46 protein-coding genes (1 of these 46 only partly in view) are annotated in these 52,073 nt (G+C 39.5%); 36 read left to right on the forward strand and 10 right to left on the reverse strand.

Annotated features, from left to right (window positions below):
* The 9 genes from M472_RS0122460 to M472_RS28675 form a co-directional block, all read left to right on the forward strand.
* Nucleotides 1-52 carry the end of an RNA polymerase sigma-70 factor gene (locus M472_RS0122460; RefSeq protein WP_021069285.1) on the forward strand. The gene continues 533 nt to the left of window position 1, outside the view, so 52 of the gene's 585 nt are visible here — the last part of the coding sequence; the start codon falls outside the window, past its left edge; its stop codon occupies nt 50-52.
* 91 nt (nt 53-143) lie between these two features.
* Nucleotides 144-1,229, forward strand: a complete 1,086-nt coding sequence (locus M472_RS28640) for a FecR family protein (protein ID WP_021069286.1) — start codon at nt 144-146, stop codon at nt 1,227-1,229.
* A 189-nt stretch (nt 1,230-1,418) separates the two neighbouring features.
* A complete protein-coding gene (locus tag M472_RS28645) occupies nt 1,419-4,898 on the forward strand; it encodes a SusC/RagA family TonB-linked outer membrane protein (RefSeq protein WP_021069287.1) in 3,480 nt (1,159 codons plus the stop codon).
* A gap of 12 nt (nt 4,899-4,910) precedes the next feature.
* Nucleotides 4,911-6,518 carry a RagB/SusD family nutrient uptake outer membrane protein gene (locus tag M472_RS28650; RefSeq protein WP_021069288.1) on the forward strand — a complete coding sequence of 536 codons (1,608 nt, stop codon included), beginning with the start codon at nt 4,911-4,913 and terminating at the stop codon, nt 6,516-6,518.
* An 86-nt stretch (nt 6,519-6,604) separates the two neighbouring features.
* Nucleotides 6,605-9,301, forward strand: coding sequence for a M14 family metallopeptidase (locus M472_RS28655; RefSeq protein WP_021069289.1), 2,697 nt, complete (start codon nt 6,605-6,607; stop codon nt 9,299-9,301).
* 228 nt (nt 9,302-9,529) lie between these two features.
* Complete coding sequence (locus M472_RS28660) at nt 9,530-10,693, forward strand: DUF6138 family protein (protein ID WP_021069290.1); 1,164 nt, start codon at nt 9,530-9,532, stop codon at nt 10,691-10,693.
* Between the two features lie 155 nt (nt 10,694-10,848).
* Entirely contained in the window at nt 10,849-11,316 is a 468-nt protein-coding gene (locus tag M472_RS28665; RefSeq protein ID WP_021069291.1) for a hypothetical protein, read from the forward strand.
* Between the two features lie 308 nt (nt 11,317-11,624).
* Nucleotides 11,625-12,692, forward strand: coding sequence for a hypothetical protein (locus M472_RS28670; protein ID WP_144062649.1), 1,068 nt, complete (start codon nt 11,625-11,627; stop codon nt 12,690-12,692).
* A gap of 41 nt (nt 12,693-12,733) precedes the next feature.
* Complete coding sequence (locus M472_RS28675) at nt 12,734-13,198, forward strand: hypothetical protein (RefSeq protein ID WP_144062650.1); 465 nt, start codon at nt 12,734-12,736, stop codon at nt 13,196-13,198.
* Between the two features lie 345 nt (nt 13,199-13,543).
* Here the strand turns inward: M472_RS28675 and M472_RS28680 are convergent, their stop codons facing one another.
* From M472_RS28680 to M472_RS44375, 3 genes are all read right to left on the reverse strand, one after another.
* Nucleotides 13,544-13,900 carry a DUF5713 family protein gene (locus M472_RS28680; protein WP_021069296.1) on the reverse strand — a complete coding sequence of 119 codons (357 nt, stop codon included), beginning with the start codon at nt 13,898-13,900 and terminating at the stop codon, nt 13,544-13,546.
* Nucleotides 13,901-13,945: 45 nt separating this feature from the next.
* Nucleotides 13,946-15,214, reverse strand: coding sequence for an ATP-binding protein (locus M472_RS28685; protein WP_031301440.1), 1,269 nt, complete (start codon nt 15,212-15,214; stop codon nt 13,946-13,948).
* A 165-nt stretch (nt 15,215-15,379) separates the two neighbouring features.
* A complete protein-coding gene (locus M472_RS44375) occupies nt 15,380-16,423 on the reverse strand; it encodes an SMI1/KNR4 family protein (protein WP_021069298.1) in 1,044 nt (347 codons plus the stop codon).
* 168 nt (nt 16,424-16,591) lie between these two features.
* On the opposite strand from M472_RS44375, the gene M472_RS28695 reads away from it, so the two are divergent.
* The 7 genes from M472_RS28695 (at nt 16,592) to M472_RS28720 (ending at nt 23,538) form a co-directional block, all read left to right on the forward strand.
* Nucleotides 16,592-17,128: a sigma-70 family RNA polymerase sigma factor gene (locus tag M472_RS28695; RefSeq protein ID WP_021069299.1), complete on the forward strand. Its 537-nt coding sequence runs from the start codon at nt 16,592-16,594 to the stop codon at nt 17,126-17,128.
* Between the two features lie 69 nt (nt 17,129-17,197).
* A complete protein-coding gene (locus M472_RS28700; RefSeq protein ID WP_021069300.1) occupies nt 17,198-17,827 on the forward strand; it encodes a hypothetical protein in 630 nt (209 codons plus the stop codon).
* A gap of 9 nt (nt 17,828-17,836) precedes the next feature.
* The gene (locus tag M472_RS28705) at nt 17,837-20,269 is read left to right on the forward strand and encodes a TonB-dependent receptor (protein WP_021069301.1); all 2,433 of its coding nucleotides are present in this window, start codon (nt 17,837-17,839) and stop codon (nt 20,267-20,269) included.
* A gap of 18 nt (nt 20,270-20,287) precedes the next feature.
* Nucleotides 20,288-21,505, forward strand: coding sequence for a DUF4374 domain-containing protein (locus M472_RS28710; RefSeq protein ID WP_021069302.1), 1,218 nt, complete (start codon nt 20,288-20,290; stop codon nt 21,503-21,505).
* Between the two features lie 88 nt (nt 21,506-21,593).
* Entirely contained in the window at nt 21,594-22,916 is a 1,323-nt protein-coding gene (locus M472_RS28715; RefSeq protein WP_037458104.1) for a PepSY-associated TM helix domain-containing protein, read from the forward strand.
* A gap of 81 nt (nt 22,917-22,997) precedes the next feature.
* Nucleotides 22,998-23,144 (forward strand): dienelactone hydrolase family protein, encoded by a 147-nt coding sequence (locus M472_RS45730; protein ID WP_262506428.1) that lies wholly within the window; start codon nt 22,998-23,000, stop codon nt 23,142-23,144.
* Between the two features lie 4 nt (nt 23,145-23,148).
* Entirely contained in the window at nt 23,149-23,538 is a 390-nt protein-coding gene (locus tag M472_RS28720; RefSeq protein WP_021069304.1) for an acyl-CoA thioesterase, read from the forward strand.
* Here the strand turns inward: M472_RS28720 and M472_RS28725 are convergent.
* Nucleotides 23,535-24,920, reverse strand: coding sequence for a TlpA disulfide reductase family protein (locus M472_RS28725; protein ID WP_021069305.1), 1,386 nt, complete (start codon nt 24,918-24,920; stop codon nt 23,535-23,537). The genes M472_RS28720 and M472_RS28725 overlap by 4 nt on opposite strands.
* 340 nt (nt 24,921-25,260) lie before the next feature.
* Here M472_RS28725 and M472_RS28730 point away from each other — a divergent pair, with 340 nt between their 5' ends.
* The gene (locus tag M472_RS28730; RefSeq protein WP_021069306.1) at nt 25,261-25,464 is read left to right on the forward strand and encodes a hypothetical protein; all 204 of its coding nucleotides are present in this window, start codon (nt 25,261-25,263) and stop codon (nt 25,462-25,464) included.
* Between the two features lie 2 nt (nt 25,465-25,466).
* Nucleotides 25,467-25,919: a DUF6036 family nucleotidyltransferase gene (locus M472_RS28735; protein WP_021069307.1), complete on the forward strand. Its 453-nt coding sequence runs from the start codon at nt 25,467-25,469 to the stop codon at nt 25,917-25,919.
* Nucleotides 25,920-26,063: 144 nt separating this feature from the next.
* Here M472_RS28735 and M472_RS28740 read toward each other — a convergent pair whose 3' ends face one another.
* The 3 genes from M472_RS28740 to M472_RS28750 all read right to left on the reverse strand — a co-directional run bounded on the left by M472_RS28740 (nt 26,064) and on the right by M472_RS28750 (nt 27,831).
* Nucleotides 26,064-26,897, reverse strand: a complete 834-nt coding sequence (locus tag M472_RS28740) for a DUF4189 domain-containing protein (protein WP_021069308.1) — start codon at nt 26,895-26,897, stop codon at nt 26,064-26,066.
* 129 nt (nt 26,898-27,026) lie between these two features.
* Complete coding sequence (locus M472_RS28745) at nt 27,027-27,467, reverse strand: hypothetical protein (RefSeq protein WP_031301444.1); 441 nt, start codon at nt 27,465-27,467, stop codon at nt 27,027-27,029.
* 91 nt (nt 27,468-27,558) lie between these two features.
* The gene (locus M472_RS28750; RefSeq protein ID WP_021069310.1) at nt 27,559-27,831 is read right to left on the reverse strand and encodes a hypothetical protein; all 273 of its coding nucleotides are present in this window, start codon (nt 27,829-27,831) and stop codon (nt 27,559-27,561) included.
* A gap of 131 nt (nt 27,832-27,962) precedes the next feature.
* On the opposite strand from M472_RS28750, the gene M472_RS45405 reads away from it, so the two are divergent.
* The 15 genes from M472_RS45405 to M472_RS28810 all read left to right on the forward strand — a co-directional run bounded on the left by M472_RS45405 (nt 27,963) and on the right by M472_RS28810 (nt 47,051).
* Entirely contained in the window at nt 27,963-28,109 is a 147-nt protein-coding gene (locus M472_RS45405; protein ID WP_158499875.1) for a hypothetical protein, read from the forward strand.
* Between the two features lie 218 nt (nt 28,110-28,327).
* Entirely contained in the window at nt 28,328-29,350 is a 1,023-nt protein-coding gene (locus M472_RS28755) for a virulence RhuM family protein (RefSeq protein ID WP_021069312.1), read from the forward strand.
* 213 nt (nt 29,351-29,563) lie between these two features.
* Entirely contained in the window at nt 29,564-30,733 is a 1,170-nt protein-coding gene (locus M472_RS28760) for a TlpA family protein disulfide reductase (RefSeq protein ID WP_021069313.1), read from the forward strand.
* A gap of 241 nt (nt 30,734-30,974) precedes the next feature.
* Entirely contained in the window at nt 30,975-31,574 is a 600-nt protein-coding gene (locus M472_RS28765; RefSeq protein ID WP_021069314.1) for a hypothetical protein, read from the forward strand.
* A 633-nt stretch (nt 31,575-32,207) separates the two neighbouring features.
* Nucleotides 32,208-32,609 carry a hypothetical protein gene (locus tag M472_RS44380; protein WP_021069315.1) on the forward strand — a complete coding sequence of 134 codons (402 nt, stop codon included), beginning with the start codon at nt 32,208-32,210 and terminating at the stop codon, nt 32,607-32,609.
* Between the two features lie 41 nt (nt 32,610-32,650).
* Nucleotides 32,651-33,112: a hypothetical protein gene (locus M472_RS28770; RefSeq protein WP_021069316.1), complete on the forward strand. Its 462-nt coding sequence runs from the start codon at nt 32,651-32,653 to the stop codon at nt 33,110-33,112.
* A 191-nt stretch (nt 33,113-33,303) separates the two neighbouring features.
* Complete coding sequence (locus tag M472_RS28775; RefSeq protein ID WP_021069317.1) at nt 33,304-34,857, forward strand: cold-shock protein; 1,554 nt, start codon at nt 33,304-33,306, stop codon at nt 34,855-34,857.
* A 3-nt stretch (nt 34,858-34,860) separates the two neighbouring features.
* Nucleotides 34,861-35,355 (forward strand): alpha/beta hydrolase family protein, encoded by a 495-nt coding sequence (locus tag M472_RS28780; RefSeq protein ID WP_144062651.1) that lies wholly within the window; start codon nt 34,861-34,863, stop codon nt 35,353-35,355.
* Between the two features lie 439 nt (nt 35,356-35,794).
* Nucleotides 35,795-37,126, forward strand: a complete 1,332-nt coding sequence (locus M472_RS28785) for a putative phage abortive infection protein (RefSeq protein ID WP_021069319.1) — start codon at nt 35,795-35,797, stop codon at nt 37,124-37,126.
* The gene (locus tag M472_RS44385) at nt 37,123-38,334 is read left to right on the forward strand and encodes an AbiH family protein (protein ID WP_021069320.1); all 1,212 of its coding nucleotides are present in this window, start codon (nt 37,123-37,125) and stop codon (nt 38,332-38,334) included. The genes M472_RS28785 and M472_RS44385 overlap by 4 nt, the downstream gene beginning before the upstream one ends.
* A gap of 209 nt (nt 38,335-38,543) precedes the next feature.
* Nucleotides 38,544-41,042, forward strand: coding sequence for a type I restriction-modification system subunit M (locus M472_RS28790; protein WP_021069321.1), 2,499 nt, complete (start codon nt 38,544-38,546; stop codon nt 41,040-41,042).
* Nucleotides 41,043-41,047: 5 nt separating this feature from the next.
* Nucleotides 41,048-42,247: a restriction endonuclease subunit S gene (locus tag M472_RS28795; protein ID WP_158499876.1), complete on the forward strand. Its 1,200-nt coding sequence runs from the start codon at nt 41,048-41,050 to the stop codon at nt 42,245-42,247.
* 21 nt (nt 42,248-42,268) lie between these two features.
* Complete coding sequence (locus M472_RS28800; RefSeq protein WP_021069323.1) at nt 42,269-43,300, forward strand: PDDEXK nuclease domain-containing protein; 1,032 nt, start codon at nt 42,269-42,271, stop codon at nt 43,298-43,300.
* Entirely contained in the window at nt 43,297-46,347 is a 3,051-nt protein-coding gene (locus M472_RS28805) for a type I restriction endonuclease subunit R (protein ID WP_021069324.1), read from the forward strand. The genes M472_RS28800 and M472_RS28805 overlap by 4 nt, the downstream gene beginning before the upstream one ends.
* Nucleotides 46,347-47,051, forward strand: a complete 705-nt coding sequence (locus M472_RS28810) for a M48 family metallopeptidase (protein WP_021069325.1) — start codon at nt 46,347-46,349, stop codon at nt 47,049-47,051. The genes M472_RS28805 and M472_RS28810 overlap by 1 nt, the downstream gene beginning before the upstream one ends.
* A 28-nt stretch (nt 47,052-47,079) precedes the next feature.
* Here the strand turns inward: M472_RS28810 and M472_RS0122480 are convergent, their stop codons facing one another.
* The 3 genes from M472_RS0122480 to M472_RS28820 all read right to left on the reverse strand — a co-directional run bounded on the left by M472_RS0122480 (nt 47,080) and on the right by M472_RS28820 (nt 49,408).
* Entirely contained in the window at nt 47,080-48,015 is a 936-nt protein-coding gene (locus M472_RS0122480; protein ID WP_021069326.1) for an Abi-alpha family protein, read from the reverse strand.
* A gap of 6 nt (nt 48,016-48,021) precedes the next feature.
* Nucleotides 48,022-48,615 (reverse strand): hypothetical protein, encoded by a 594-nt coding sequence (locus tag M472_RS28815; protein ID WP_021069327.1) that lies wholly within the window; start codon nt 48,613-48,615, stop codon nt 48,022-48,024.
* A 322-nt stretch (nt 48,616-48,937) separates the two neighbouring features.
* Nucleotides 48,938-49,408, reverse strand: coding sequence for a hypothetical protein (locus M472_RS28820; RefSeq protein WP_021069329.1), 471 nt, complete (start codon nt 49,406-49,408; stop codon nt 48,938-48,940).
* A 428-nt stretch (nt 49,409-49,836) separates the two neighbouring features.
* On the opposite strand from M472_RS28820, the gene M472_RS28825 reads away from it, so the two are divergent.
* The 3 genes from M472_RS28825 to M472_RS44880 form a co-directional block, all read left to right on the forward strand.
* A complete protein-coding gene (locus tag M472_RS28825; protein ID WP_021069330.1) occupies nt 49,837-51,441 on the forward strand; it encodes a type I restriction-modification system subunit M in 1,605 nt (534 codons plus the stop codon).
* On the forward strand, nt 51,441-51,722 hold the full coding sequence (locus M472_RS28830) for a restriction endonuclease subunit S (RefSeq protein WP_021069331.1): 282 nt from the start codon (nt 51,441-51,443) through the stop codon (nt 51,720-51,722). Before M472_RS28825 ends, M472_RS28830 begins: the two co-directional genes overlap by 1 nt.
* 99 nt (nt 51,723-51,821) lie before the next feature.
* Nucleotides 51,822-52,073 (forward strand): LuxR C-terminal-related transcriptional regulator (locus tag M472_RS44880; protein WP_200859601.1); only part of this gene is annotated, 252 nt, incomplete at its 3' end.

A 52,073-nucleotide genomic window follows, 5' to 3' on the forward strand; every position in this document is an offset into this window, starting at 1 on the left:
TGATGATTACATCCCTTATTTGCTGTTGATATTGATTTTGGATATACTGTAATCAAGCTTATAAAAAATAATTTCAGATTCGCCTACTACTTTGGCATTCGGCCTTACTCTTTATAATATAGACGCAGATAAAATCCTATATTATGAATAACGAGGATATCAACGAATTACTGGAAAGGTATAGCAAAGGACTATGCTCGCAGGAAGAATGCAAGTATATAGAACGCTATATTCTCAAAAATCCTATTGCGGATAATTGGGACTGGAAGGATGAGCAGCATAAGAATGCGACATCAAAAATTATCAAAGCAGGGCTGCCTATGTTGCCACGACATCAGTCTGCCGGCATCCGCTGGATACGATGGACAGCTTCCGCAGCTGTAGCCATGCTATTATTCGCAGGCGTCTGGTTTATTAACAGTGAACAGGGAGCGCTGGAGGATTCAAGCTATGTGATCGCCGAAGCAAAAGATTACAACAGCGAGAAAGTAACGATTACCTTACCGAACGGGAAGGTACAAGCGCTGGAGGGAACGCTTTCTGCAGAAGACCTTAGAGCCCTTGTGTCACAACAAGAAGGGGGAGTTGCCGAAGCCTGGCTTACCATACAAGTCCCTAGTAGACAACATCAGGAAGTGACATTAGCGGACGGTTCATCCGTATGGCTCAATGCCGGTTCTATTCTTCGATTTCCACAATCGTTTACAAAAGAACATCGCCAGGTCTATCTGGAGGGCGAGGGGTATTTCGATATTGCGCATAATATAGAGAAGCCATTTCATGTCTTTGCAGGCAAGGGAGAAATTGAAGTTACAGGTACTAAATTCAATGTACAGGCGTACAAGGAGCAAAACTCAGTCCGAACTTCACTGGTCGAAGGTGGTGTTAAATTCTACATGGATAAGAAAGAGTATAAGCTAACACCAGGAATAGAGCTTATCGCAGACACCGACAAACATGAGGCTATAAGGCAAAAATTTGATGTCAATCAATTGACTTCTTGGAAAGATGGCTATTTCACTTTTGATAACATGGAGCTTCTGGAAGTTATGCAACTCGTAGCCAGATGGTATAATATCACCATACGTTCTGATATGAAATTAAGCAGTAAACGCATAGGAGGTACATATCCGACGGACTTACCATTGGAAGAATTATTGGAGGATCTGTCCGCCCTAAGTGGTGTAAAATTTGAAATTCAAGGGAAGGAGGTGCATATCGTTCGGTAAATGATCAACATATCATTAGAACACAGAAAAAAGAAGTACAAACAAGACTGTCCTGGCTTTCAAACCTAAGGAGCTAGGTTCTATATAAGTTATAAAACCAATTTACTAACCTTCAAGTATTGACAACGAATGTATAAAAGATATATTACAAATTCCTGTTGTAATAATTATAGATTGATTAGGCCCATCATGACGTTAAAACTAACCATTGCTGCGTTGCTGCTATGCAGTAGCCAAGTTAACGCTTTTGTTTACTCCCAGAATATAAATCTGACACTAAAAGACAAGAGCTTAAAAGATGCTTTTTCGAGCATCAGTAAACAATCTGGTTACCATTTTCTATATTTAGAAAATGATATCAAAAATATAGGAAAGATTTCTTTAAACCTCAATGGTATTCCTTTGCAGGATGCATTGAAGAAGACCTTTGAAAATACCGATCTGACCTATGCAATCCGTGGCAAACGTATTATTGTCGAAAAATCCGGGGAGAAGGCAGCAACTGCTGTCAAGGTAGCAGCGCAACAACAGACCACCATACATGGCCGTGTAACTGGAGATGGAGGAGAGCACTTAGCCGGAGTGACCGTACAGAATATACAGGGAGAATCCACTTCAACCAATACAGCTGGCGAGTTTACAATTCAAGCCAAGAATGGAGATGTATTGCTGATTACCATTGTTGGATATGAGCCACAACGTATATCCGTCACCACACAAAAAGAATATGCGATCAAGTTGCAGCCAAAGGTCGATGATCTGGACGAGGTCGTTGTCGTTGCCTATGGTACTGCAAAAAAAAGTGCCTTTACCGGTTCGGCTACCCAGTTGAATGCGGATAAATTTAAAGATAGACCTTTAACTTCTGTCACCAACTCTCTTCTAGGCGAGGTTTCTGGTGTGCAGGTTTCTACCGCCAGTGGACAACCAGGTTCTGACCCAACGATTCATATCCGAGGAATAGGCACCATCTCTTCCAGTGTCAATTCTACGCCATTGATCGTATTGAATGGTATGCCTTATGACAATCCGCTCAACACCATCAACCCTTCAGATATCGAAAGCCTGACCGTATTGAAGGATGCATCTTCTGCTGCTCTATACGGGGCCAGAGGAGCCAACGGGGTGATCCTTATCCAAACCAAAGGAGGAAAAAAAGACAAACAGAGTGTTGGTTTCAAATTGAATCAAGGATTTACGGCGCCACAGAGCAGCGACTACAAGAAAGTGGGGGTCGCTGATTACCTCTTGGTCAATTGGGAAAGCACACGCAATATGCTTTTAAAGAACGGGATGACGCTTGAACAAGCAAATAAGGCAGCAGCCGAGAACTTGATCAGCAATGACCTCAAATACAATCCTTTCAATGTGCCTGACGATCAAGTTGTAGATTCTTCTGGAAAGTTGAACCCCAATGCAAGCTTCATGTGGGGTGATGATACGGATTGGCTTAAATCAATTCAACGCCTGGGCACACGTACAGATGCAGGCATCAATGTGAGTGGCGGTACGGGCAAGTCCGACTACTATCTTTCGACCGGCTACCTGTCCGAAAAAGGGTATATCATCGGATCCAAATTTGACCGTTATACCATCAATGGAAATATCAATTCTAAAATTACCTCCTTTTTAAAAGTTGGCGGAATGATCAACGGAGTGCTCAATAAAATGGATGGCTTACAGAATGAAAGCTCAGGGAATAATGGCAATCCATTTCGTTATGTACGGTACATAGGGCCTATATATCCTATTCATATCCACAATCCAATAACAAAAGACTATGTATTGGACAACAGTGGTAATCGTGTATATGATTTTGGTACAGGCTACAGAATATCAGATGACTTGTCTGCTCCGAGCAGAGATTACGTCGGCGGTTCTAACCCCGTATTGGAATTGCAGAAAGTACATGATGGTTACAAAAGAAATTTGTTGAATGCCAAACTGTATGCCGAAATCGATATCATCGATGGGCTTAAGTTTACCACAAATGGTGCTGTGAGCGCTGATGCTCGCTTGAACTCTTCGGCCTCTGTTGTTTTTCCAGAAAAACAAAACAGTGGTTCGGTCAGCAAATCAAATTCTTTCACCACCACATGGACCTTCAATCAGCTACTTTCTTATACTAAGCAGTTCAATCAGCATCACTTCGATGTATTGATGGGGCATGAAAGCTACGATTACGAATACAACTATCTTTTAGCAAAGATGTCTGATCAGCGTTTTGACAATGGCAATTACGAGTTTCCAAATTATTCTGTACCGGGTATGCCGACTTCAAGAACAGATAAGTACCGTACAGAAGGCTATTTGTCCCGTGTCAACTACGATTATGCCAACAAGTATTTCCTTTCGGGGTCTATTCGTCGCGATGGTACTTCTAGATTCTATCAAGACTACCGCTGGGGCACATTCTTTTCTGTTGGTGCAGGATGGCGTTTAGACCAGGAAAGCTTTATAAAAGACCTTGGTCTGTTCGACCTGTTGAAACTGCGTGCGTCTTATGGAGGAGTAGGCAATGACGATATTGGTACCTATTATGCGTGGCAAGCGTCTTATGAACCCGCTGATAATGGGCTGGAGCCGGGCTATGTCCGTGAACGCGAATTGAACAGTCGTTCCTTACAGTGGGAGGTTTCTCATTCCAGTGATATTGGCGTGGAGTTTGGCCTATTCCAAAACCGTTTGACGGGTACTGTCGAGTTTTTCAACAGACAGTCCAGCAATCTTCTTTTTAAAGTTCCCAAAGCACCAGATGCCGGGCAGACCTATGCTTATCAAAATGCAGGTAGCTTATATAACCGTGGTTTAGAATTAACACTTAATGGACAACTGATCAAGAGAAATGGTTTTGTATGGGATATGGGATTTAATGCTACATATTTGAAGAATAAGATCACAGATCTACCTGTAGACCCTTATAATTCGGGGGTACACCGCATAGAAAAGGGGCATTCTCGCTATGAGTTTTACTTGAGGCAATGGGCTGGAGTAGATCCTGCGACAGGAAGCAGTATATATACACCTAGCGCAGATGTGCTGAGTGCCTTTCTTGAGGAGTCTGATCCCGCTAAGCGATCTACCTCTATCGTGGATGTGAATGGCAAATACTACACCACCAAAGTTGCCGAAGCCATGTACGATTGGTCTGGAGTATCGATGCCAACTTTGTCCGGAGGTTTTAATACTGGATTTTCATGGAATGGAGTAGCATTGAATTTACTATTCAACTATCAATTGGGAGGAAAAATGTACGATACTGGTTATAACAATCTAATGACCGGTCCATCGGGTTCGGCTTTGACCGGATCAACGAGACATGTCGATATATTGGGCCGTTGGCAGAAGCCTGGCGACATCACCAATGTCCCACGTTTGGAAGATGCCCAAGATGTGGACCTGAATGCAGGTTCTTCTACACGTTGGTTGGTCAGTTCTGATATGTTAGAACTAGCAAATGTTACGGCCTCATATGAGTTTCCCAAGGACTTATTGAAACCTTATAATGTAAGTGGGATGCGCGTCTATTTCTCCGCAGACAATGCATTTTTGCTCACCAAGCGTCAGGGCATGTACCCACGCAAGGCCATTTTTTCAGGATATAATAGTAATGTCGATGTATACCTGCCTTCTAGGGTATTTACGTTAGGCTTGAATTTAACTTTTTAAATTGTAAAGTAAATGAACAGCAAATTCTTACCGATAATAGCTTTAATAGCAACCGTGTTTTGGGGATGTCAAAAAGACTTTCTTGAAACCAAGTCAACGGAGTCTGTAGATGAGGAAGCCATCTTTACCAATACCAAGACCGCAATGATGGCGGTAAATGGATTGCATAAGTTGATGTGGACCCCCGATCTGTCAACGTCTGCCTTTTATGGTGGATATGATATGCTGATGATATGGTATGATGTCATGGGAGAGGATCTGGTATACACCTATTCCAATGCACAGTTTCAAACCCAGGCGCAATGGGCCACACACCGAAAACCTACAGTAGGCAGCGTTGAGCACTTTTACCGTTTGATGCAGTACTTCGTTTCCAACTCCAATATGATTATTGATCGAATTGACAATATCGAAGGTCCTCAGAGCGAGAGAAATAATATCAAGGGACAGGCTATGTTCTATAGAGCATTTGCTCATTTCACCATGGTTCAGATGTACGGCGAACGCTATATTTCTGGACGTAACAATACACAGATGGGCATCGTGCTTCGCACCGACAATTCTAGCAAACCCCGTGCAAGAGCCAGCGTTGAAGAAGTGTACGCTCAGGTTAACAGCGATATCGATGAATCTATCAGACTATTGAACGCTACCGATGTCAACAGATCAAGCAAAGCGCATATCAATGTGCATGTAGCGCGTGGGCTGAAAGCTCGTATACTGCTTACGCAGGGGCACTGGCTAGAGGCTGCAGAAATGGCCGATCAAGTTGTTAAGAAATCAGGAGCGCAGCTTCAAGCCGATACCTACAAGACGCTGGACAATAGATTTTCCGATCAGTCGAACAGCGAGTGGCTCTGGGGTTCGAAGCCCCTCTTGTCCCAGTTCAAGAGACTGACCCATTTTCACGGTTACATGTCCAACGAGAATATCAGTTATAATCAGAATTCGCCAAGAGCTATTTACAACCTCTTGTACAACCGTATCAGCGATACCGATATACGCAAATCGATTTGGTTTCCAAAAGCTGTAGATCGAACAGTGACACCACGTCCATTGGTTCCGCCGTCCTCAAATTCGAAGTACGCCAACTATATGGCCAATAAGTTCTTGGTTACAGATCCACAGACCGAAGGCCAGCGTGACATCCCGTTTATGCGTTTGCCCGAAATGATGTTGATTGCGGCCGAAGGCTATGTACGTGCCGGAGGACATGATGCCCAAGCAGCAGAGGCGCTTTTGCCGTTGGCGCAACATCGCGATCCACAATATCATAAAACAACAAATACGGGTGCCGATCTGATCGATGAGGTCATGTTCCAGCGTCGAGTCGAACTATGGGGAGAGGGATTCCGATTTTTGGATCTAAAACGTTTAAACGTACCTCTGGACAGAGGACCTAAACCGCGTGCGGGTTACAATCAGGGCAACTGGTCCAACAGCATGACCACTATGCCTACCAATGTCGATCCATTAGCATCCAACTTTAATATGTATGGTAATGGTACCGTAATCGGCGAACCGAACCGTTACAGACCAGCAGACAGCAAAGAGTGGGAGTGGGTATTGCCTGAGAAAGAAGTAGAACTGAATCCACTTTGTCTGCAAAATCCGTTGTAAACTTAAAAAAAGTCCTATATTGTAAACACTTCTTACACCATATACAAATTGAAAGTAAGGTTAGAACAAAAATCAACACCTAAAAAATGAAGAAGAATTTCATATTGACTGCGCTTGTATTCTCCTTGTGGAATACGGATATACACGCGCAAACGATCAGCACACCCAAGTCCCATTTTGGATTCTCCATTGGCGATGATTATCAACTCGCTAATTATAAACAGATGGAAAGCTATTTTCTGAAAATAGCCAAAGAATCCAACAGGGTACGTATCCAAGAAGCGGGGACCACCGAAGAAGGGCGCAAACAGTACCTGCTCGTAATCTCTTCTCCTGAAAACCTAGCTCAGGTCGACAAATATCGAAAGATATCCCAGACATTGGGACGGGCAGAAGGGCTTAGCGATCAAGAAGCAAAGAAACTGGCAAGTGAGGGCAAGCCTATTGTCTGGATCGATGGAGGTATGCATTCCAATGAAATGGTCGGCTCTCATCAACTTATTGAGACCCTTTATCTATTGGCATCCAGTGAAAGCCAAGAAATATTAAACTATCTCGACAAAGTTGTGATATTGATGTGGCATGTCAACCCCGATGGTCAGGATCTTCTTGCCGACTGGTATATGCAGTACGAAGATCAAACCAAGAGAAACATGTCCATTCCACGGCTCTATCAGAAATACGTTGGTCATGACAACAACCGAGACTTCTATATGTTCAACATGAAAGAAGCTACGAATCTGGCCAAGGTCATGTATGTCGATTGGTTGCCACAGATTGTATATAATCACCACCAGACCTCACCGGCCGGAACTGTAGTCGCAGGTCCCCCTTATCGGGATCCGTTTAATTACGCCTATGATCCGCTTCTCGTTACTGGGATTGATGGAGTAGGCTTTGCTATGATCAACCGCTTGAATGAAGAGGACAAGCCAGGGTATGTCCGTATGGATCAGTCTACCTTTTCCACCTGGTGGAACGGAGGCTTGCGTACCGCACCTTATTTTCACAATATGATCGGTATATTGACTGAAACCACAGGCAATCCCACACCATCAGAGATCAAACTAGTACCTGAGCGTCTGGTTCCCAGAAACGGACTGCCCAACCCTATAGCTCCTCAAAAATGGCATTTCCAACAGTCCATCGATTATTCTGTATCGATGAATTTGGGGATATTGGACTACGCTTCGCGCAATGGCGACAAGTTATTGTACAACTTCTACAAAATGGGGAAAAATTCCATCGAGCGTGGGAACAAGGATTATTGGACGGCTTCTCCGAAATATATCCAGGAGATGAAAGATGCTTATCAAGCCGACATGAGTGCAAAGAAAACAGCGGCAAACAGCACCACACGCGCTCGATTCGCATCCATTCCCAGTACCTATTTTGACAATGTGCTGAGACGTCCAGAGAATAGAGATCCTCGCGTATATATACTGCCTGCAGATCAAGCCGATTTTGGCACTGCTATCAAGTTTGTTAATGCGCTGATCAAGTCTGGCGTATATGCTTACCAAGCGACACAAGACTTTGTTCATAATGGAAAAAAATATCCGAAACATTCGCTCGTCGTAAAAACCAATCAAGCCTTCCGTCCACAGGTTATTGATATGTTCGAAGCACAGGACCATCCACATGATACCCAGTACGAAGGAGGACCTCCGGTCCGTCCATACGATGCTGCAGGTTGGACATTGGCGATGCAGATGGGGGTGGATTACGAACGCTTTTACGAGGATGTTGACGGTCCGTTCCAGCGACTTCCGTACGGCGAAATGATTAATGTAGAAAAAAACATGCTTCCCGTCAGTAAAAACGGTTATCTGATCAATGCCAAAGCAAACGATGCCTTTATCGTGGTAAACAAGCTTTTGAATAGCGGCAATAACGTATATCGTGATGCAAGCTCTAAAAACTTTTATGTGGAAACACGTGCTAAAGAAACACTGCAAAAAGCAATTGGAGGTCTGGAGCTTCGCGTTGATGCAGCGACGAAAAAGCCAGCAAAGCTGGTCCCTCTTAAGTCGTTGAAAATTGGACTGTTTGATTATTACGGTGGCTCTATGCCTTCGGGATGGACACGCTGGATACTGGAGCAATATGGATTCGAGTACACCTGTTTTTATCCACAGGATATTGACAATGGCACCATCGAAAACTACGATATCCTATTGTTCATTGGTCCTGGCATTCCAGAGAGAAATGACGATATTACCAAGTTCAGACAACCAGAGGCAAGTCTTGTACCACAGGAGTACAAATACCTGCTGGGACAGGTATCCAAAGATAAGTCAATCCCGGCTCTCAAAAAATATGTAGAAAAGGGAGGTCAGATTCTTACCGTAGGATCCTCATCCGAATTGGTATACCATTTTGATCTGCCGGTGACCGACCCTTTACTTACCGTAGGAAAGAATGGTAAAAGTTTGCCATTATCAAATGCTGATTACTATATCCCGACCAGTATACTCCAAGCAGACTTAGATGTTTCCTTGGCAGAAAATCAAGGACTGGAATCCACTGTCAATATTGTATTCAATAATAGCCCTGTATTTAAGTTGGACAATAAAAAGGATCTATATTCTATTGGAGCGATCAATCTTGAAAAACCACTATTGAGTGGTTGGGCACATGGTCAACACTATTTGAAAGGAGGATCCATCGGCTTAGTAGCTTCGTTGGGCAAGGGTAAGCTGTTTGCTTTCGGCCCAGAGATTACGAATCGCGCACAAAGCCACGGAACCTTTAAGTTGCTGTTCAATCAGCTGTATAATTAGCAGGTCATTATAGCTAAATATAAAAGGACAGCATAACGTCCCTTGCTATAAACGAAAACGCTCCTTGTTACATCATGTAATACAGGAGCGTTTTTTTGATAATGGATGAATACATAACGTCAGAGCGATCAAATCAGTTTTATAGCCGTCCAAGCTTAGTAAAATATGCCCAAATTGTTTTATAATTGTAGCTAAACATAGACACAAGACAGCCAGCACTCGAATAATATGAGCAATAACAGAAAATACTTGATCTTTGAAGACACCAAAAGCACACCATCGCTACACGAAATATTTGATGAATGTATAGTGGCCATCGAGGAAGGCAGCACTCGATTATCAAACACCAGAAATGAGGCAGGTTATCCGTCCTACAAGTGCTTTCGGATTCAAGGTCGCGAAATATTAGTAAATGCTGTGCTTGAGTATTATTTGTTCAAAGCAGGAGGAAGCGATTTTGATTATGACAAGGCTGTCGCTTTCACCGAAAAGATGCGCAAGCTCTGTGGTTGGAGCTGGGATATTGATACCACACTACGCTATTGGGTAGAGCGTGTGATACGTGCTCCTTTTTTTGAGCAGGTCAATGACTCATATGGCTATCCGGAGTGGAAACTCAAGGCAGGCGAACCAAGTTGGCAACTGTCGGAAAGCTATTTACGATTTGCCTGTTACATTGCTATCAGTAAGGTTAAGTATATGGGAGGCGATGGACAATATGCAGCCAGCGAGATCTTCAAGATCGTCACAGCTCTTGGGAGCAAACTGCCTGCGGACTTAAAAAAGAACGGATCAGGCGATTTGCCATTGGAGATCAGACAGTATAAGACTGACCTCGTTATGTGCGATGCCAACGACGTATTTGCTACTGTCAAAATCAAGGTAAAAGAAGATAGTGAAGAAGCTTACAGTCAGGTTTTAGATTTTCTGTGCAACCTCCTTTCCTATGGATTTCCAAGTTCCTACACCATCAAATTCAGCAGCTCCGAAAAAAACTGGTTAGCAATTAAATCCCTGCCCAAAAAAGGTGTCCACCAACTCTTTGCAAATGCTATAAAATGGCAAGCCTTGCATCCACAGATTGAAAACTACGCCAGGTTAGCGATGAAAGAATTCGAATGGTACAACGATCTGGAAGATGAATATTGCGCCATGCCTGGCACCTTTGCCGTATTTGCCTTAGGTCTATTAGGCGAGCGCTACCATCCACTGCTCTGCGACTACCTCAGCTTATGTGATGGCGAACATCAAAGCCTACAGGGCGACTTTGTATTGGCCTATGTCGAGCAGTACGGGTTTACGGATCTGGGCCTTGAACTCTATGATCTATGCGATCAGAACATACAACACCTGCCGAAGAAGCTGACCACATTATATGCCAAAAGGAAATAATCCAAATAAGCGACTGACAATCCCTATTGGACCTTAGACTGAGATGATTTAAATAATCACGTGATAACCAATAAAGAATACTTGGAAAAGTAAAATCAATTTTATTTGAACAAGCGGTGAGGAAAATCCTATCTTTGTCAAAAAAAATAAAAATTATGAGATCAAAAAATTTACTCGTTTTATTATTAGTTATCACTGTGTCTTTTATTTCTTGTTCTAAAGACGACAAGACAGAGGAGGTACCAACCTTTTTAGGTTCCTGGGAGTATTACGCATCGAAAACAGTTACTACTATAAAAGGAGAAGCTCCGATTGTTGCTCTAGACACTGTTTTTACTAAAAACCTAAAAGTCATTACTTTTAAGGCTGACGGAAAAGGTATCACTAAGAGCTATGATGACGAGGCCAAGGAGTGGGAAGAGACAGGCTTTACTTACGTAGCCAAAGACGGAAAATTCAAAATGGTGGAAGATGGATCAGAAGAAGATGAACCTGGAGACCATAACGATGGCACATACGAACTCAGCAAAAATGAACTAATTCTTAAACAAGTAATTGTTGATGAATATCAAGGGAAAGAGATGGTGTTTAACCATACTGAAAAGCTAAGACGTATAAAGTAACATACTTACAAAGCGGCATCGGGATAAACTCGATGCCGCTTTTACAAACTGACTTCTTTTCCTAACTCTCCCAAGCGATATTCTTTCCGTCGTCAACGTCAATAGAAATCGCTAAAATCTCATCTGATATTTCTTTGTTCAGCACATAGTCAGCTAAAGCATCCTTTCCCACATGGTCGTTTAGACGCCTATTTCAATGGTAGACACTGCGTATTGAGTAAATTTGAGTATTTCCCTCATTGAGATTTCTCTCTACATTTGTCCATCTACTATTAAAACATGGCACTTATTTAATAACAAAAACACCTATGAAAACAAGTTTAACACAACTCTTTTTATCAACTCTATTAATGTTGATAAGCGGAGCCTCCCTAGCTCAAAAAGTCGACCTGGATAAACACCGAATGGAGTTGCAGGTCACGCAATACCCCGAAGTTAAACTATCTGACAAATATCAGAATTTCGGCGCAACTGTAAGTCTACAAGGAGCTACGGGCAATTATCTGGACAAAGGCAACTTAGAAAACCAAATCAGGCTGTCTGGATTTCAAAGAAAATCAGACAGCCCGGATATTCACATTTCCTATACCGTGCAATCCATGGAGATTGTCGAATCCAATGTAACAGAAAGCAAAGAGGAGCGGAAAGACAAGGCTGGCAATATAACGATACTATACTCGTATTCTGGGCGAGTGACAGCGCGCTTTAAAGCATTTACAGTTATCAAAGACAACCTCGCTGATACGATTATTCTAAAGGAAACTCCGAGGGAAATGACGGAGTCCCCTTATTTATCCAAGGTATTCGCAACCCGATCAGAAGCTGAGGGGCACTTAAGGAATAATATGGACAATATTAAGACAGAGCTCCTGAAGCGTCTAGTCGATCGAAAGATCTCTTCTATCAACTCCTATTTAGATCAAAAGTATGGATATCCTCTTGTAAGCAAAGCCGTATACATACAACATCTTGATTCCAAGAAACATCCTGAGTACGAAAAAGCCCTGGAAAACTTCAAAATTATAAAGGAAAATCTAAGCATGATCAAAGGAAACGAGCCTATACCCGATCAAGTCAAAAACAACCTTCTCTCGACATTGGACTACTATAGCCAATTAACCTCCAAGTATAATCCGACAGAGAAGCATGAGGGTCGGTTAGTTTTTATGGGATACTACAATACGGCGTCAATATACTTTATCTTAGAAGATTTTGATAATATGAATAAGGCTATAGTCGAGATCGCAAAAGATCCAAAGCTAAAAAAGGAAGTGAAATACTTTGAAGAGGAGTCCCAAAAAATCCTCAAGGTATTTGAGCGAGAGCATACAAATAGCTTACACTACATCAACCCTAGAGAGGTTAAAGGTCAATGATGATATCCGTACACTACAAAAACATTTTGTCCAGCATTTTTATGGGCTTATGGATACTACAGTCGGCTATTGCACAGAGCAGATTAGAGAGAGCGAGCAGTTTTATCGATTTGCTTTCCAATAACTCTATCCAGTCCATGAATGCTGCGCTTCTAGCGAAAGGATTTGTGATAGATAAAAGTGTCGACAAGAAAGACGACACACTATTTTCTTACATCTTAAAGACAGATTCAAAGGAAAAAATACATGTTTTATTTGAGAAGGAAAGTTCTGGTCAGCACAAGTCAATTCCAACAATTCACTATTGGCCTAGCGTTTCAAACAGTTATTTTGCATTAAAAGAAGAAATCACTAAACAAGAAGGCTATAAACTGAAGAACGTAGAATCAGAAAAAAAACAGATACTCTCCGTCTATCAAAAAGATTCCACAATAGTTGTATTTGGAATGTCCAACAATATTAAAAAAGCGAACTATAAGATTGTTTTTATGCGAGAAGAGAAGTAGATGTTGTTGTTGAATTTCTGTTGTATATAGTAAAAAACAATCCTTATAAAGCGGCATCGGGATAAACTCGATGCCGCTTTTACAAACTGACTTCATTTCCTAGCTCTCCCAAGCGATATTCTTTCCGCCGTCAACGTCAATGGAAATCGCTAAAACCTCATCTGATATTTCTTTGTTCAGCACATAGTCAGCCACCATGCTGCCATCATGAAAGGCAATGTTGTTTAGAATTCTAAATATTCTAAAACAGTCTTATCCTTATGATTCGTAAACTGCTTCTCGAGGAATGCACGACTCATTTGATCAAAACCCTCCAGATTGCCAAGGATATCTTTTGCCTGTCTATTACCAATCCCTGCCAGAGATCAGCTCTTCACCATCTGCCTCCGTAAAACCATAGGAAGCAGCAATAAAACTGAAATCAGTTCCGATACAATCTCTAGCTACTGTTTCGATTTCGCTGTCGTGATCATCGAAAACCTCCACTAGGTCATTGAACTTCTCCGTTGCTGTATGTGTTAACTGATAAAGCTCTTCCAGATTAGCTGGTGTACTTTCTTCTATCTGCGCACATAAGTCAACCAAAATATCCTTTCCCATGTCTACACAGTTCTTTGGGAAGTAGCTGTCCTGGTACATTTCTTCCAGAAAAGAGTAGTTTTTTGTTTTCTCGTTGGTAAGTTCTTCTTGATGTTTTTTCATTTCCTAATATCGTTGAATCATAATTATATTTATTTGCTATATCACTTACTTCAATATTCGTCCAATCCGTTCACGTTCCTTGTCCGACAGCGGTATCGCCTGTTCTACAATTGGTAATATCTCCGCTTTGCGGTCCGTCTGCAGCAGCAAGTCCAAGAATCCCAGATACGTCCTGATCAGGTCAGCCTTAATCCCTACAAAAGCACGAGGATCAGCGATATACAGTTCCTGTATCAGTTGCAGCAGCATAGCCTTGCGCTTCTTGTCCGTATCGGATGAGTCATATTGGGGGAGAAGCCCCTTCTGCACCAACTCCTGCAGCTTGATATCTACAGCCTGTTCACGTACATACTTCTTCTGTTTGCGTTCCAGCATATCACGCAGTTCTACCAGCAGCTTGCGGTACACCACCTGCTGTTCCTTCTCACTGAACAAGTTACCCTCAACAGACAACATCATATCCGACAGCTCAAAACCATCAAAAAAAGCCGATTCCACATATACCGAATGATGGAACTCAATCGCATTGTTGTTAAAACTGCTCAACAGCTTAGCCACCTCCATCTTATGACTGTTGAGAAAATAATAATAGTAGCGGTCGCCGATCGGATAGTTCCAACGGATATAATTCACCTTAAATACAAACGAATTCTCATCCGGGCCATATATCGTATACGGATTCTCGTCCGTCTCCTGAATCAACTGATGGTAGGAGACAGGTTTTCCGTTGATCAGGATAGCGTAGTTCATATCCTTATTGAGGTGCAGGAACCAGCCAAACTCCTGCGCCATAAAATCCACAAACTCCTCCGACTGTAAGGTCATTGCATTCAGATCGAATACACCTTCCATCACCACTGTCGTACCCGTATGTTCTGCACGAGATGGCTGTGGCTCCGAGTTATCATACACCTCCTTCGTATCTCTGTCGATCGTCAGTTTATACTCTATGAGGCCTGCGTCCATAGCTACCACCGTGTGCCAGGTAGCACGCGTTGCGAACAGCGAAAACGAAAAACGCCCTTTACCCTTTTTACCACGTGTGTACGATGTACGCTTGGGCTGCGCCTTTTTAAGTGAATCCAAGAAATTGCCAAAAGAATAGTTCAGCGTATCAGGAGCTATACCATCGCCATTATCCGATATGCGGATGCGCTCTATATAGCCAAGCTCATTGCTGCCGATATCGATGGATACCTTTGTGGCCTTAGCATCAAATCCGTTCCATACATATTCTGCGATGACCTGCTTGGCGTCCTTGGGCAAGCCGGCCGACTCAATACTCGCATTTGTTATCTTTGTACTATTCTTCATGATTATAAACCTTACATCAAATCTAACTAAAATATTACTGATTAACGGTTCTATTGCTAAAAAAAATAGCAACACATAGAGCATCTAGTCAATCTTTCTCCAAAACAGAAGACGAGCGCAAAATATATGCGTTAAGGAAGAAATATGAATAAAGAATATGTCCGATTATGCGCCAGCAATTTCTTTCAGAAAATTGAGGAAACTATCTGCGTACAACTCAAATTCCCACACTCCGGCACCGTGGCTGCTTTTGTAGATCGGTGCATCATTGTCCTTAATTTGACTCAGGTCTATACAATAAGGATCAGCACCAGCATCCGCAATGACGACAAAGCTTTCAGGCCATTCGTCAATGTTTTGATTCGTTACCGGATTAAATGAATATCCTTCCTGTCTTTTCAGCAATTCGGATGCTCCATAGATATCTAAACCTTGAAAATATTTTTTACTGTCAATATGTACATGGAGTGGCGAATACCTTCTAAGAAATAACACATAGTTTTCAGGCAGTTTCCATCTTTTCTCGATGTTCAGCAGATCGGTTTCCTCTGCAATGATCAGCCAATTGGCAGGATTTGACAAGTCTTGATTTTTAGCTCGTTTCGCTTCCAGTTTTTTGTTCAGTTTTGCTGCCGCTTTCTCCAGTGCTGTTTTGGGATTTTCCAATGAAGCATGGGTTTTAGGTCTATCGTAACCATTGCCATTCTGATAGCCATTTTTCGCCCAAGATTCCAATTCCGTTATTCTCAAGTCTTCTATTTTCCAATATCCAGGATCCGTGGCCAGATCGCGATCAAAAGGTTGCTTGCTGTACACTGACATGCTTTTGATTGCTTTTGCACGTATTGAAGTTTCTAGATTCTCGTTTTTTGCAAGTTCAATCAATGTAGGAAAAGATTTGTCTCCTTTAGTTTTCAGAAGACCATCGATTCCCCAGTACATGAGTTCAGGTTGTGTAATGGCCCACTCAAAAAAAGCAATATAATCCGATTCACCTTCGTCTACCAGCTTTATAATATCGGAAAGAAGAAAATTTCGCCAATGTATAATTTTACCATCCTTCGCATATTCGGTCAAGATATACAAAACTTCCTTTCGTTCTGTCGACGAATACTTCTTTAGAAGTTTCTTTATCAGTTTGGAAAAAGCAACACCATCCATTTCATCAACTATTTGCTGTCTTAGTTTCTCCATATTTTTGTCCTTCATACTTGCTTGGGATATTGTTCTGCGTATAAATATACATAAAACAACAGCCAAGCCGGTACTCAAAAACAACTAAGCACCAGCGCAGAAGGAGTGAGGAGTCGTTTGTTAAGCATTTTCTCAAGAAATAGTTTGTATTTAGTCTAAATAGTATTTACTTTTGACAACATTATGCCAACGGTTAAGCTAGACAATGGAATAACAGAGATCGACTGCACTACATTTCGTAGGGTTTACGAGATGTATTGGAATAAAGTCTATTGTTATGCCAGACGCATTCTGGAGGATGAGCAGGGAGCTGAAGATGTCGTGCAACAGGTTTTTGTAAGCTTATGGGAACGACGTAACGAAATTCAGATCCACCACGTCGAAAATTACCTCATTCGATCAGTGAAGTACGCCTGCTTGAGCCAAATGAAAAAAAGGAAACGCTATACAGACGATGAACAACTGTCTGTGGATACTAAGCGATCAGAACTAAGGACAGACGATAATATCCTTTATCAAGAACTGGAGCGAATGATAGAAAGGTTATTGGTACCCTTTACCGATAAATGCCAAGAGATGTTCCGCATGCGCTTCCACGATGGCTTGGACAATCAATCTATCGCCACTCACTTTGATCTTTCCGAGAAAACAATCCGAAATAAACTTTCAATGACTATTCAGACGATCCGCGAGAAGCTCAAAACTGCGGGATACAAGTAAAATCCATACGTAAAAATATTTTTTAAAATATATCGGGACAATAAGAAACTTTCGCATACTGTCTATCAAATGGCGAAAAAAGATATTGATCAAGATCTATTAAAAAGGTACCTGGAAAACAGCTGTTCAGAAGAAGAACGTATACAGGTAGAGTATTGGTTGGAACTTCATGAATTTACCGCTGATGTATTAGACATTGTTGACGACATATCATCTCCCAAGGAGCGTATCTGGTCCAATATTGAAACAGAGATCACCTACAGGCAATCCGCACGAAAGAAAATCGTACAATGGGCACGTTATGCCGTAGCAGCCTCGGTGTTATTGATCATGACACTTTCCCGACCAGATTGTCTGTTTTTCACCACCGATGCACCGTCGAATGCACTACAGATTGAACGTATCGATCTGAATGATGAAATAGCTCCTCACTATCAAGAAGGATGCCTTTACAAGCTATCCAATCTGGGCAATGTACCTATCGAATTGAAAACCAAAGATAGTCGACGAATATATACATTGAACAGACAGGAAACCTATTTAGCATTTTCTCTAAATGATCCAGGCATTCTTGGAGATCCTGTTCTTGTCTTATCTGCAGAGCAAGTGATGATGATGCCCGATGCGCCCCTTGCAAATAAAATAGCATCATATATGCGTATCGATTCTCGCAAAGCAACAACAACCAACTATTTATAGTATTTCCGTATGAAACCCATATACTTTCTTATTTTACTTTTTACTTCCAGTCTGTTCAGTACGACAGCAGTAGGTCAAGTAAAACAAAGCCGAACCGTCTCTGGATATGTGAAAGATGTGTTTGGATCTGCTATTTCGAATGCGACCATAACACTCGAAGATGGCAACATTGCCACGCAGACCGATTATGATGGCTATTACAAATTAGAAAACTATCCACAGGACAAATCTTCCTTTATTACCATTGGAGCCGTTGGATATGTCAGGCAGCGAATGCCTATAGCTGCGGGTGAAAAAAATGTAATTCTCGACGTGCAGCTGAAAGAAGACAGAAAAGCCATCCAAGAGGTGGCAGTCATCGGCAAAAGCGAGAACGAAAGGCACATGCATGAGATCCGAAGATCCGGATTTGACGTCACCGTTATTGACCTGAATCGTCACGCCAATGAGGCAGCAAATGTGACTCAGGTATTGAAGCGAGCGACAGGAGTGACTATACGCGAAGATGGTGGTCTCGGTTCTAATTTTGTATTTCGTATCAATGGATTAGATGCCAAGATATTCATCGATGGCGTACCGATGGACAACTTCGGTTCTTCGATGAGTCTCAACAATATCCCAGTCAATTTGGTGGATCGTGTAGAGGTTTACAAAGGAGTGGTACCTGCCTTTTTAGGATCAGATGCTTTAGGCGGAGCCGTAAATATCATTACCAAGCGCAGAGCTAGACCATTTATGGATCTTAGCTACACCATCGGATCTTTCAACACACACCAATCGGCTTTAGTAGGAACCTTTACCGATCCGAAAACCAAACTTTCTTTTCGCCTCAATGCCTTCTACAATTATTCGGACAATAATTATACGATGTACTCGCAGGAGAAATATAATATCCAACTGGAGAATACCATAAATGGAGAATCCGATTACATCGCCAAAGCAAAGCGCTTTAATGATCGTTATCAATCTGGGATGGGGCAGCTGGAGGTAGGGGTACGTGATCAATCATGGGCGGATCAGTTCTACCTCGGCCTCACGTATTCGCAAAACCATAAAGCCAACCAATTAGGGGCTTCTATCAACTCCGTAAAAGGGGGGCAGTGGTCCGAAAGTAATTACTGGATGCCGACATTAAGCTATAAGAAAAGTGACTTCCTTATCAATCGACTGTATACAGATATCTACACCAGTTACAGCTTTGACACACGGCATGCAAGAGATACCGCTTCCTATAGTTACGACTGGTCCGGCAAATGGACGACACACGAGACAGCGACCAAACCAAATGAAGAAAGCCATGTGAGGTACAAGTTGGATAATTATCTGGCACGGGTCAATCTGAATTACGATTTCGACGCAGCACGGACGCAGAGTCTCAATCTGAATTATAACTTCAATACCAACCATCAAAAAGAAGTAGATATGATCACTGGGTATGACCAGTCCGGGCTACCGTCCAATCTAGGACGACATATCGTTGGTCTTTCCTGGCAGAATCAATGGTTCGACAAGCGGCTCTCCAACGTATTAGGTTTTAAATATTATCGGCTGGATGCCAGCAAAGATGTCGACGAGCGCAAATATAATGGCAATCAAGAGCTGCTATCCGGCGAGTTGATGCATTATAAAAAAGACTGGAACTTCTACAGTATCAATATAGCATCGCGTTATCGGATCACAGCAGATGGCGGCTGGAAGTTGTCTTACGAAAGGGCCTATAATCTTCCGAGTATGTTTCAGCTTTTTGGAGACGGTCAGAATTACATCGGAAATTGGGATTTAAAGCCCGAACGTAGTGATAATGTGAATACTGGATTCTACTACAATACATTTTTGAACGAAAGCAGTTTTCTAAATATCGATGTCAATGGCTTCTATAGGTTGGCTGCAGATTATATCAACAGCAAAGTGGTGGCACAGAATGGAAGTGACTATTTCCAATATTACAACATACCCGGTGTCAAACTATATGGATTCTCGGCCGAAGTAAAGTATGGCTATAAAGATCTGATTGCAGTAACCGTGAATGGTTCTTATGACAAAGCAATTGACAACAAAAAGTACACCGATGACACGAATCAACAAGTCAGACTCGCTTATGGTTATCAGTTGGCCAATAGGCCCTGGACCTATGGCAGTATGGACGTCAGTCTGATACAGAATGACTGGTTTCAAAAAGGGAGCCGAGTACAGCTGTCTTATCTTGGACAGTACACCCACTGGTTTTTCCTGAGCGAGGCTCATCTTGGCTCTTTGGCTTCCAAAGATCATATCCCTTCACAGACCATCCATTCCGCTGTACTGAGTTACTCGTGGGATCGGAATAGATACAATATCTCTTGTGAAGCACGAAACCTGACAGACGAGCGCGCATACGACAATTTCAGGTTGCAGAAACCTGGCCGCGCCTTCTATCTCAAATTGAGACTATCATTAATGTAATATCAAAACTAATATACAATGACTATCAAACACCTATTAGCGACCTGCTTGGCAGCGACGGCTTTTTTTACAGCATGCAAGGATTCACCCAACACCAGCGATCCAGATCCGATAGATCCCCAGAGCAGCTTGTACAGCGTATGGGCAGCTACAGAAAGTGGCTCTTACCTCTTGACCACAAATAGCCTGATGAAGGACACCTTGCTCTCTCCCAAGAACAATAAAGGCATAGACATTACTTCACATTTGCCAGCGGCATTCTATGCAATATATGCATATAACCACGATGGAAAATTCTACCTATCCAACGATGGCAAACGTTTCAGCCAGTTTGAAGTCATCAATGGCTCGCAATGGAAAGAGACCAGTGCTTTTTCGTTTGCAAATAATTTCTTCCTTGGCAAAGTTCTGGACAATATCAGCACACCACAAGAATTGGTATTGACCAAAACGGCCGGCACGACCAATAAGGAAAAAAATGTATTGGAGCAGCCAATATATTACATGAATACAGCAAAGCTAGCGATCAACAAGACATTGAACGTAGAGATTCCGATGATCAAGTTTACACCAAAACAACCGAATGGTCAAAACGATGATCCCTATATTGTACCTACCAGTATGACTGTGAGAGGGGATAAACTGTTTGTCGGACACAAGTACAGAAGCCATATCACCAAGCAGGATATCATCGATACCGCTTATGTCTACGTATGTGATTTTCCAAGCCTGACCAACGGCAAGATCATCAAAGATCATAGAGGAGGGTTTACAGCCGGACATTGGGAAATCAACAAAACAACGTTTTTGGACGACAATAATGACCTATACATTATGTCTAGACGTACGAATTCGTCGAGCTATGGCTTACTGCGCATCAAAGCAGGTCAGACTTCGTTCGATCCGGATTACTTCTTTGATCTGAAAGACTACAATGTATTTAGCAACTCTTCCTCTCTGATCCAAAAACTAGGTGCAGGAAAAGCGTATATCAGCCCTTACGTCATAGATCCGGCTAATAAAAAGATCATTGCAGACCTTCGTATATTGGTCGGCGGTGGCGAATCACGTACGACTATGAACTTTATGGAAAACGGCAAGCTGTACGATGTGTTCAAGACAGATGAATCCAGATGGTACGTATTTGAATATAATCCCGAAACAAATACCGTAAAACGTGGAGCAGAGATTGATCCTGGTGTGACTACCGTGTACCACGTCAACAAATTAAAATAAAAACATTTCACCTTATCTATAGTGAGCTGTGTGCATGTCCCGCACACAGCTCATCTTTCCTCACCCGATAAAAACCAATCCACACAACATGGCTGTACAAGAGAAAAAGAAGAAACAATCGACCTTTAGATCGATCAACAACTTTTTGCATTTATGGCTCGGATTGATTTCTGGCGCCATAGTACTTGTCGTGTGCATAACAGCTTGCCTGTGGGTATTCCACGAAGAAATCACTGCGCTGGCGATTCCCAAAAAAGAAAACCAGTATGTGATGGCGCAGCATGAAGCCTTATTGTCCCCATCACAGATCACAGCTATTGCCGACTCCTTGTATCCCCAGGATTTCGTACGTGGGATCACCTATACGAGAGATGCGCCTGTATCATTTACCATACGAACCAATGGGGGAGATACCAGCCAAAAAACCATCTCCCAAGTTCATTTACTGCACCCTTACTCAGGCGCTTATCTTGGACTTAAAACAGAAGACAGCTCCACAGAAGGAATACGCAGAGAGCGGTTGGAGCGTTTTTTTACGTGGGCACTGAAGGGGCATCGTTTTTTGTGGCTCTCCCGGGATGTGGGACGTCCTATAGTCAACTATGCGACGCTCATATTTAGCATCACCTTATTTACAGGACTGGTATGGTGGTATCCAAAAAAATGGACCAAGTCAACACGGGACAAAAGCTTTAAGGTCAAGTGGAGGGCAGGGTGGAAGCGCTTGAATCTGGATCTGCACAATGTATTCGGTTTCTACTCGCTATTGCTCGTCCTGTTGCTCGCTGTGACAGGGATGTATTATGGGATTACCTGGTTTAATAAAGCGCTGTATTGGTCGACGAACTGGGGACAGTCTTTGGCCGAACGCCAAGCTGTACATTCCGATACCACTAAGATATTTATGCAAAATGAGTTTGGAGCAGCTTTTGACAAACAAGTAGCTGGTATACTGCAACAGTACAAAGACCCATTCTACCTGAATATGACCTATCCCGATACCGCCAAAGCAGATGCTACGATCCAGGTGTTTATCCGAAACGATATGGACAGGCAATATAACAACCGTTACTATTCCTTCGACCGTTATACTGCTCAGTTTTTGCCCAACAGTATTTCGCTGTTCAACAAAGACTTTTACGAACTCAGTGGCGGCGAGAAGTTCAGACGTCTGAATTACGACATACATGTAGGCTCAGTATGGGGACTTCCGACAAAAATCCTAGCCTTCTTCGTCACCTTAATAGCAGGCTCGCTACCTGTTACAGGTTTCATCATTTGGTACAATCGAAAATGGGGAAAGAGGAAAAAGAGCATAAGAAGAAGCACTTCACAGCCAAAGGGAACTATACCCGTTGCCGGAGCTAAGAAACCTACGCCTCGTTTTCGAAATATCCCCAAAAACCTATAGTCTTTTACCCCATTCAAAAGAAGGATATATCGCTTTAATTGCCGATATTTACGGATAGGACAATATTCCGGAGGACGAGGGATCCAGCGGCAGGCAAATTGGCAGATCGTCAACTATGCCCATTGTGGTCATAGCTTTACTTATCCTGCGTCAGCCGAATATAATCCGTTGATGGCCCAGAGAGCATGGAAACACATGCTTCTGTTTTTAGGTGAATTATTAAAGTAACGCAATGCAGTATATACACACGATAGAGATCAAAGTAACCGCCGAACACCTAGATCATAACAATCATGTCAATAATGTGCAGTTTGTCCATTGGGTAGAACAGGCAGCAGCCGAACATTGGGACATCCTAAAAGTGGAAACCCCATACGAAAACGATTATTGGATTATGTACGACCATCACATTCAGTATAAGAAACAAGTGTTTTTGGGGGATACCATTATCGTTAAAACGTATCCCGAGGCACCCGAAGGCGTCAAACAGCCACGAAAGGTCGAGTTTTATGTCAATGATCAGCTTATGGTAGACTCCCGTACACTATGGGTGCTTTGCGACAGCGAGACCAACAAGGTACGCAGGCTAGGAGCAGACTGGTTAGCCCGTTATGGATTTTAAAAGCTTAATTCCGCTATAAAAACTTCAAATGCCTTTAAACTAATTGGCGAATTATCAATCTTCATCATGATCTGTCCAGTATTATCAATTATAAATTTTGAAGGAAAAGACTGTACAGCTAATTTTTCTGTGATATTGCTATTTGCATTATCATAGACAACTGGGAATTGAATGCCGAGTTCTGCACTACGTTTTGCCACATAGGTCTCATCAAGCTTACCATTAAAAAAATCTGTATTTATGGAAATGAGCTGAACATCATCACGATTTTTAATTTTTTCATTAAATGCATTTAGATCAGGGATTTCGAAAATACAGGGAGCGCAGGAGGTATACCAGACATCGACCAAGTAATACTTGGCCTTTTTTATTCTTTCCGAGTCAACCATATTGACCAAGAAGTTCCATTTTTCAGGTAGTGTGATACTTTTCTCCGTTTTTTTAAATGAGCTTCTGGACATTCTACTCAACGTATTATCAAACACTTCTTTCCCTTGTACAGGATCAACCTTTATATACCAATTCAACAACGTGTCTTTACTGATATTGTCCGACGTCGTGTTTATTGTCAATGCATTCAAAAGCAAGAATGATTTGTCCTTTTTTCCGGAATCAATAAAGTCGTTGATAAGCATTTTAGACATGGAGAAAACCCGGGATCGAGGATAGTTATTCGTATGGAGTCCTTCAATGACATAATTTAAAGACTCATCTTCTTTTCCATCGTAATAATTGACTTGTGCGTTTAAATCATATTTAAACCGTCCTATTTCATTTAACTGATCCTTTGCATAATTACCGACAGCGGTATCCGTACTATTAGCGAGTGATTCAAAAATTTCGCTAAAACGCGTATATAGTTGATACGTCGATTGTACCGTTTCTTTATCCATCCCACTTTGAGAACCGATAGCAAGTGTATTTTGTAATGTGCCACCGTGTATAAGCTTAATTGTATTCAAATCAGGATTTTGCTTTAGCATTACATAATCCCTTTGCATGGCCGGAATCATATAAGAGCGAACAAGATGCTTCTTTAGGTTTACAGGAAGGTTCATGTTCTGGGATACACTTGCCAGCGTCCAAAAGTAGCAATATGCGTCAATATGCTTAAAATCTTCCAGTGCTATATCGAGCTTATACTTGTTCAAGGTATCTGGCGCAACTTGTGTCCAATGGTTATTTATCGCTGTAAAAAGACTGTCAATAGTGTTAGTGGAGCTGATTTTTAAAGCTCCTGAATTCTGCCACTGCGGAGTTATGAAATGTTCGCTAATGAATTCCTGCTGGAGCAATCCTCTGCTTTTTATTTCCGATTGTGCCTTTGCTCTTATTGAGGAAAACGTTATCAAAACAACGATAAAAACTCTTAGGATATTCATGCGCATAATGGAATTATTGTCAGCTTATTTTTAAGTTTATTGCTTTCTAAAGCTACTTCTTTTCCGCAAACAAAACAATAATAGATTAGCAGCTACAAGGTTTCAGATGATGAGATTCTCTCTACAGTGTGGAGACAATCGAGTTGATTATGCTTAAAAGTTCGTAATCCATATCGACGATCGTTTAAAACCGGATCATTACCACCGATATAGTATTACAAAAAAAGGCAATCCAACCGCGCTTTCCTACGGCTTAGTCTTTGTTATGGATCTTGTGAGACACGATCTATAAGTTTAAAGATAATTTTTAAAAGAAAGTAGGAATGCCTAAATTTGAACTATGGACAAATTTCGATTAGACAGAACGGCATTTAAAGGTCAAACTGCTCAAGAAGCATCGGATCATTCGAAGTACTATTCAAAATTAAGTTGGAAAGAAAGACTTGAAGTAGCCTATTATCTGAATAGTATTGCGTTTAATTTTCCATTAGATAACCCTCCGAGAATGGATAAGTTTAAGTTTTCAGTTTCTACTAGGGGATAAGAATGGGGAATATTTTTAATGAAGATTTCCGTGATTTTTTATCATGTTTAAATAAGCATGAAGTGAGATATATTCTCGTGGGTGGATTTGCGGTAATTTTACATGGATATTCACGTACCACTGGTGATATGGATATATGGGTTGAACGAACTCAGGAAAATTATAAGAGACTTAAGTTTGCCTTTTCAGAGTTTGGTATGCCTGTGTTTGATATGACAGAAGACAATTTTCTGTCTCATCCTTCTTGGGATGTATTTACATTCGGGATTCCTCCAGTTGCGATAGACATTATGGTAAAGGTAAAAGGATTAGATTTTACAGAAAACTACGATCAATCTATTATTTTCACAGATGATGACTTGCTTATAAGGACACTTCATAAAAATCAACTTCTTATTGCTAAGCGAAGTAGCAATAGACCTAAAGACCAAGATGATATAGAAAATTTAACTTAAGTTTTCTAATCAAGATTTATAAGATCAACTTATTACTAAGAGTATTTCCTTAGACTATTCCACAATATACACTGCTTTTGTCTTTTTTGGAGGATTCAGAAATCACAAAGCCCAGCTACTGAGCATCAACAGATCTTCGTTACCTTAATTTTCGCACGTAAAACTTCCACTTAGACTTTTTCCACTTCCTCCCGAACCAATTTCTAGAAGCTGCACCACCGTTACGCTAAAGCTTATTCTATTTCCACTTCTGGAAAAAGTTCCACCAGTGGCTACAAAAGAGGTCATCGTATCTCCATCGGTCAGTATTAATGCAGGGCAGGAGGTACATGCATCTGTAAACATACGTGCCGAAACACTTACATTACCATTGGAGGGTACATTATACAATATAGCACTAAAACTTTCATCATCTGTCCCAATAGTTGCGTTCCCTTGTCCTCCACAGTCACCCGTAGCCGTCATTTTAGTCCCTCCAAATGATAAGTATTCATCGGTACTTTGCGTTTTTGAAAGCGATGTATTACTTTCAGGCTTAGCTGCTCCGCTCGCTGGTACATTACTCAAATCCTTTAATGGACTATTACTACTATTGCAAGCCCAGACATGGTTCGTAGGCATTTTACCATTACTTCGTTTCTTAGCTTCCGTAATAGCAATAGCATCAGCCTCCTGTTTCGTCTTTGCAACGCCCCAACCGTAAGCAGTGCCAACGTTTCCGTCTACAGTTCGGTAGACAACGCATCCACCACCCGAGTATACCAGGACGATGCTACAGTTGCCACCTCTTTTTTTACATTCCGATAATGCCCGTTGCTCAGCATCGTTGCGATTGTCATAGTCATGGGCAAAGCCATAATAAAAGCCGTTGCTTCTATCCACCGCCAGAGCAGCATATTTTTCTGTTTGTGCATAGCCAATTTGTATCGTTAGTATAGCGATACAATATAAAACTGCTTTAAGAAAGGATTTTTTCATGTTCAGTGCTTTAAATGTGCAAGGCAAGGTAATAGAAATTTCAACTCCATAGAATACCTGGGATTAGGTATTTTATAGTATCGAATCACTTCAGCCTAGCTTTTCTTAATCCCTTGTTAGCGAGCGATCTTATTCAAAGTACGTTAAACTATCTTTTGCATCTTCGATGATGTTTTCCGGATACTCATTGCTCAATGATATTTTCTTCATTAGGTCTAAATATGTTTGAAAATTCGGATTGTTTCTGTCATTAATCAACCGATGCAATAGATGAAGCGTATACTCGGTAGGCTTTCTTTCAATTGATGCTAGCAGCGATTCCTCATATCCTTTTTTGTAATAATTTTCCAGAAAACTTCCTAGCGGTCCAGGTCCTCCAAAGTCAATGTCCGGGCTACGTTCGATAAGCAAAAAAATAGGCTCAACTGCGTCAAAATTATTTTCTAATTCATCCAATTCGTCAGTGGCCTCATAAGCCGGATCAATAAAATCATATTTATTTCCTGTTTCTTCCGCCTTTTTTATGTAGGTTTCAAGTCGGTCGATAATACTCCTAATCTGTTCTGTCATAGTTCTTTTTTTAAGCGTCGTTTTGCGTTCGATTGACCAGACCGCTAACATCTGCGTTGACGAAACTAATATACAAAAACCTTAGCCAATGCTAACACCATTCCAAATCCAAAACGTCTCGTAGTCTCATGAGACTACCCTTCGACAAAAGTCTAAATGCGAGCGTAATAAACACATATCGAATCATCAGTATTTGTCCAATCGCAAACAATACCATAAATGGAGAAAGCTGTTTTGTTCCTGTCGCCACGATTACTGTCACACCGAGAAGTGGCAGCACCAGCATAATAGTAATCAGAACACGAAACACTTTATGAATCTCCACTTTCACCTTTCCGCCCACTGAATCAATCTGCCCACTCATGACACAAAAAGCACCTATACCGATGACTGATGAAATCAGCTTAAACTCATTCCCGGCTATTAGCCCACGAGATCAATGCCGAAGACACTGTCAAGAAGAAGAGCTACAAGTTCTGGGCTTATCGTTGTCCTATGTGTCTCAAGTACCACCTCACCAAGATGGACCGTTTACTGGCCAAATGGATTAACGATGTTGCCTACCGAAATAAGATGCGCGAAGAAGCATTTGCCCAACGCGAGGCAGCCTATTATAACAAAAGAAATAATATCAAAAAGTGAGGTTCTGTCGATCAAGACCTGCAAGGCATCGATGATGACTTTCGCATATTGGATGATCCTATAGTTACGAAATTTCGTGCACGCCACCTTGTTTATCGCTATAAAAAAGGTTATTTTGCATACTTAAAGCCGTATCAACACAATACATTAGTTAAAAATGACGCATACTTCTCATAATAAGTGACAAACTATTGCACGGTATTTTAAACTTTTAGACAATGGAACAGCAGAGTGATATAATCATCTATCAGAGCGATGACGGCAGCACCCGCATTGAGACCCGTTTGGAGAATGAAACAGTATGGTTGACACAGGCCCAGATGGCAGAACTCTTTCAGAAGGGAAGAACTACGATTACAGAGCATATCAAGCATATCTTTGAGGAGGGCGAACTTGAGGAAATACTGGTATGTCGGAATTTCCGACACACCACTCAGCATGGTGCGATAAAAGATAAAACACAGGAACGGGAGGTGAAATATTACAACCTTGACGTCATTATCTCCGTAGGCTACCGTGTCAAGAGTCATCAAGGTACTAAGTTTCGCCAATGGGCAACAGCACGTCTGCGTGAGTACATTGTCAAAGGCTTTACGATGAACGATGAGTTGCTCAAGCAAGCCGGAGGAGGCAACTACTTTGATGAGTTGTTGGCCCGTATCCGTGATATACGCTCCTCCGAAAAGGTCTTCTGGCGCAAAGTATTGGATATCTATGCCACCAGTATTGACTACGATCCTGCGACAGAGGTATCCCAACTATTTTTCAAGACCGTGCAGAATAAGATGCACTTTGCTGCGCATGGAAATACAGCGGCAGAGGTTATTTATAACCGTATCGATGCTGACAAGCCCAATCTGGGCTTAACAAACTTCAAAGGCGATCAGCCAAATAAGTTGGAGATACAAGTAGCAAAGAACTACCTGACGGAAGAAGAACTCGATATTCTCAATCGTACTGTCACTGCTTACCTGGAGCTGGCCGAGTTGCAGGCATTGAATCGCAAGCCCATGTATATGCAGGACTGGGTAACACGCCTAGATGATTTTCTGCGTATGGTAGGCAATGACGTATTACAACATGCGGGTACTATCAGCCATGATCAAGCGCTAAAAAAGGCAGAGCTAGAATATGCTAAGTATAAGGAGAAAACCCAAAATGAACTGTCCAAAGTCGAAAAAGATTTTGTTTCTTTTATTGACACCACAGTCAAAAGTCTAGAACGTAAAAAAAGGAAATGATAATGTCCAAGTTGTAGTACTCGACTTGATAAACTTTTCCATCTTTGGCAGTTGTCGCAAATTTTGTGACAACTGAATGCTCTTCCAATTCCTCTTCTTTGAAGATGGCAGTTATATGCTTACCTATATTAAAAAAAGTTAAATGTTAATAGGAGAGTAGCGTTTGGACAATCTAATCATTAAGTTTGATTTGAACTTAATGATAGAGAGCCCATGTTTCGAAGTGTATATTTCCTACTTTTCTCCGTATTTCTCCAGCTTGGATTTTCGTCTATAGTATTTGGACAGCGAATGATGGATGTCACGATTCGGTTGGACAAGACTATTGATCTTGATAGCCTATTGCTTCATTACGATGACGGTTTGCTTTTCCATTTCGTCGAATCAGGACTGGAGAATAGAGAGCTTCGAATCCAAAAAAACATCTATGCACCATATGCGATGTTTGATTTTGCGTATGGAGACCATTCCATGTTAGCTTTTTTCGTAAACGAAGACCCGACTTTTATAACCCTAGGTAAAGATCTACAAGCTAAAGGACAGCACAAGCTTCACTATTCGATATCCAATGGCACCAATAATATCTGGGATACCACGTCCAATACCATATTAACTAGGGTCCGTCGAGAAACAAAAGAAGAACTCAACCAAGTCGGGAGAATATATCAGCAACATGGACATCTGTTAAGGTCAGATGATTCCGTTAGACATGTTATGCAGCAGCAGCGCAAAAAACTAGCCTTTAGTACTATGGCTGTGTTAAAAGATTACCCAGATGATTACTTCGCCTTCTACTATTTCAAGAATCAGATCGTCGATCCAGATATGGCTACTTTTTTTCGCAACACCAGTGACAGTGTATATTTTTCGAATTTACTATACCATATAAAAAATAACTTTTCCTCGACTTTTACGGATAGCGAAGGCGGGAAGCGGTGGTTTGCACAGCTTGCCAACAAGATCAGTCCACCGCCGATCCAAGGCGCAGCACCTCATTTTAGCATTCGGGGACAAGATGGAGAGCTGATCAGTCTAAAGGGCTTACATGGCAAGTACGTGCTCCTTGACTTCTGGGCGACTTGGTGTCCACCCTGCATGGCCGCTATGCCCTCACTAAAGAAATTGCGTCAGGATATACCAGAAGATAAATTAGAGATAATCGGCATCAGTTCCGATAGAGATTCCCTCGTTTATGCCAATGTCATCCGCGACAAGCAGCTTAATTGGTTACATTATTTAGACAGTAAGCGCTATTTAGGAGGCCTGTTCAATATCGAAGCATTGCCCACGACGATACTTCTAGATCCCGAGGGGAATATGGTATACCGAACAGAAGGTGCAGGTAGTCTAGATCAATTGTACGATATCATACGAAAAGAGTAGGATAGGAGCGCTATACGGAGGGTAGTAATAGAAAGTCCGTCAATAAACGGCAATAGCTGCGATACCTTATCAACTTATACAGTGCAATAAGCCGCCAATATGGTGTTATAATATCTATTGTTTGAATTCACGCTGTATTATAGCTTTTTACATATTTTTTATGCATGAATTTTAAATCCGAATTATTGCAAATAAAACTCTTGTTTCGTATCCTTGTATAAGGCTTATAGAGGAGTATGTTATGAACAGAGTCGCAGAATTAAAGCAACAACTAAAACCGGGTAAAGTATATCGCAGAGAAAACTTGACCAGATACTCTAATGCGGTAGATAGGCATTTAGCGCAATTAGTCGACGATGGCACCCTAGAGAAGGTAGCCTCCGGTTTGTATTATTTTCCTAAACGATCGGTATTTGGAGCAGTTCCTCCTGAAGACGAGGTATTGGTGCGTAGTTTTTTAAAAGATGACCATTTTCTATTGACGTCACCAAACAGCTATAATGCGTTAAGGGTAGGCACGACCCAGCTATACAACAAGCGTGTCGTATACAATCATAAACGCCATGGTGAGGTCGATTTAAACGGTAAGAAATTTTTCTTTCACAAGACACCGTATTTCCCAAAAAAAGCAACACTCGAATTTCTTTTGGTCGATTTAGTCAATCACCTTGATACCTTAGCAGAAGATCGAGAGATGGTTCTAAACAATGCTCTAGCTAAAGGAAAGACGATGGATTATAATAAACTAAAATATGCGGTTCGGAAGTACGGACATTCCAAGACCAAAAAGTTATTACAACCCGTACTGCAGCAGATGAATCCGAAACAATATGCCAACTAACTATCTGCACGAGCGCGAAGACTTTGGTGATCTTTTACGTCTGCTCGAAAAGGAAATATTTGCATACGATATCCATCCACCAAAACAGTTAGACGTCAATACTTAGCCTAAGGAGACAAAGTCAAAAGAGTATTTTTTTAGAAAATTTATTCTGGCAATCCAGCCACAGATTTTCCTTTCATTCCCTCACTAATTAGGTGACCAACAAATGATGTAAAAGGTTCTATATCCTGTTCTACGCCTGCATATATTCGTCTCTTCTTTCCACGGGTATGTTGCCATATTCTTATAGATTTATTAAACCCTGCTGTGTTATTTTTATTAAAACATGACGTGTTAATCTTATTAAACCATGTTTTTTCAAAGGCGACGATCTATTTGATGATAAAGTCAAAGTCTTAACATTCTAATTTAACAGACAAAGGAAAACAGTCTATACACTCCTTACGCCCCATCCATTCACCAATTGATTCATTTATTAATATAACCGATAGCGCCACAGTTTCCCTTACAAAAGCTATTTATGATTCTTGTGTTTTATGCAATATTATTTGTTTAGTTGTTCATTTACAAGTATATTAGCCTATAACCGATTAAATAGACAGTAAGCTTTAATACCAATTATGAGGATCCATGGCTAACAATGAAATCATACTTTACCAAGCTGATAATTTACCGGAACGGATCGAAGTAAGGATAGAGGACCAAACGGTTTGGTTATCTCAACAGCAAATGGCAGAATTATTTCAGCAGACAAAGCAAAACATTAGTCTGCATATCTCCAACTGCTTTAAAGAAGGGGAATTAGACAAGCAAGCAACTGTCAAGGAATCCTTGACAGTTCAGAAAGAAGCTGTTGCGATTCATGAATTCAAGCAGAGCCATGACCGATTTCTTATTATTGACGGGAGCGAGCTTTACCATATCGGCGCATCGTTAAAAGATCTGGGAAAAAAGTGGTTTGCTTTTTCAAGAATGGATAGTTTAGTAGAGGAGGTTTTGGCTAGAGTTAAAATGGTAAATGATAGGAAATAGCGAGTAGACCCCGTCTTCAGTATTAATGTATAAATATAATTATGAACTATTTAGTAGATTTTAAAAATGTTAACGACAAAGGATTAGAGACATCACCATTTGCATCTGCACTTGCTGGTTTGCGAGCCAATGAAGCCCGATATTTTCAAAACAAATACAAAGCAGAATTTGTAACAACTCCAGTTTCAGATAGCAAAGAAACTTTGGATTGGGTCACAGAGATTCTAAAGGAAGAACGCAATATTGTCATTGCATCAAAACCATTAGAAACCGCGTCACTACTTGTAGAAGGAATTAAGTGGGTATTTGTTTTTTATGAAAGCGGTCTTTCCATTAATGTACTATATACCTTGGACAACCCAAAGAAAAGAGCCGTAGGTTTCAAACTTTCCGAAGGTATGGAAGTGCCGGAGGAACTGAACAAATTTAAATTTGCCCGGCAGAAATCAAAATTGGCAGGAACAATCAGAGGTTCATTTTTTGTGATTAAAAAAGAATATTAAAAACATTTCTCATTTAGCGCAGACTCAGCGTCAACGTACTTAAATTTATAAATTACTTAATACCAGCGCGTTGTTATTGTTTTATGCAAAAAAATATGTATCTTGTATTTTACTTAGCTGGGCTTGAAAGGACATCAATAAACTTTCAACGCAATTAGTTAACGATAAACCATACCAAAATGTAAAAGATTATGGATCCTCGCACACGCACACGGAATATTTCCTTGGTCACGGCCAGTGACCCTGAATACCGTAGCTATGTGGAGAGACAGCGCCTCACAAGATCACGGATTGGAGAAAGCTACGGCCAGCGTTTATATGCCGACAAGATTTCTGTCCTGCTTGAACGCGCTGTCCGAAAATGGGTAGCACCCTATGGGGGGCAGGAAAATAGGATACTATCCTTCGAACAGCGGGGACGTGACCACAAATACAGCAAACGGTTTAGGGAAATAGACTTTGTACTTGACAGAAAGGATACACTCACCATCGGTGAGCTGAAAGTATCCTCGTCACGTAAGGCACTAACAAAGGCCTACGCACAATTGTCTGAAAGCTTCGATGTCCTGCGACGGACAGGGAGATCGGTAGTACCTATGCTGATTTACATCAATCTTAACTATGAAAATTCGCATGCCGCTATTGATGCCTTCGACCCCGATTTTGGGTCAATGCTGTTCCAACATCGTCATGTCAACGGACGAGCATACCAACTTCTGCAACTAAGTCCCGTAGAGATCTTCGACTGGGCAGTCGAACAGGAGATCATCCGAGATCCAAAACTTATCGATGAAGCACTTGAAGAAGCACGTCAAAATCACTTTTTGAGGACAGAGCGGTCCAAACTCCGCCAGATGGAAGTGCCGGAGGATGAATGGCCCACTGAGCTAAGGATCATCGATATGCAACGTGCACCGATGATTGTACAATTTCGCTCGACAGATAATCGACCCGATAAAAACGATCTCGCTACACGCTTGAAGGATGCCTTTAGCGAACGGCACGAACAGCACTTTAATTTTGGACGGGTCAAATGGTTTGACAATACAAAATTGTTTGGTAATGTACGGATCAATGGAGAGGAAGCCGCATTCGTTCATATCAATAATTTTAAACGTAAGCCAAGTGGGCCATTAGATAAGAACCAGGTAATCTATTATAGACGAGTAGTGAGATCGGATACCGGAAAGATCCGGCTGTCAGGTTGTACACTCTTGGAGTACACCCCCGACTTCAGCACCTTGATGCAGCTCTTGGAGCATGACGCGATGGAGGGATGCATAGCTGTTAGAAAACCTTCGAATATGCCGAGCGAGAGCAAATATGTATTCCGTCTGCTGGAACATGGCACCCGTCAGATCTTTATGAACCGATCAGAGGCTTCGTTTATCGAGACGGTGCAAAACTATTATGACAAGGAGTTGAGGGATCGGTGGTTTCATCGGTTCTGTTGGTACTTGGAGCGTATCGCGGTGAAAGTCGTCGAATCGAAAAACAGGGAAATGACGGAGCAGATGATATACTGCTACTTTTACGCAAATCTCCGTCCAGGAATTCTATTCTATGTGTGGCAACATGGCCTGTTTCGGTTTATTGCCTATTCGGATGGCGTGGATTACGAAATACCGATGGAGATACTGCTCGAGCATGCGGATGACCTGGATGAACTTGAACTGGACAGGATACGAAACTATAGTTATGCCAATTCATTTTTCCCAAAGCTTAAAGCACAGGACAACCTATAAATATTGCTTTATTCATTTATTAAAATGCTGTTAGGGCTTGCCGCAGATTATCCCGATAATGAAGAGCTCAAGCCAATTTTTGCAAAAAAGATGCAATCCTGGTTAGATGAACAGCCTGTTGAATTTTTAGAGAAAATGGGCTTTAAGGGAGAGCAGGCAAATAGTAATATTGATCAGCTGGCTGGTCGCTTTTTCTTGCCTTGGATGCGCTATTTTTTGAAATATGATCCAGCACCTATTCTCGAACAGCTGCGAATACCAGTTTTAGCTTTGAATGGAGAGCTAGATGTGCAAGTAAATGCTTCTGAAAATTTAGCGGGATCTGAACAATCCTTGAAAAAAGGAGGAAACAAAAATTTCAAAGTGATGTCATTCCCTAATTTAAATCACCTTTTTCAAACCGCAGAGACCGGTGCTGCTTTTGAGTACGCTACCATTGAAGAAACATTCTCTCCAGAGGTGCTAGATGTTATGCTCTCTTGGATAAGAGGTTTATAAAAATTTTAGAGGTATAAGAGTTATATTTATTATTCATAATTTAAGAATCCGCATCCCTGCGGAGTATAATTAGATCAAACATAGCCCTTGCGTCCGCAGGGGCTATATTGTATGACGTTTATTTATTTCTTGGGGTATCCCATGTCAGAGAAATCATTGTGAATATGCTCCCGTATACAAGGTGTTTATCAGCCTTGTATTTTCATACAATATTATTTGATTCATTATTAGATTTCAGGTATCTTGGAGGTGACATAAATGTACATATGGGAATAGGAGAGACCAAACCGTTTATTATTAACTAGGATTCTTTGGAGCAGCAGTTCAAAGATCATCTTGCTGTACACTCATAAACCAATATCCATATTTAAACAAGAGCATTAATAGCCTTTATTACAAAATTTAATAGACCTAAATCATAAAATTTAAAAAATAGAACATGTTAAATTCATACATAATTTCCTTTTGTATCGGAGTTCTAGGCTTTTTCATCTGTATCTATATCTGTTTCTCGTATCTTTTAAAAGAGAAGGAATGGTTAAAAAAGAGGTATATTCTTATAGGAGTGCTTTTAGCGGTCTTTTCATTAGTATTAGCAATTTTATCTCCATTCTTTTTCTTAAATCCAGACTTATTTTTTTCATATGAGAAGATTGGAGGTAAGTTGAACGACCTAATGAGTCCTTTTATTGCAATTGCAGCATCAATATTAACATTTATAGCTTTTTATTCGCAATATCAGGCCAACAAACAATTACAAGATCAATTTAAGCTCCAACAATTCGAATCCCAGTTTTATGAAATGCTAAGACTTCATAAAGAAAATGTAAATGAGATGAGTGTCGAGGGGTATGAATATAAGAATAAGATCGAACCAAATCAGACTAAAGATTTATATGAAAAGGTGAATAATCATATTAAAGAAACTAACAAAGGGAAGTCTAAAAATATTGTTGGTCGTAAAATCTTTTACTTATTAGTTGCCGAGTTCGAGGCTACTTGGGTCTTGTTGATTAAGTGTTATGCTAGAAACGACCCTAATTTTAGCAACGACAGATTTTGCTTTCCTGAAGAGATTAAACACGATATGATAAAAGTTGCTTACAATATCTTTTTTTCTGGTATTAAAATTTTCAACAAACAAAGAATGGGTAAAGAACTACTTTCAAATGAAAGTATAAATAATGCTTTTTACGAGTGTGTCTATGGAGAATTGGAAAGCCTAAGGAAATGTCACGAAAAAATTGGAATAAGATATATACCTCGATATATTGATTTTGGTAATTTAGAAAGAAGTATTCATTTAGACTTTAGTTATAAGCCATTTGGGGGGCATCAAATTCGTTTAGGACATTATTATAGACATATGTTTTCACTAGTGAAGCATGTCGTTAGTCAACCGAGTCAACTGCTATCTTATGAGGATAAGCGTAAATATTTGAAAATATTCAGAGCACAATTATCTAATCATGAGGTTGTACTACTGTATTATAATTGGTTGGGAGGATACGGTGCGGACTGGGAGGTACAAAGACACCTCTTGAAAAATAATATTGATGGTAATAGGTTTTTTACTGATTACAGGATTCTTCATAATCTAAATAGTCATCTAATCTTGGAAGAGTTTAATCCGATGGATCTTTTCAGTAACCATGAATATGATGATTTTTTATTTAAAGGAGTAAGAAATTTGGATCTATTATTTGAGGGTATCGAGATAGAAAGTTCTTTATCAGAAGATAAAAATAATGAAAGAAAATCTAAAATATGAATAGACTAATACTAATCGGCAATGGATTCGATCTAGCGCATGGCCTGAAGACAAGCTATAAGGATTTTATATTTTGGTATTTAGGTGAGTGTTTTAACCGTGCTAGCTTGTATAATAATGGTCATTTCTTTGAAGATGATTTTATCCGGGTAGAGGTACTTAATCATCATAGGTTGATGGATCTTATCAGTCAATCTAGAGAAATAGGATTTATCCGTTATCTATATGAAAAGGGGGTATTAAATAGATACCTGATTTTTTTTGAAGATGGTGTTCTAGAAGATGGTAGCATTAAGAACGAATATGCTGAGATAGCCAAACTCATAGCCCATGAAGTAGAATTTAAATCCACATTTTTTAAGCAAATGGTTATCAATTGTATTGACTGTGGATGGGTGGATATTGAAAGTATGTATTTCGACGAGCTGTTGGACTCAGGCGGTATCTTCAAAAACAAGTCTTTTGATTTAAATGAAGTAAAACTCATAAATAGTGAGTTCGAATTTATCAAAGCAAAACTTCAAGAGTACCTTACTTTAATAGAGCATAATCATACACCTTCATTAAATACCAAACTGTTAGATATACTTAACTCATCATTCGAATCTTTGGATTTCGATACGGTTATTGACGATTTTGCCGAGTTGCAACGAAAACTCGGCAACGACCATACGCTCGATAAACCAACTTTGCACAAGGCTCATATTCTGAACTTTAACTACACCAATACATTTGATACATATCTTAAAGGTATGGAAAAGAAATACTTTACATGGGTAGAACTGAATCATATCCACGGACAATTAAATAATCCTGACAATCCTATTATTTTTGGCTTTGGAGATGAACACGATAAGAACTATTTACAATTTGAAGAGCAGCGCATGAACGAACTATTCGATCATATCAAATCCTATCAATATTTGAGGACGCCAAACTATAGAAACTTAATACGGTTTCTAAATGAGGATATCTATCAAGTATATGTGATAGGGCATTCTTGTGGCTTGTCTGATCGGACAATGTTTAAGGAGGTATTTGACCATCATAATTGTAAATCTATCAAGATTTTCCATTATCAACGGCCAGATGGATCTACAGATTTTCATGAAAAAGTAGTTGATATCGGACGGCATTTTAGTAACAAAGGAATGATGCGTAAGTTAATAGTAGAATTTAATGATAAAAATGCGCTTCCGCAGAATTAAGTAATATTAATTAAGTTGCGAATTACAAAAGGGGCCCAAATCTCAACCTTAATGCAAATAACTACTTAAAGAGTAAGATAGCATTATACAACTGCTAAACAAGCAAAAATAAGCTTTAACTAGAGCATTTTCCTATTGCCTAAGTGCTAAATAAAGTCTATTTTAAGGCCAAAATCTATTGATCATTAAGATCTTGATTATCAGAATTTATGGCGATTAAAAAATCAGAATTATACAGCTCACTTTGGGCTTCTTGCGACGAACTACGTGGAGGCATGGACGCCTCACAATATAAAGATTACGTACTGACTATGTTATTTGTCAAGTACATCTCCGACAAATACAAAGGCGATCCTTTTGGAGCAATCACCGTTCCAGAAGGTGCTTCTTTTGATGCAATGGTGGCATTGATTGGAAATACAGAGATTGGTGATAAGATCAACAAGCAGATTCTTAACCCCATTAAAGAAGCCAACAAGCTGACCGATTTTCCTGATTTCAATGACGAAAACAAATTGGGAAAAGGCAAGGATTTGGTTGATACTGTATCCAACCTAGTACGTATCTTCAACGATCCTAGCTTGGATTTTGCCAAAAACTCTGCGGAGGGCGATGATATCTTGGGGGATGCTTACGAATTTTTGATGCGCCACTTTGCAACAGAATCCGGAAAATCCAAAGGACAGTTTTATACCCCTGCGGAAGTTTCGCGGGTATTGGCAAAAGTGATAGGCATTTCACCAGCCAATTCGACCAATCAAACGACAGCTTATGACCCCACCTGTGGATCGGGATCATTGTTATTAAAGGTTGCTAATGAGTCTGGGAAAAATATAACCCTCTACGGACAAGAAAAAGAAACTGCTACCGCCAACTTGGCGAAGATGAATATGATCTTACATAATAGTCCCACTGCGGAGATTGTTGCAGATAATACCTTGACACGTCCAGCCTACAAAGAAGCCGATGGCAGCTTAAAGCGATTTGATTATGTGGTCGCCAACCCGCCGTTTTCCCTAAAAAGTTGGAGCAATGGCGTGAATGTGGACAGCGATGAATTTGCACGCTTCGAATTGGGTGTACCCCCAGAGAAAAATGGGGATTATGCCTTTTTATTGCATATTATCAAATCCTTAAAAGCAACAGGTAAAGCTGCGGTAGTATTACCGCATGGTGTATTATTCCGTGGAAATGCTGAAGGTGAAATCCGTAAAAACATATTAAAGAAAGGCTACATCAAAGGCATTATTGGCTTACCAGCCAACTTATTTTACGGCACGGGTATTCCAGCGTGTATTCTAGTTTTGGACAAAGAGAATGCCGAGCATCGCAAAGGAATTTTTATGATCGATGCGAGCAAAGGCTTCATGAAAGATGGTAACAAAAATCGTCTTCGCGAGCAAGATATCCGTAAAATGACTGACGTTTTCAGTCATTCTTCTGAGCTACCAAAATACAGCAGAATGGTATCAATGACCGAAATTGCAGACCCTAAAAACGATTACAACCTCAATATACCACGATATATCGATACACAGGAAGCTGAGGATATCCAAAATATTGAAGCCCATCTATTGGGTGGTATTCCTAAGGCGGATATTGATTCCTTGCAAGCCTATTGGCAAGTATTCCCCAATCTTAAAAAAGATTTGTTTAGTGAAGAACGTCCTGGTTTTTATGCCTTGCAAGGAAGTCTTTCCGAGTTGAAATCCCATATATTCGAACATCCCGAATTTGTAGGGTACAACCAAAACTTGCAAACGCATTTTAAAGAATGGTTGAATACGCAAAAAGCAAAATGGAATGCCTTAGACAAGGGCGTACATCCTAAAGATGTAATAGCTGATGCCAGCGAGCAATTGTTTGCCAGCCTTAGTGACAATGCTTTGATCGACAACTATGATCTGTACCAGCATTTGATGCAGTTTTGGAACGAAATCATGCAAGACGATGTGTATAGTGTTGCAATGGATGGTTGGAAAGCGGGTAATGAGTATCAGCGATTGCTTATAAAATCTAAACCCGACAGAAACGGAAAAACCAAAGCCGATAAAGAGGTGACAGGTTTGGCAGGTATTGAAGGCAGAATGATATCGCCAGATTTGCTGATTAATATTTATTTTGATGCAGAGCGAAATGCTATTAACGAAGCTGAGCAATTGGTGGAAACATACCAAAGCCGTATGCAAGAAATCGAAGAGGAGCAAAGTGCGGAAGATGGCTTGTTTGCCGATTTGGAAAAGATCAATGCTTCTGAAATTAATAAATTGCTAAAGCAATTAAAACCTACTAAGAAATTGAAAGCGGTTGAGCCAATTGATTTTGGCGTGGCAGCTGAAGAGGAGGTTCTTTACGAAGCCAAGAATAGTTTTGAAATTTTGGAAGAGTACTTGGGATTGGAAATTAACATCAAGAAATCCAAGGCAAAAATTAATGTATTAAATGCGGAGTTAGAAGCAAAGGTATTAACCCAATACCCAAGCCTTAGCGAAGCTGATATCAAAAGCTTAGTTATTGAGTACAAATGGCAAGCCTATCTGGAAAATGCCTTGGCACAAGAACAAGAACAAGTAAGCCAAAACCTGAGCCAGCATATTAAAGCTTTAGCAGAACGTTATGCCAACACGCTACCGACTTTGGAATCGCAGGTATTAGACGCTCAAACAAAAGTGTCTGCTCATCTAAAACAAATGGGATTAGCATGGTAAAAGGCATGAAACAAACGGAGATTGGCTTGATCCCTGATGATTGGGAGGTTGCAAAATTGGGAGAATTCTGTTTCATTACAAAACTTGCTGGTTTTGAGTATTCAAAATATTTTAATAGTTACAAGGATGGAGGTGAAATAATTGTAGTCAGAGGAACGAACATTACTAATAATAGATTGGATTTATCTGATGTTAAAAATATACCTAAAAAAACTTCAGATTTTTTGTATCGAAGTAAATTATCTAAAGGCGATTTAGTCTTCGCTTATGTTGGAACAATTGGACCAATTTATTTAATTGAGGAAGATAATAAATTTCATTTAGGACCTAATACTGCAAAGATAAAGATTGAAAAAGAAAATGTATCGACTTCTTTTATCTATAATTATTTTTTAAGCGAATATATTAGAAAAGAGATTGAGGATAGAATAAGTATTGGTGCTCAACCAAGTCTTTCAATGTCTAAGATAAGAGATTTCTCTATCCCACTGCCACCTTTACCCGAGCAACAAGCCATTGCGAATGCATTATCGGATGCTGATGCGTGGATCGAAAGCCTAGAGCAACTTATCGCCAAAAAACGCCTGATCAAACAAGGCGCAATGCAAACCTTGCTGACTCCAAAAGAGGATTGGGACGTGAAGAAGTTGGGGGATTTCTGCGATATTGATTCCGAAAATTTATCATCGAATACTAATTCAGACTATGAGTTTAAATACATATCATTAGAAAATGTAGATGAAGGAAAACTTTTGGGATATACAGAACACAAATATTCGACATCACCTTCGAGAGCCAGGAGAGTACTGAGAAAAGGAGATATATTAATTTCTACCGTTCGGCCGAATTTATTATCACACTTTTTATTTATTTCAGAATCGACGGATTTTGTCTGTTCAACGGGATTTTCTGTTATAAGAACTAATCAATGTAGTGCTTTTATCTATTACCATTTTTTCGGTTCATTCGTAAACAACCAAATAAACAATTTAATTATTGGGTCTAATTACCCAGCCATTAATAGTGGTGATGTCAAGGGAATAGAAATTCCACTCCCTTCCCTCACCGAGCAAACTCGCATCGCTACAATCCTATCCGATATGGATGCAGAGCTGGAAGCCTTAACTACACAATTAGAAAAAGCTAGACAGATCAAACAAGGGATGATGCAAGAGTTGCTAACGGGTAGAATTCGCTTGCTATAAAATTATTTGTAAATTTAGGTTATGAGCCAATTAGAACAAAATAATCCACTTTTCGCTACTATCAAGCAGTTGATAGAAGATAGTAAACAGCAAGTAGCTGTAGCGGTCAACGCTACCATGAGTATGCTATACTGGAGCATTGGCTCTGCTATTAATAAAGAATTAAAGCAGTACGACAAGCAACAAAGCTACGGCAAGCAGATTGTCGCTACACTGTGGCGACAATTACAAAGTGAATATGGGACATCGTTTTCAGAGAAAAATTTGCGGCGGATGATGCAGTTTGCTGAGATATTTCCTGATGAAAAGATTGTCGTATCACTGATACGACAATTAAGCTGGACGCATATTCTAGCGATCATTCCTATAGAGGATCCCTTAAAGCGGGAATTCTATATAGAAATGTGCAAACACGAAAAATGGAGTGTACGTACCTTTAGAGAACGCATCCAATCCATGCTTTACGAGCGTACAGCAATTAGCAAAAAGCCCGACGAAACCATTTCTAGCGATTTAGCCTTACTAAAAGACGAACAACAGCTCTCACCCGACCTCGTGTTCAGAGATCCTTATTTTCTGGATTTCTTAGGGCTTCGTGATACCTATTCGGAGAAAGATCTAGAGACCTCTATCATCGTAGAGCTACAGCGATTTATTATTGAGATGGGTAGTGATTTTGCTTTTATGGCCCGTCAGAAGCGAATCAGCATAGACAATAGAGATTACTACATTGATCTACTATTCTATCACCGCAGGTTGAAATGTCTGGTTGCCATCGACCTGAAGATCGGTGAATTTGAAGCTGGTTTCAAAGGGCAGATGGAACTGTACCTACGCTACCTGCAAAAAAATGAACAAATAGAAGGGGAGAACAACCCCATCGGATTAATACTGTGTACCGGTAAAAATGAGGAACATATTGAACTCATGCAACTGGAGCAGGCTAATATAAAAGTAGCAGAATACTTGACATTACTTCCGTCGCAGGAAATCCTAAAAGAAAAACTGCATAAGGCAATAGCGATTGCCACATCAAAGAACCAAGATTTATGATCAACCCTATTGAGCGCATTACACAAAACCGTATAGTTAAGCTATTCCTAGAGCAATTGGGCTATGTCTACTATGGCAATTGGGAGAAGCGAGATAACAATAGCAATGTAGAAGAAGAGAAGCTAAAAGCTAATCTGCTGATGCGTGGTTATACCGAGACTTTGGTTAACAAAGCCGTGAAGGAACTGTATGATTTGGCGCATACCAATTCGGGCAATTTGTACGATCGGAATAAAGCATTCTATAATACCTTACGTTATGGTATCAAAGCACGACCGGAATTAGGAGAGCAGTTCGACACTATTTTTCCGATCGATTGGAACAATTGGCAAAATAACGAGTTTGCCATTGCCGAAGAAGTTACCTTGACCAAGGGGCAGCATACACGTCGCCCCGATATGGTATTATATGTTAATGGCATTGCATTAGGCGTATTGGAGCTAAAACGTGGTACTACAGATATCGCAGAGTCAGTCAATCAATCCATATCCAACCAAAAGGAAATTTTCAACGAGTGGTTTTATACCACAGTGCAGTTTGTGATGGCGGGCAATAATACCCAAGGTTTGAAATACGGAACCATTGAAACCCCTGCGAAATATTTCCTTTCCTGGAAAGAGGATGAACAGGACAATACAGAATACAAACTCGATAAGTATCTAAAGAAGCTTTGCACTAAAGAGCGATTATTAGATGTTATATACAATGCCGTAGTATTTGATGCTGGAGTGAAAAAATTACCACGACCTCATCAGTACTTTGGATTGAAAGCTGCACAAGAATACATAAAACGCAAAGAAGGTGGCATTATTTGGCATACCCAAGGATCGGGCAAGTCATTGATGATGGTGATGCTAGGGAAATGGATTCTCGAAAACGTATCCAATTCACGTTTGGTTATTTTAACCGACCGTACAGAGCTAGACGATCAAATAGAGCGTGTGTTTAATGATGTAGGCGAAACAGATATAGCAAAAACACGATCAGGGAAAGAGTTAATGAATTTCTTGATGGCATCACGCCCTCGATTGGTTTGTTCACTGATACACAAATTTGGAAATAAAGGAGAAACAGATTTTGATGCTTTCTTAAAAGAGTTGCAAGAAAATCCAATACAAACGCAAGGCGAAATTTTTGTGTTCATAGACGAATGTCACCGTACCCAAAGTGGCAAATTGAATCAAGTAATGAAAGCCGTGTTACACAATGCCGTTTTTGTAGGTTTTACAGGTACGCCATTACTGAAAGAAGATAAGAAAACCACTATGGATGTATTTGGTCGATACATTCATACCTATAAATTCAACGAAGCAGTACAGGACGGTGTGGTAAAAGACTTAATGTACGAAGGCCGAAAAATTGAGCAAAGTTTGACTTCACAAACAAAAGTAGATCAATGGTTTGATGCCAAAACTTCAGGCCTAAATGATTTTCAGCGCAACGAATTGAAGAAAAAATGGGGCACTATGCAGAATGTATTGAGCTCTAAAAGTAGAATGGAGAAAATCGTATCCGATATTGTGATGGATTTCTCTGTCAAGCCACGTTTAGCCAGTGAAAAAGGAAATGCGATTTTAGTGGCCTCTAGTATCTATGAAGCGTGCAAGTACTATAACCTATTTTTACAAACCGAGCTTAAGAATAGGTGTGCGGTTATTACCTCATACAATCCTTACATTGGCGATATTACATTAGAAGATACAGGCGCTGATACTGAAACAGACAAAGCCTTTATCTACAAAACCTACGACGAATTATTAAAGAATGTAAGTGTCAAAGGGTCGAAATCGAAGACTGAGACATACGAAGATGATAGCAAAGAGCAGTTCCGAAAAGAGCCTGCTAAAATGAAACTATTGATTGTAGTTTCTAAACTGCTAACAGGCTTTGATGCGCCTCCATGTTCTTACATCTACATTGACAAAAAAATGCAAGATCACACCTTGTTTCAGGCTATATGTCGTGTAAATAGGTTAGATACTGACGATAAAGATTATGGCTACATTGTGGATTACATGGAGTTATTTGGTAATGTAACCGATGCCATCAATGTATACACTTCGGAGTTGGATAGCGAAGGTTTTACAAAAGAGGATGTTGAAATTCAGTTGAAAGATCGTGTCAAAATCGCTGTAGATCGATTAATGACTGCTTACGAAACTGTCGAAGCAATTATTGAAAATGTTGCCGCACCAAAAACTGATTTAGAGTATATTCACTATTTCTGTGGCAACACAGAAAATCCGGAGGATTTAAAATCAAATGAGTTTAAGCGCATGGCATTGTACAAGGCCATTGTAGAATATATTCGTGCTTATACAGCGATCAAAGCAGATTTTCACAGTACTTCATTTAGTGATGTCGAAGTTCAACGATTTCATAAGAAATTAGATGATTACCTGAATTTAAGAGAAATCATTCGTATTGCTTCTGGCGAAACAATTGATTTAAAAGCCTATGAGTCTGATATGCGATTCCTAATTGATACCTATATTCGGGCTGAGGAATCTGAAACAATTTCACCTTTTGAAGATATTTCACTGCTCGATTTATTAGAGAGTAATATCGAGGATGCGATTAAAACTTTACCTGAAGGAATTAAGGGTAGTAAAGAAGCTGTTGCCGAAACAATTGAAAATAATGTACGTAGCAAAATTGTAGAGGAACATCTTTTAGATCCTAAATATTTCGACCACATGTCGGTACTGCTTCAGGAATTGATTGAGCAACGGAAAAAAGAAATGATTTCCTATCAGGAATATTTAGTAAAAATGGCAGAACTGGTTCGCCAAGTGAATCAGGGGAAAAAAGACGATTTGCCCAGTACTTTAAATACCAAAGGAAAGGTAGCCCTGTACCATACTTTAGAAAGTGAAGAGTTAGCTTTAGCATGTGAGGATGCGGTTCAATATTCCAAGCAAGAAGGTTTTAGAGAGAATTTGGCCAAACAAAATATTGTTAAGAAGGCTATTTTCGACGTTGTAAAAGATATTGAAAAGGTGCAAGTGGTGTATAAAATAATTGAAGCACATAAGGACGAGTACTAATGCATATTGAAAGTTTGAAGATAGCTGAGGTAGAGATTGAGGTAACTTTCAAACCCATTAAAAACCTCCATTTGAGTGTTCATCCACCGGAGGGACGGGTTACAATTGCATCTCCGGATTTTTATGATCTGGAGAAAGTTAAGATATATGCCGCGTCTAAGCTGGGATGGATAAAGAAAGAACAAAGGAAATTCAGAGATCAAGCGCGTGAAAATGAAAGAATGATGATTACGCGAGAAAGTCATTATCTTTTTGGTGAACGCTATTTATTAGATGTTCGACAGTCAAATCGTAATTCCATTCAAATTTTGGGTAAAAAAATGATCTTACATGTTAAGGATATTGAAGATTTACAATTAAAGAAAGCCATTTTGTATCGTTTTTATCGTAAAGAATTACGGAACAAATTGAAGGCTATGGTTCAACAATATGCAGCATTGCTCCAGGTTGATCTTCCAGAGTTTAAGATTAGAGTTATGAAAACCAAATGGGGCTCATGCGCAACTGATCTGAAAAGAATCTGGTTTAATATTGAGTTGGCAAAAAAACCGATTGACTGCATTGAATATATTATCGTACATGAATTGGTTCATTTATTAGAGCGTAATCACAACAAAAGATTTATTCTGTTGATGGATCAATATTACCCATCCTGGCGTACACAAAAGAAACTGTTGAATGACTTGCCGATTGGAATTATCTAGTTTTTTTGGTGAATAGCTATTGTCTTGACTACTTATTAACTTCTCCTTTCTCTTGACACGCCTTAACAAATAATTCTCCGAGTTCTGTAAGTTCATTTTCGACTACATCCTTTTCGATAGTTACACTTACATCTCCTAAATCTATATAATCTTCACAATATTGATCAAAACTATTCGCTTTATTAACATTAATCTTCTTGCTATCAATATAGCCATATGAATGAACAACTTCTTTAACTATTCCTAGTCTAATAAGGTTTGATATTTCAAAATTTCTTAGATTCTTTGAGGTAACCAACTCAGCTTCATTAATGTCCTTTTCAATTCTTGGCTTTTTTTGTATAAGATTCTTTTTTCTATTCTTTAATTCGTCTATCTTTTCTTGTATGCTCTGAGGATTTCGATAAGGTTTGGAACCAGACAGATTATCTCTTCTACAAATCTCTAATTCGCTTTGATAATTGGCGAGTTGTGAATCTATTTCAGATTCTATTTGGTCGTAGGAATTGAAATGTTCTTCTAATTCTTTAGTAAGCTTTTGGACTCTGCTTATCTTTTTATTAAAAGCATCTTCTAAAGCATCAAACTCTTGTACGGACAATTGACTTAAAAGATAAGGAAAGACATGATTCTCGATGTTTTGATCTGAATCGACTAGGTTTGCTAATAATATTGCCCATTTATCTTGTAATTTTTCATTTTCTTCTAAGCTAGCATATTCTAGCAACGGATAAAGTAGTTTAGTAGATATTGTTTTTGGATTAATTTTGTGTTTTTTACAAATTTCGTGAGTTTTAATAAGTGTTTGTACTTGCCTATTAAAACGCCATTTAGCAATTCCTTCTTTAAAAAGAAGCCCTAGCTCTTCTGCAGATGGATATATTAGTCTCTCAACAAATCCCTTTGCAATATCGATACCTTTTTCCAGAGAAGTAGACGTTATGTCAATTTTTTTGATTTCCATAATAAGTTATCCAGGTTGCGCCGATTCGAAAATTTGTTTCAGATGGTCTTCTGTATCTTTACATTTAACTTTGATCTCATTGGATAGCTCATCGTCTTTTTTTAGTCTATCTTGTATGTAGGATAAATCACTGTTGTCCTGGAATTTTAATTCTAAAAACTCAGTAAGATTACTCACCCTAAATAATGGATTTACAGAGCTAAAGCTTTGATTAATAAATCTTCTAATTTGGTTACTTTTAACAATTTCGTCAAGCATCTTGATTTTAGTCAAACTACTTTCCATAGATACACCGTATGAAACCATTAGACAATTAATCTGATAATCTATAATACCTGTGTGGTTTAATGATCCAGTCTCTTTTAGTATAGGTGTCATTATTTGATTATAATCTTCTATCGATAGGATACTTTTCTTCTCAATGCTATAAAGACCGTCATTAGGAAAATATAAGTCAACGACTTGGAATTCCTTGGAATTTTTGTCCTGTTTTATTGCAAATGGATATGGTCTTTTTATAAATATGCCTCTAGAGTCTTTATGCCAACCCAAATTCTTGACGAGTATGTCTTCGCTCATTAGAATATCTTTATTTTCCATAATTTTCTTTCTATATATAACTGTCTTAAACTCTTCGATAGCTTAGGATTGGATAACAACCCTCTTAATTAAATAAATCTTGAATGTTCTCTTTAGCAAGTAGAAAAACACCCTTTATACTCTCAACAACTATTTGTTTTTTTGCCTCGGGAAGGATCTCCTTCATAAGTTTTATACCTAGTTTAGTAATTTTAGCCCAAACGGTAGCGAGTTTGTTTACTACCCATTTCTTAGGTTTATTTGTGAGGTTATTTTGTAAGAGTAATATTTCAGATTTAATTTCCGATATGTCCTTTTCATTTTTTTCGGTAATGAAGCCTTTTCATTTTTTATCTAGTTCCTCTAGATAGTCACGAAGAAATAAAATCTGTTTTGTATTTAAAGGTTTTGTTTCAGCTTCGTCATCTATTATTTCAAATTCAGAGTAATACTCCTCTTGAAAAGCTTTCAGAATAGGATCATCAAAAAAGGATGGTGTAGTATCATATTCTTCTAGTAGTTTAAGCCATCCATTGAATTCATCTGTTAATGATGTTATGTTTATCCAGTTTTTCTGAATTCCATTATCATTAGAACTTTTCGGACACTTGGTTATAAGACAGGCAAATCGACTATTTGAACTATCATATTGATACTTTTCAATTACAAATTGAAAATTTGAATCTGGTTCTTTATCCACAACATGGAGCAAGGCATCTTCTGGTGCAATTACTTCAAACTTGTCACCTTTTAGATTCACAAAAGGCTTTAGGGCTTTTAAAATAGCTAATGGTAAATCTTTCTTCGTACGCATTTTAGGAAATTTACTAGTATTGGCCTATTCCTTCAAATATATAGAATATGTTAATATTATAGAAAGAAGATTACTATATGTTTTGTAGTTTCTCTGAGACGAAAGTTAAATTAAGAAAAAGTAATAAGAATATTGTCCCTTGTAATTTTTTGTGGACAACAAGATTTAAATCTTGTTTGTTTATATCCAGTAGATTAATCTTGTAGAGAACTTTAAATAACTAATGATCTCGAAATACTTCTTATATTTAGCCTTATTAACAATTTTTGTTAAGCAGTTGCAAGTACATTTTTCAAAACACTACCATACATGAAAGTGTCTGTGGTTTGTTCAGGTAATTGCATCAACGTATTTTAAACATTACTGATAATATAGATTCATAAAGAATAATCTTATTAGAAATGGCAGGAGGAAAATAATAAATTGGTATGTTATCAAACGATTTAAAATCAAAAATAAATAAGCTTTGGGATAAGTTTTGGAGCAGAGGCATTACGAATCCAATTACGGCAATTGAACAAATTTCGTATTTGTTATTTTTACGTAGGATAGATGATGCAGATAAAGAAGCTCAAGATCAGAATAAAAGACACAAGACTCTTTTTGTCAGAGAAAAATTAGATAAAAATGGAAATCCTTTAAAAGCTAAAAATGGAAAAGTGTTGATGGAAAGCGCCGATGATTGTCGTTGGTCACACTTTTCTGTTTTAGAAAATGCGGATGAAATATTAGAAATAGTAAGTAAAAAAGCATTTCCTTTTATAAAAGGCTTAAATGATCCCAATCAGCCTTATACTCGACATATGCAAAATGCTGTTTTCGGAATCAACAATGCTACATTGCTTAAGGAGGCTATTAATGACATAAATAGCATTTTTGAAGATATTAAAAAACAACAAGAAGGAGGACAACAGTTTCAAGATACACAAGGTGATGTTTACGAATATCTAATCAATGAAATAGGCACTTCAGGTAAAAACGGGCAATTCAGAACACCAAGACATATCATTCAGTTTATGTGTGAACTGATAGACCCTGATGTAAATGATAAAATTTGCGACCCTGCTTGTGGTACGGGTGGTTTTTTATTGGGAGCATACCAACATATACTCACAAAATATACAAAAGCGGAGAATATTACAGAAGATGAAAACGGATTAAATCGTTTCAAGAGAAATGGTGGAGAAAAGATTACTGATTCAAAAATTTGGGATAAGCTAAACAGTAAGACCTTTTTTGGTTTTGATATTGACCAAAATATGGTGCGTATTGGCTTAATGAATTTAATGCTTCATGGAATAAAAATCCCACAAATTGAAAACCTTGATTCTTTATCAAAAGAATATGATGCACAACATAAGGATGGAGAATATTCTATCATCCTTGCCAATCCTCCATTTACTGGAAGAATAAATAAAGATGGTGTCAGTGATAAGCTCAAAAGCTGCGGTAATCAAAGCGAATTATTGTTCTTACTCCGTATTTCTAAAATGCTTCGTAAAGGAGGTAAGGCTGCTGTAATTATTCCGGAAGGTGTGTTGTTTAGCGGAAGTAAAAATCAAAAAGCTACGAGAGAAGTTTTATTAAAAGATAATAGCATAGAAGCAGTAATTTCCTTGCCAAGTGGAGTTTTCAAACCTTATGCTGGTGTTAAAACATCAATTTTAGTATTCTCTAAAGTTAAAGAAGGGAGTACTGATTTCAATACCAAAAGAGTTTGGTTTTATGAATTGAAGAATGATGGGTATAGTTTAGATGACAACAGAAGAAAATTATCTGATAATCCACTTCCAATTGCTAGAGATAGCTTCAATGAAAGAGAAACCGCTCCCCCTACAGAAAGACTTACCCATTTTTATGTACCTATTGAAGAAATTGAGTTAAATGAATTTGATTTAAGTTATAATCGTTATAAACAGTTCGAATACGAAGAACAAAGTTACGATCCACCAAAAGAAATTTTAGAAGCCATTTTTCAACTAGAGGACACTATCCGAAAGGAAATGGATGAACTTAAAAATATGATTATATAATGAAAGTTCTTTTCAAAGAAATATGTGAGATGAAAAGCGGTGGTACTCCCAAAAAAAGTAATTCGCTATTTTATGGAGGGAAGATACCCTGGGTGACTATTTCGGATTTTAAAAACTCTGTAAATGATGTAATTTATAAAACGGATCAATACTTAACAGAAGATGGATTAAAGGAAATTAATAACAGAATTTTCCCAAAGGGTGGATATTACGGTTTGATTTGTGCCAGTCATTTCGGTCGGATGGTGCCAGCTATTACGGTTCAAATGATGCCACTTTAGTGGTTTAGTTTTCTTCCATCGCTCCGTTTTTTACGGTTCGAATTGTGCCACTTCAAAAAGATCGGGAAAGAATTACCTTGTCGCTCTAAATACAGCGATATGGCCAACAAACTTGATCCGATGGACTTAAAACAAATACTCACATTACATCTGGACGGTTACAGTAACCGTAAAATAGGTTCCGTTCTGGGTATTTCCCGCAATACGGTCAATACCTATATGCAGCTGTTTGCAGGCAGCGAATACTCCTTTCAGGAACTTCTGGGCTTCGAAACGTCTGCTCTGTCCGAGCTGTTCTCCTCGTATACCCCCCTGGACACCGTACGGCATAATGAGCTCATGCTTTATTTC

It is taken from the genome of Sphingobacterium paucimobilis HER1398 (assembly GCF_000416985.1).
In the GTDB taxonomy this organism is placed as follows: Bacteria; Bacteroidota; Bacteroidia; order Sphingobacteriales; family Sphingobacteriaceae; genus Sphingobacterium; species Sphingobacterium paucimobilis.

Excerpts from the sequence above, each read along its gene's own strand:
- M472_RS28640 (WP_021069286.1), top strand. The coding sequence starts at position 144 with ATGAATAACGAGGATATCAACGAATTACTGGAAAGGTATAGCAAAGGA.
- M472_RS28645 (WP_021069287.1), top strand. The coding sequence starts at position 1,419 with ATGACGTTAAAACTAACCATTGCTGCGTTGCTGCTATGCAGTAGCCAA.
- M472_RS28650 (WP_021069288.1), top strand. The coding sequence starts at position 4,911 with ATGAACAGCAAATTCTTACCGATAATAGCTTTAATAGCAACCGTGTTT.
- M472_RS28655 (WP_021069289.1), top strand. The coding sequence starts at position 6,605 with ATGAAGAAGAATTTCATATTGACTGCGCTTGTATTCTCCTTGTGGAAT.
- M472_RS28660 (WP_021069290.1), top strand. The coding sequence starts at position 9,530 with ATGAGCAATAACAGAAAATACTTGATCTTTGAAGACACCAAAAGCACA.
- M472_RS28665 (WP_021069291.1), top strand. The coding sequence starts at position 10,849 with ATGAGATCAAAAAATTTACTCGTTTTATTATTAGTTATCACTGTGTCT.
- M472_RS28670 (WP_144062649.1), top strand. The coding sequence starts at position 11,625 with ATGAAAACAAGTTTAACACAACTCTTTTTATCAACTCTATTAATGTTG.
- M472_RS28675 (WP_144062650.1), top strand. The coding sequence starts at position 12,734 with ATGGGCTTATGGATACTACAGTCGGCTATTGCACAGAGCAGATTAGAG.
- M472_RS28680 (WP_021069296.1), bottom strand. The coding sequence starts at position 13,900 with ATGAAAAAACATCAAGAAGAACTTACCAACGAGAAAACAAAAAACTAC.
- M472_RS28685 (WP_031301440.1), bottom strand. The coding sequence starts at position 15,214 with ATGAAGAATAGTACAAAGATAACAAATGCGAGTATTGAGTCGGCCGGC.
- M472_RS44375 (WP_021069298.1), bottom strand. The coding sequence starts at position 16,423 with ATGAAGGACAAAAATATGGAGAAACTAAGACAGCAAATAGTTGATGAA.
- M472_RS28695 (WP_021069299.1), top strand. The coding sequence starts at position 16,592 with ATGCCAACGGTTAAGCTAGACAATGGAATAACAGAGATCGACTGCACT.
- M472_RS28700 (WP_021069300.1), top strand. The coding sequence starts at position 17,198 with ATGGCGAAAAAAGATATTGATCAAGATCTATTAAAAAGGTACCTGGAA.
- M472_RS28705 (WP_021069301.1), top strand. The coding sequence starts at position 17,837 with ATGAAACCCATATACTTTCTTATTTTACTTTTTACTTCCAGTCTGTTC.
- M472_RS28710 (WP_021069302.1), top strand. The coding sequence starts at position 20,288 with ATGACTATCAAACACCTATTAGCGACCTGCTTGGCAGCGACGGCTTTT.
- M472_RS28715 (WP_037458104.1), top strand. The coding sequence starts at position 21,594 with ATGGCTGTACAAGAGAAAAAGAAGAAACAATCGACCTTTAGATCGATC.
- M472_RS28720 (WP_021069304.1), top strand. The coding sequence starts at position 23,149 with ATGCAGTATATACACACGATAGAGATCAAAGTAACCGCCGAACACCTA.
- M472_RS28725 (WP_021069305.1), bottom strand. The coding sequence starts at position 24,920 with ATGAATATCCTAAGAGTTTTTATCGTTGTTTTGATAACGTTTTCCTCA.
- M472_RS28730 (WP_021069306.1), top strand. The coding sequence starts at position 25,261 with ATGGACAAATTTCGATTAGACAGAACGGCATTTAAAGGTCAAACTGCT.
- M472_RS28735 (WP_021069307.1), top strand. The coding sequence starts at position 25,467 with ATGGGGAATATTTTTAATGAAGATTTCCGTGATTTTTTATCATGTTTA.
- M472_RS28740 (WP_021069308.1), bottom strand. The coding sequence starts at position 26,897 with ATGAAAAAATCCTTTCTTAAAGCAGTTTTATATTGTATCGCTATACTA.
- M472_RS28745 (WP_031301444.1), bottom strand. The coding sequence starts at position 27,467 with ATGACAGAACAGATTAGGAGTATTATCGACCGACTTGAAACCTACATA.
- M472_RS28750 (WP_021069310.1), bottom strand. The coding sequence starts at position 27,831 with ATGAGTGGGCAGATTGATTCAGTGGGCGGAAAGGTGAAAGTGGAGATT.
- M472_RS45405 (WP_158499875.1), top strand. The coding sequence starts at position 27,963 with ATGTGTCTCAAGTACCACCTCACCAAGATGGACCGTTTACTGGCCAAA.
- M472_RS28755 (WP_021069312.1), top strand. The coding sequence starts at position 28,328 with ATGGAACAGCAGAGTGATATAATCATCTATCAGAGCGATGACGGCAGC.
- M472_RS28760 (WP_021069313.1), top strand. The coding sequence starts at position 29,564 with ATGTTTCGAAGTGTATATTTCCTACTTTTCTCCGTATTTCTCCAGCTT.
- M472_RS28765 (WP_021069314.1), top strand. The coding sequence starts at position 30,975 with ATGAACAGAGTCGCAGAATTAAAGCAACAACTAAAACCGGGTAAAGTA.
- M472_RS44380 (WP_021069315.1), top strand. The coding sequence starts at position 32,208 with ATGGCTAACAATGAAATCATACTTTACCAAGCTGATAATTTACCGGAA.
- M472_RS28770 (WP_021069316.1), top strand. The coding sequence starts at position 32,651 with ATGAACTATTTAGTAGATTTTAAAAATGTTAACGACAAAGGATTAGAG.
- M472_RS28775 (WP_021069317.1), top strand. The coding sequence starts at position 33,304 with ATGGATCCTCGCACACGCACACGGAATATTTCCTTGGTCACGGCCAGT.
- M472_RS28785 (WP_021069319.1), top strand. The coding sequence starts at position 35,795 with ATGTTAAATTCATACATAATTTCCTTTTGTATCGGAGTTCTAGGCTTT.
- M472_RS44385 (WP_021069320.1), top strand. The coding sequence starts at position 37,123 with ATGAATAGACTAATACTAATCGGCAATGGATTCGATCTAGCGCATGGC.
- M472_RS28790 (WP_021069321.1), top strand. The coding sequence starts at position 38,544 with ATGGCGATTAAAAAATCAGAATTATACAGCTCACTTTGGGCTTCTTGC.
- M472_RS28795 (WP_158499876.1), top strand. The coding sequence starts at position 41,048 with ATGAAACAAACGGAGATTGGCTTGATCCCTGATGATTGGGAGGTTGCA.
- M472_RS28800 (WP_021069323.1), top strand. The coding sequence starts at position 42,269 with ATGAGCCAATTAGAACAAAATAATCCACTTTTCGCTACTATCAAGCAG.
- M472_RS28805 (WP_021069324.1), top strand. The coding sequence starts at position 43,297 with ATGATCAACCCTATTGAGCGCATTACACAAAACCGTATAGTTAAGCTA.
- M472_RS28810 (WP_021069325.1), top strand. The coding sequence starts at position 46,347 with ATGCATATTGAAAGTTTGAAGATAGCTGAGGTAGAGATTGAGGTAACT.
- M472_RS0122480 (WP_021069326.1), bottom strand. The coding sequence starts at position 48,015 with ATGGAAATCAAAAAAATTGACATAACGTCTACTTCTCTGGAAAAAGGT.
- M472_RS28815 (WP_021069327.1), bottom strand. The coding sequence starts at position 48,615 with ATGGAAAATAAAGATATTCTAATGAGCGAAGACATACTCGTCAAGAAT.
- M472_RS28820 (WP_021069329.1), bottom strand. The coding sequence starts at position 49,408 with ATGCGTACGAAGAAAGATTTACCATTAGCTATTTTAAAAGCCCTAAAG.
- M472_RS28825 (WP_021069330.1), top strand. The coding sequence starts at position 49,837 with ATGTTATCAAACGATTTAAAATCAAAAATAAATAAGCTTTGGGATAAG.
- M472_RS28830 (WP_021069331.1), top strand. The coding sequence starts at position 51,441 with ATGAAAGTTCTTTTCAAAGAAATATGTGAGATGAAAAGCGGTGGTACT.